The organism is Pseudoalteromonas sp. SG45-2 (assembly GCF_014164115.1).
Lineage (GTDB): Bacteria > Pseudomonadota > Gammaproteobacteria > Enterobacterales > Alteromonadaceae > Pseudoalteromonas > Pseudoalteromonas distincta.
Genome location: NZ_JACJEO010000008.1, coordinates 125,331 through 183,001 on the forward strand (window position 1 = coordinate 125,331; position 57,671 = coordinate 183,001).

Here is a 57,671-nt window from a genome sequence, read left to right on the forward strand (position 1 = left end):
TAGTGTTTTAAAGTATTGCTCTAATGCGACGACCTGTGCCTGTGGGTTGTCGAGCGCATTAAATACTCGCCTAAACTGACCATCACTGTCATGGGTTTGCAAATACCAAGATACATGTTTGCGAGCAATTCGCGCTCCCATTGGCTCACCGTAAAACATATGGAGGTTTGTTAAATGCTCCATTAATATACTGCGCACCTCTGCAATAGCAGGTGGCTGTAAATGTTCCCCAGTTCGCAAATAGTGGTCTATCTCCCTAAATATCCAAGGGCGACCTTGGGCGGCTCGGCCAATCATAATGGCATCTGCACCCGTATAGTCTAAAACCTGTTTTGCTTTTTCTGGTGATGTAATATCACCATTGGCAACAACAGGAATCGACACTGAACGTTTTATATCCCTAATCGTGGCGTACTCAGCATCACCTTTGTACATACATGCGCGCGTACGCCCATGTACAGCAAGTGATGCAATGCCATAACGTTCAGCTATTCTCGCAATCTCTACACCATTACGGTTATCCGGATCCCATCCTGTACGGATTTTAAGTGTCACAGGTATATCAACAGCATTAACAACTGCATCAATAATCTCTTCCACAAGTTCAGGAAACTGTAATAAGGCAGAGCCTGCGAGTTTCTTGTTCACTTTTTTTGCTGGGCACCCCATATTGATATCTATGATCTGTGCACCATTAGCAACATTGAATTGTGCTGCCTGCGCCATAAGCTCAGGATCTGCTCCTGCAATTTGCACCGCGCGTATACCCGACTCACCGCTGTGATCCATACGGTTCATCGACTTTTCTGTTTTCCAAACCTTAGGATTTGACGATAGCATTTCAGACACAGCTAAGCCCGCACCTAAGCGTCGACAAAGTTGTCTAAATGGTCTGTCTGTAATGCCTGCCATTGGCGCGACAATTACATTATTCTCAAGTTGGTATTTACCGATACGCACTATATTCAATAGGCCTCTTTTCAAGGGGCGCTAAGTTTACGGTTTTTTTCACAAAAATCAAAGGCTATAAATTGAACAAAAGTAACTTTTTTTTGCCCTTTTCGTATTGACATTTGATAACCACATGACAAGTAGGTTGATTTGTTTGAAATTCATACAGATTTTATTTTTTACAAGATAACTAGAAAATTTTTTGATATGTAAAAAAATAGTAAAGCCTGTTAAATACAGGCTTTACATGCATGTTTTGAGTTAATACTCTAGATTTGATTGTTCGATTTATTACGCTTTTTTAGTGCCACTTACTCGAGTCCAATCACCTTCAACGGCAATGTCATCTAGTTCAATAAACGGTGCATAAATGTCAGCAACCGATTTCGCTTGTTCTTCTAAAATACCTGACATGGCAATTTTACCACCTGGCTTTAATAACCCTAAAATCACACTATGTAATTCGCGAAGTGGCTGGGCTAAAATATTGGCCACTACTATATCTGCACTAAACTCAGGTTGGTTTTCTGGAAGGTATACTTCGAGTTTGTCTGCAACACCATTTCGGTTCGCGTTATCAAGGCTAGCTTCAAGCGCTTGAGGGTCAATATCTATCCCAATCATACGCTCTGCACCTAGTTTTATAGCTGCAATACCTAAAATGCCTGAGCCACAACCAAAATCAACAACCGTTTTACCCGTCAGATCTTGGCTTTCTAACCATTTAAGGCACAAGGCCGTTGTTGCATGCGTACCCGTGCCAAAAGCAAGGCCAGGGTCTAGCAATACATTTACAGCATCAGGGTCAGGAATGTCGCGCCAGCTTGGGCAAATCCATAGTTTTTCGCCAAATTGAATAGGGTGGAAGTTATCCATCCATTCACGTTCCCAGTCTTTATCTTCAAGTTGCTCGATTTTGTATACTAAATTGTCTTTTAGCTCATCATGGCGCTTCAATAACGCAACGACTGCGTTCATATCATGATTAGCTTCGAACAGGCCAATAACTGTGGTATCAGCCCAGAACACAACGGTGCCAATTTTAGGCTCGTAGATAGGGGTGTCTTTTGCGTCAATAAAGGTTACTGAAGCGCTACCCGCTTCCATTAATAGATCGCTTACGGCATCAGCTGTTGCAGCATTGGCATTAATACGAATTTGGATCCAAGCCATGGTTATTTCCTTCAAATAGAAAAAAGGCCGCTATAGCGGCCTTTTTAGTTTATATAGTAGCGCTAAAATTATTTAGCGTCTAAAAAGCTTTTCAGTAAATCTGAGCGAGAAGGGTGGCGTAATTTACGCAGCGCTTTCGCTTCTATTTGACGAATACGCTCACGTGTTACGTCAAACTGTTTACCTACTTCTTCTAAGGTGTGGTCGGTATTCATATCAATACCAAAACGCATACGTAGTACTTTAGCTTCACGAGCTGTTAAGCCTGCAAGTACATCGTTAGTTGCGCCACGAAGAGATTCCATTGTTGCCGAATCGATTGGCGAATCAATAGTTGTATCTTCGATAAAGTCACCTAAGTGAGAATCTTCATCATCACCGATTGGTGTTTCCATTGAAATTGGCTCTTTAGCAATCTTAAGTACCTTACGGATTTTATCCTCAGGCATCATCATGCGTTCTGCTAATTCTTCTGGATTTGGCTCACGACCCATTTCTTGTAACATTTGACGAGAGATACGGTTAAGTTTATTAATCGTTTCAATCATATGCACAGGGATACGGATTGTTCTTGCTTGGTCAGCAATAGAGCGTGTGATTGCTTGACGTATCCACCACGTAGCATAAGTAGAGAACTTATAACCACGGCGATATTCAAACTTATCAACCGCTTTCATCAGACCAATGTTACCTTCTTGGATCAAATCTAAGAATTGTAAGCCACGGTTTGTGTATTTTTTAGCAATTGAGATTACAAGACGTAAGTTAGCTTCAACCATTTCTTTTTTCGCACGGCGTGCTTTCGCTTCACCTATGCTCATTCGACGGTTGATGTCTTTAATACGCTCAATACTTAAACCTGTTGTTTGTTCAATAACAGATAATTTATTAATGCTACGAATGATTTCTGGCTTAACTTCTTCAAGTTTAGCTGAATACTTTTCGTTACCTGAAATTTCTAAATCAACCCAAGAAGCGTCAGTTTCGTTATTAGCAAAATGCTTAACGAATGTTTTCTTTGGTAATTTAGCAATTTGAACAGCTTGCTTCATGATTAGGCGTTCTTGAACACGAACACGATCCATCATTTCACGCATGTTATTTACCATGCGGTCAAACTGTTTAGGTATTAATTTAAATGTTCTGAAAAGCTCACCAATTTCAAAAATGGCTGCTTGTGATTCAGGATGCGAACGACCTTTAGCTTCAAACGTATCACGTGCTTTATTATATAAATCACGTAAATTTTCAAAATGAATACGAGCTTCTTCAGGATCTGGCCCTGTGTCTATCTCTTCTTCATCTTCATCATCGCTATCAGCATCATCTTTGTCATCTTTATCGTCGTCCTCAAGTTGCTTAGCACTTAATTCTGAACCGATGTTAGTTGCTGAAATTGGCGCTGTATCTTCATTAGGATCGATAAAGCCAACGATAATATCGCTTAAACGCATTTCTTCAGCTTCAAACTTATCCCACTGCTCTAGTAGGTAAGTGATTGCTTCAGGGTACTCTGCAACAGAAATCTGTACTTGATTAATGCCTTCTTCAATACGTTTAGCGATTACAATTTCGCCTTCACGTGTAAGAAGTTCAACAGTACCCATTTCGCGCATGTACATGCGAACAGGATCCGTTGTACGGCCGATTTCTTTTTCTACAGTCGCAAGGGCTGCAGCGGCAGCTTCAGCTGCGTCTTCGTCTGTCGTTGTTTCTTGCATCATTAATTCATCAGCATCAGGCGCGTTTTCGCTAACCTTGATACCCATGTCATTAATCATGCTTATGATATCTTCTACTTGATCTGAGTCTATAATGTCTTGTGGAAGGTGATCATTTACTTCTGCAAAAGTTAAGTAGCCTTGCTCTTTACCTTTCTGAATCAGAAGTTTTAATTGTGACTGAGGAGTTGGATCCATAGAGATTGTTTCTTCCACTCTGATAAGTTGATACAACAGGCGCCATCATGTAGTTTGCATTAAAGCTAACTAGAATAATGTGACGCAGTGAATAGCACAGTATAACAGTTTAAATCAATTTTGACTAGGGTCTGTTGGTCTTTCAGGATTAAAGTTTGTTCTATCCAAGGGTGGTTTAATCGCGGCGCGAGGTTTGTAACCTAGTGGGCTAAGTAAAAACCGAGCAACAAAGAGTAAACCTCCCTTGGGTCGAACCCAAAGGGCAGCGCGTGTTTGGTATTTATGCTGCGTTATCGCCTATTTATGTGGAATAACCACACTACATAAGCTCTGTCTTGTCTAAATACCAAACACACTGCTGTAAACTTAACCTCGAAAGATAAACAGACCCTAACTGTTAGTCGCTTTTAACGCTGTCATTAACAAATGACATTCAAGCCTTTCATCGCTACTAAGGCCTTGTGTCTTGTCCTTTATTAATAGGGTCTCGAGTCGATAATTTAAACACTGATCTTCAATAAACTTGAAAGTATTTTTAAAAACCGTCTCTAAACGTTCTTCATTTATCTCATGTTGCCACGTTGCAAGCTTGATTAATGGCTCGTAATCTTCAGTTCCTCGAAAAAACTCGAGCAGTTGCGCAGTGGTCACATTTTCTTTTTCTAAAGCTTGTTCTTGTAATCGTAATAACAGCCCTATGCCAGCAATGTTCATTTGTGCAAGCTCAGGTAAATACGGCACACTTTTAGCTAAATTAGGGTGCTGGATCAATATACCGATAGCTTGGCGCATAGGTGTTATTTTAAATTTACGTTCAATAGAGTGTTGTTGTTTAGGCGTTTTTAAACGGCTATTCAACTGCTCACGCGTTCTGCCAATTAAGCGTCCTAATTGTTCAAGAATGTTTTCTTGATAAAACTCACTTGGAATTTTTTCAATTAGTGGAAGTGCTGCACTAAGAAGTTTAGCTTTTCCTGAATCGAGTGTTAAATCAACCTCTTGGCTTAATTTATTAAACAATACTTTGGTAAAGTCATCTGCTTGGCTTAGGCGCAATTCGAATTGCTCCTTACCTTCTTTTTGTACAAGCGAGTCAGGGTCTTCGCCATCTGGTAAAAATGCAAATTGTAGTGCTTTACCATCGTTTAAATAAGGGAGTGCATTTTCAAGTGCCCGCCAAGCAGCGTCACGGCCAGCCCTGTCGCCATCGTAACAACAGATTACTTTATCAGTAGTTCTAAATAAAGTGTGCATGTGCTCGCTTGTTGTTGCTGTCCCCAGTGATGCAACTGCATATTCAATCCCTTGTTCAGCTAAGGCAACAACATCCATATAACCTTCAACAATCATTACATGATCAAGTTTTTTATGGGCTTGCTTTGCTTCGTAAAGCCCATAAAGCTCAAAGCCTTTATGGAAAATTCGGGTTTCTGGCGAGTTTAGATATTTTGGCCCTTGGTCGGCTTGCATTACACGCCCACCAAATGCAATAACGCGTCCGCGTTTATCGCGAATAGGGAACATTAGGCGATCGCGAAAAAAATCAAATTGTCTGCCTGGTGTTTTTTCTGAAGCTAGCTTTAGCTCAACCAATTGCTCTTTTTGTTCTTTATTACGACCAAGCTGTAGGCATAGCCCATCCCATTCACTGGGAGCGTAGCCAATCATAAATTTTTTAACAGTTTCACCGCTCAAACCACGGCCTTTAACATACTCAATAACAGCAGCAGAATTACTATGGTGTTTTAATTGGTGCTGATAAAAGCGAGCAGTATGAAGCATTAAGTCGTAATCGGAGCGCTTTTGCGCAGCCGTACGCTCTGGTGCTGAATTTGCGCCTTGTTCTCGAGGTACTTCTAAGTTAAGCATGCTGGCTATTTCTTCAATAGCATCTACAAACTCTAGCTTTTCGTACTCCATTACAAACGAAATTGCATTACCATTAGCGCCACACCCAAAGCAGTGATAAAACTGTTTGTCTTGCGATACAGTAAATGAGGGAGATTTTTCGTTATGAAATGGGCAGCAAGCTTGATAATCCTTACCTGCTTTTTTTAGACCTACTTTTGAGTCTATCAGGTCGACAATATCGGTTCTGGCAAGTAAATCGTCTATAAAGTTACGTGGGATCTTTCCGGCCATTAGTAAAATACAGTCCTGAAATAATAAGAAGAAGAACGAATATGAAATTTACTTTTTTATACTTGCTTGATGCAAAATATAGTGTGCTTTAACTTACCAAAATGACAGCGAAATAAATAGGGAAGCTATAAAAAATTTCATTTTAAAGTAACCTAATCGGTGTACTTTTTATTAAAGTTAAAAACAAAGAAACCGAGCGCTAGGCTCGGTTTACTTCAATCATACTTTAATGTATGTGGGAGTATTAGGCAGTTAATCGTTGCTTAATTAAACCAGAAATCTTACCCATATCGGCTCGACCTTCAGCTTTGCTTTTGATTATACCCATTACTTTACCCATGTCTTGCATACCTGCTGCATTAGTATCAGCAATAGCCGCGTCAATGAGAGCAATTATTTCTTCTTCACTCAATTGTTGAGGTAAAAAAGTTTCAAGCGCTACTATTTCATTGGCTTCAATATCAGCTAAATCATCACGCCCAGCATCTTTGTACTGAGTGTAAGAGTCACGACGTTGTTTAACAAGCTTCACTATAACGGAGGTAATACCTGCGTCGTCTAGCGTTATTTGCTCGTCAATTTCACGTTGCTTGATTGCAGCAAGTACCATACGAATAGGGTTAAGACGTTGCTTGTCTTTAGCTCTCATCGCATCTTTTTGCGCATCTTTTAGCGTTATTAAAAGGCTCATTTATACAAGACCTAATATATTAGTATAATTTAACGCGACGAGCGTTATCACGAGAAAGTTTTTTCATGTGACGTTTAACTGCAGCAGCTTTTTTACGCTTACGCTCAGCTGTTGGTTTTTCATAGTGCTCGCGACGACGAACTTCTGAAAGGATTCCTGCTTTTTCACATGAACGCTTGAAGCGACGAAGTGCTACGTCAAACGGTTCGTTCTCTCTTACTTTAATTACTGGCATTAAAAATTCACCTACCTAAATTATGAGCGTTGCTCAAGTTGATCAAACATTGATCAAGTGGTTCAAAAATGGTGCGGTATTGTAATCCGAAGCAACACCACATGTAAAGGACAATATTAACAGAAACGCATTACGTTAAACAGTATTAATTTGCTTGGCGCTGGTACAGTTGGCAAAGTACTTGCCCCGCCTTTTTTTCTTTAATTAACAACCAGTTGGTTGGTATTTCTAAGGCGGCTAGCTCTGCCTCTACTTCAACATAAATTAATGCGTCGTTGCTTAACCATTGGTTTTTTTCTAATAAATTGCAGGTTGTTTGCGCTAAATCTTTACGAAATGGTGGGTCAACAAATACAAGATTAAAGGCTTTGTTTGTGTTTTTTTGCTCTAAAAAGGAGAGCGAATTAGTATGTTTAACGTATGCGTTGTCGAGCTTTAAAGTGCTAATATTTTGTTCTAATTGCTTAGCAGCTAATGAGTCGAGTTCGATAAATGTAGCGCTTTTAGCATATCGTGATAGCGCTTCAAATCCCAATCCACCAGAACCGGCAAAACAATCAAGTACATTTGCGTCACGCGTATCTTGCATTAGCCAATTAAATACAGTTTCTTTAATTCGATCGGTAGTAGGTCTCAAGCCTTCTACGTTTTTAACCGGGAGTTTACGGCCTCGAAATTGACCACTAATCACTCTAATAAAGCCATCACTGGGCTTGTTAGCAGCTTTATTTTGCGTTGTTTTTTTTCTCATTTAGCTCACTAAAAAATGGTATATGGTATCTAGCTCAGATAATATTATGGGCGATTACGTGTAGCTTCATTTTTCAACCGCATTAAAAGTGTTACTATTAAACACTTACGTTTTGAATGGTTGTATTTATTAGCAACTATTGCTGGGCATTGCCAAGCTATTTCAAATTTTAGTTTATCAGATTTTTATAAGTGGTTATTAGCAAGTATGACAAAAAAAAGTAAATTCATGTCGTGGCTCGGTTTTGGCAAGTCAGATAAAAAAGAAGCAGAGCAAAAAGCAGCAGCTGATAAACAACAAGTATTAGCGCAAGAAGAGGCCCAGAAGCTAGAGCAAGAAAAACTAGCGCAGCAAGAAGCTGAAGCTGATCGTTTAAAAGCTGAGGCTGAAACAGAGCGCTTAGAGCAAGAGCGTATCGCTGCTGAAAAAATTGAAGCAACACGTTTAGAGCAAGAAAAACTAGCGCAAGAGCAAGCTGAAGCTGAACGGTTAAAAGCAGAGGCTGAAACAGAGTGTTTAGAACAAGAACGCCAGCGTGCTGAAAACGCAGAAAAGATTGCCATTGAGCAGGCCAATGCTGAATTACTTGCAAAACAGCAAGCAGATGCCGATGCGCAAAGACAAGAACATGCGCAACGTTTAGCCGATCAAGAAAAAGAGATGCGCTTAGAGCAAGAACGATTAGCGGCAGAAAAAGTAGAGGCTGAGCGACTAGAGCAAATACGCCTTGAAAAACAAGATGAGGCGATCAAAGCCGAAAAGCTTGCAATAGAGCAAGCGAATACTGAGTTATTAGCAAAAGAACAAGCGGATGCTGAAGCTCAAAGGCAAGAGCAAGCGAAGCGCTTAGCAGAACAAGAAGCGCAGATGCTTTTAGAGCAAGAACGCATTGCGGCTGAAAAAGCAGAAAATGAGCGCTTAGAGCAAGTACGTATTGCAGCTGAAAAAGCAGAGAATGAACGTTTAGAGCAAGAACGCATTGCGGCTGAAAAAGCAGAGAATGAACGCTTAGAGCAAGAACGCATTGCGGCTGAAAAAGCAGAGAATGAACGTTTAGAACAAGAACGAATTGCTGCTGAAAAAGCAGAGAATGAACGTTTAGAGCAAGAGCGTATTGCTGCTGAACTAGCAGAAAACGAACGCTTAGAGCAAGAGCGTATTACTGCAGAAGAAGCAGAAAATGAGCGTTTAGAACAAGAACGTATCACAGCAGAACTTGCAATTGAAGAAGCTAAAAAAGCCGAAAAGCCAAAAAAAGAAGGGTTTTTCTCTCGTCTTAAAAAAGGCTTGTTAAAGACTCGCGTTAATATAGGTTCTGGTTTTGCGTCTATTTTTAGTGGAAAAAAAATAGACGACGAATTATTTGAAGATCTTGAAACTCAATTACTCACCGCCGATTTAGGCGTTGATACCACCATGAAGTTGATTGATCGTTTAACTGATGCAGCGAACCGTAAACAGTTAAAAGATGGTGATGCGCTTTATGAGTTAATGAAACAAGAAATGGCTGCGATGCTTAAAACGGCAGAACAGCCTTTAGTCATAAGCGAAGATAAAAAGCCGTTTGTTATTTTAATGGTAGGTGTAAATGGTGTTGGTAAAACAACGACTATTGGTAAAATGGCTAAGCAATTTCAAAACGAAGGTAAGTCGGTTATGCTGGCTGCTGGTGATACGTTTAGAGCGGCTGCAGTTGAGCAACTTCAGGTTTGGGGCGAACGTAACAGCATTCCTGTTATTGCCCAACATACAGGTGCAGATAGTGCGTCGGTTGTCTTTGATGCATTCCAAGCTGCAAAAGCCCGTAATATAGATGTGTTAATTGCTGATACAGCAGGGCGCCTGCAAAATAAAGATAACTTAATGCAAGAGCTTGAAAAAATAGCTCGTGTAATGAAAAAGATTGATCCTGATGCGCCGCACGAAGTGATGCTAACTATCGATGCAGGCACAGGGCAAAATGCAATTAGCCAAGTAAACCTGTTTAATCAATGTGTTGGTTTAACTGGTATTACGCTTTCAAAACTTGATGGAACTGCAAAGGGTGGTGTTATTTTTGCGGTTGCAGATAAGTTTAATATTCCAATTCGTTACATTGGTGTTGGTGAAGGTATTGATGATTTACGCGCTTTTAAAAGCGATGATTTTATTGATGCGTTATTTAGCCAAGATGAGGACGACGTTTAATTTACCAAAAAAGGGAGCTAGCTCCCTTTTTAATTGCGAGGAATACTAATTTCATTAATGTGTTAATGGAGTTGGCATAATAAAAAGATGATAAATTTTCAGCAAGTAAGTAAGACCTATCCTGGAGGGCACCGCGCCCTCGAAAAAGTTAATTTTCATATTAAACCGGGTGAACTTGCCTTTTTAACTGGCCACAGTGGTGCGGGTAAAAGTACGTTGCTTAAGTTAATTAGCTTAATGGAACGTCCTTCAGCAGGTAGTGTATTTATCAACGGTGTTGATTTAAACAAAGTAAACTCGCGTCAAATTCCTTATGCTCGTCGTGATATAGGTATTATTTTTCAAAACCATAGGTTATTAGAGCGCTACACTATTTTTGATAACGTGGCATTACCTCTCATTATTGAGGGGACTCACCATAAGCAAATAGCTAAACGGGTCCATGGCGCGCTTGACAAGGTAGGCCTAATTGACAAAGTGAAATGTCATCCTTCAATGCTCTCTGGAGGCGAACAGCAACGAGTTGGTATTGCCAGAGCTATTGTAAACTCCCCACCAATTTTACTAGCTGATGAACCAACAGGTAATCTTGACCCAGAGCTTTCAATGGAAATACTAAAGTTGTTTGAAGACTTTAATAAACACGGTACCACTGTTCTTATCGCAACGCATGATTTGGGTTTGGTTGCACGTATGAAGTATCGTAGCTTAACCTTAAAAGATGGCCGTATGCTTCAAGACCCGCTTGCTGAGGGGGCACTATGAGTTTACTTTTTAAAGGTCGCCAAAATAGTAACGACAAGCAAAAAAAATCAGTATTAGCTGGCGGTTACTTTTTTATTATTAATATTTTTCGCCAAGGTGTGCATAGCTTAGGTGAAATGTGGCGCACGCCGCTTGCGTCTATGATGACTATCGCTGTACTTGGTTTGAGCCTAACGTTACCTGCAACACTTTACTTAGTCGTTAAAAACGTACAGCAAGTGAGTAGTGGCTTTGAAGAGGCGAGTGAAATATCGTTGTTCGTAAAAGAAAGTATGAACGAGCAAGAAACGCAAACATTAGTAAAGCGTTTAGCACTTTACCCAGAAGTGGAAAGTGTTGAGTTTATTTCAAAACAACAGGCATTAACTGAATTTAAAGATGTATCTGGCTTTGGGCAAGCTTTGGAGTATTTAGATAAAAATCCATTACCGGATGTGGTACTCGTTACTCCAACAAAACGTCACAGACACCCAAATGCCGCTAAAGTACTGCTAACTAAATTAGAAAGTGAACGTGAAGTTGATTTTGGTAAGCTCGATATAGCCTGGTTAGAGCGTTTAAATGCATTACTAGATTTACTCAAAGAAAGTGTAATAACTATCGCATTATTACTACTTACCTCAGTGACACTTATTATTGGTAACACCATTCGTTTGTCGATCATGGATAAAAAAGAAGAAATACAAGTAATGAAGCTAGTAGGCGCAACGAACACCTTTATACATGCCCCATTTTTGTGGACCGGTATTTGGTATGGTGTAATAGGTGGTTTGTTTGCCTTTATATGCGTAGGTCTGATGATGTGGTGGCTTTCAAGCGCTGTGAGCAGTGTGGCGGGGGTGTATCAAACAAGCTTTTCGTTAATAGGATTATCGCTTAATGAACTCGGCTTTTTAGTGTTACTTGCAACAAGCTTAGGATTTGTAGGCTCGTACCTTTCTGTAAATCGATATATTAAAGAAATAGAACCCGATAAAGTATAATAAACCCTGCAAACTATAAGTGAACCAACCCAGCTTGAAATGCGTAACGTATCGGACTGGGTTGTACCTCCCGTTATTAAAACTGTCATATTTGTGTACTATCCTCGCATAAAGTAATGAGTTGTAAATAAGGTGATGCGGTTAGGTTAACCTGCTGCAATCCCTCAATTCATCACTTATTCAGTCGCTTGTAGTAGACTAAACACATACTAAAAACTGCTTGATTTATACTTTTAAAAAGTTTTAAATTGGGGTTAGCACTCTTAGAGAAAGAGTGCTAAGATAGTTTCAAATGTTTATCACCGAGGTGAAAAATGAGTAAAGATTTATACGCAATGGCACTTACAGTCGGACAACAAAGCGCAAGCATGGACGGTTACCTTCAAGCGGTAAGCACTATTCCTATGCTTAAAGTTGAACAAGAGCAAGAACTTGCTAAAAGACTTCAGGAAGAAGGCGATCTTAGTGCTGCCAAGCAACTCATTATGTCGCATTTACGCTTTGTAGCACATATTGCTAAAAGCTACTCGGGATACGGCTTACCACAAGCTGACCTTATTCAAGAAGGTAATATAGGCCTGATGAAAGCGGTTAAACGTTTTGACCCTACAGTGGGTGTACGTTTAGTGTCGTTTGCAGTGCATTGGATTAAAGCCGAAATTCACGAGTTTGTTCTTAAAAACTGGCGCATAGTTAAAGTTGCAACCACTAAAGCGCAACGTAAATTGTTTTTTAATCTTCGTAAAAACAAAAAGCGTTTAGGCTGGTTCAACCAAGCTGAGGTTAGCACTGTTGCTAGCGAGCTAGGTGTGAGTGAAAAAGAAGTACGTGAAATGGAATCGCGCATGAGCGGCCAAGACATGGGCTTTGACCTAACTGGTGACGATAACGACGATGCACCAACAAGTACATACTCTCCAGTACAGTATTTAACAGATGGCGCAGCTGACTTAGCTGACGACGTTGAACAAGAGCAGTGGAAAGAGCAAGCGCATACCCGTTTATTTAGCGCACTTAAAACACTAGATGAACGTTCACAAGATATTGTTAGCGCACGTTGGTTGTCTGATGATAAAGCGACGCTTCAGGAGCTTGCACAAAAGTACAGTGTATCTGCTGAGCGTGTTCGTCAGCTTGAAAAAACAGCGATGAAAAAGTTACAAAGCGCTATGAGCTAATATTGCTCAAGCAGCAAAATTTAAAAAGCCCTGCATGAAAATGCGGGGCTTTTTGCTTTTGAGTAGGTTGGTTTGAGCGAAGCTAAACCCAACGATAAAATATCTAATCAAGTAATACCGATACTCTGCATTATCGAATGGTTATACCAATCCGCAATAATACTTAATCATTTTGCGGGGCTAAACGTGTCGCTACCTGCGTTAAAAAAGTCTCATTTAGAACAACTGAATAGTGAATTTTTTGCCTAGCTATCAACACGTTTTTCCGCCCTCAAAATAGACCACTTAATTAAGCGAATTGGTATTAGTTTATTATTCGGATATAGCATTATTTAAAGCTTATATTACCTAGCACTCACTCCCTTTCCCTCAGCATGCGCTAACTGAATGTACTTACGTTCAACTAATTGCGAAACAGGTACGAGTTCAAAACCTTGCTTAGTTAGCTCTGGTAAGGCATGGCGTAAAAACTCGATGGTTTCAGGGTAGGGGTGAGCAATTGCAATGGCAAAGCTATGGGAAATGGCTAGTTGTTTTAACTCTTCAAGCCTTAGTTGCAGTTGTTCTGGTGTAGTTATGTTGTCTAAAAACACTTGGCGACTAATATTAGCAACACCCAAAAAGTTAGCGGCATTTTGTGCCTGACTCAAATCGGTTGTGCGACTATCTAAAAAATATAAATGACGCTTTTTAAGTACTTCCATTGTCCACTTCATAGCTTGGCTTTTTTGCGTAAGCGCTGAGCCCATGTGGTTATTAACGCCTTTAACTTGCGGTAAACTAGCGAGAGCTGTTCCAAGAGTTTGCTGAAGCTGCTCTTTATTCATATTTAAAGTAAGCGCACCAGGCCCTAGTTCTTTACCGTTAAGTGCTTGCATAGGTACATGAAGTAATAACTCTTTATTTGATTGACTGGCAAGTGTTGCAAAAATTTGCGAATAAGGGGTATGGGGCAAAATTGAATACGACAATTGCCCAGGTAAGGAAAGGAACTCTAAGTCCCGTTGATGATAGCCTATATCGTCTATCACTATTGCTATTTGCTTGGCGCTAATTGTTGCAGAGCTAAAACAAATAGCTAATGTTAGCCATTTTATTATTTTCACGTTTATAGTTTTTATTATCTTTTTAGCTTTATTTATACAGCTTATACAAGCTATTGCATGCTGAGTAATTGTTTGGCTTTAACCAACTGTAAATCGGTTAGATTACCAGTAAGTAATTGCGCATTATTGTTAGTGTGTTCATTTTTTATTATAACGGCTTTATTACTTTGTGAAAGGTTTGTTTGATTAACCGCCACATCTGGGGTTATTCCTATTCCATCAATCGATTTACCTAACGGTGTGAAGTATTTCGCTGTGGTGAGCTTTAATGCGGTATTGCCATCACCGAGTGGAATGAGTGATTGTACAGAGCCTTTCCCAAAAGATTGGCTGCCAACAATGGTTGCTCGGTTATTATCTTTAAGTGCTGCTGCAAGTATTTCGGCTGCAGAGGCAGAATTTTCGTTTATAAGCACAACTATGGGCGCATTTTTTAGAATGTCTCCACGCTTTGCATAAAATGCTTGGTTAGCATCGTAAAAACGTCCTTTAGTCGTTACTATAGTGCCACTTTGTAAAAATAGGTCTGAAACAGCCACTGCGCTTTGTAATGTCCCCCCTGGGTTATCACGTAAATCAATTACTAAGCCTTTAAGTGGGTAGCCAAAATGGCTTTGCAGGGCGGCAACTTGTAGTGCAACTTCATGTAATGTGTGGTTAGAGAAGTTATTGATAGCTATGTAACCAGTTCCAAAATCTAAAAGTTCGCTTGTTACACTTTCGAGGTTTATTTGGCGACGTGTGACATGAAAAGTGAGTGGGTTTTTATTGTTATCGCGATTTACAATTATATCTATATTCGAAAATTCACTGTCTCTTATTAGTGTTGCTACTTCGTCGATAGTACGGTTTTGGGCTGCGTTGTTGTTTACACTTACAATAATATCGCCTGGTAAAATACCTGCCGCTTTTGCGGGCGAATTATTAACCACGTTAACAATAGTCATATTCTCGTCTATGTTCTTAACTTCTATACCAATACCTGTGTAACGACCATTTGTGTTATCAAATAATGAGGCTAATTCATACTCATTTAAGTACTTAGAATAGGAGTCGAGTTTTGAATATAAACGCTCAAACTGTTGGTTGTTATATTTAATATGGTGGCTATTTTGTAAGGTGAGATCTTCAACGTAATAGGTATGAATGTTGAAGAGTATTTCGTCTATTTGTTGTCTTTTAAGATCTTTAATTGAGCTTGCTAGTGCATTACTAGTAAAGGTAATTAGGGTTAGTAATACAAGCAAGTACAGACTTATATAAAAGTCTGCACTTTTTTTATTAACGGTATTTATTGTGTGTTTTTTAGTTGTCATCAGCTGCTCCAGGGCGGTGCAGCGATTTATCTAATTAAATACGTTTGCACCATTTTACAGGATTTACTGCGCGTCCTTTGTGGCGTATTTCAAAGTATAGACCAGAACTTGCCTGTCCGCCGCTTTGGCCTACTAAAGCGAGGGTTTCGCCTTCACGTACCATATCCCCTACATCTCTTAGTAGCGTTTGAGCGTGGCCATATAGGCTCATAAAACCTTCACCATGGTCTACAACAATTACCCATCCATAACCTTTTAGCCAATCGGCAAATACAACTTGCCCGTTGTGCACGCTATTAATATTAGTGCCTTCTTTTGCACCAATTAATACGCCTTTCCAATCAATACCACCATGTTTACGTTGGCCGAATGTGTGCTCTAACTTGCCTTTGCTCGGCCAGTCTAATTTTCCCTTACTCTTATTTAGGCCAAGTAATTCTATTTTTTGTGTTTTTTCTTTTTCGAGCTCTTTAATCGTTGTTACTAAAGTTTGTTGGTTTTCTTTTAAATAATTTATTGAGCTTTTAGTGCTGTTGAGCTGAGCTTGTAAGTTTTTAAGATTAGCTTGGCGTTCACTTTGTGCATTAAGTAATGCAGTTTGACGTCTTTTTTGTTCATCAAATAAAAGCTCTAGTTTTTCTTGTGTTTTAACAAGCTCTTCTTGGTTTTGTACTATTTGCTGTTGAAGATCTTTTAGATCTTCGATTTGTTCAATACGGGCTTTATTTAAGTAATTGTAATAGCTAAGTGTGCGCTCAAACTTGGCTGTGTCTTCTTGATTCAACAGCATTTTAGAGTAGTCGTCGCCACCGGCCATATAGGCACTTTTGAGTTGCGCGGCTAAAATTTTCTGAAACTGAGTGTGCTTTTTATCGAGCTCATCGGCTTTACTTTGTAACTCTTTTTGCTGTGTTTTAGTCTCTTTTACGGATTGCTCTGCCATGTTAAGTGCTTTAGCATTTTTAGCTATATCGAGTTCATGGCTTTTTAGATTTTTTTGTAGCGACGCTATTTTTTTTCTTTGGGCGTTATATTCAGCTTGGCTTTGCTCAAGTGCATTTTGAACCTCTGATAAGTCTTTTTTAGTACGATCTTCATTAGCAACTGCAGATGCAGCCACTAATGAAGTTAGTATCAAACCGCACTTAATTAACCGGTTAATACGTTTGTTCATGTATTATTTCAACATCATGATAGGCGTACCAGTCATTTCTTTTGGTTGCTCCATACCCATTAAGTGAAGCATTGTTGGGGCTACATCACTCAAGGCTTTACCTTGCATTGGCTCTGCATCGCGACCAACATAAATAAAATGCACAGGTTCGCTAGTGTGGGCAGTATGTGCTTGGCCTGTTTTGAGATCAGCCATTTGCTCAGCATTACCATGATCGGCTGTAATTAGTGCTTCACCACCAAACTCTTCTAGCGCATCAACAACACGTCCGATACAGCTATCTACAGCTTCACAAGCTTTAACAGCGGCTTCAAATACACCTGAGTGACCAACCATATCGCCATTAGGGTAGTTACAAATAATAGCATCGTATTTACCGCTTTTAATTGCTTCTACCAGTTTGTCGGTTAGCATTTCTGAGTTCATTTCAGGTTGTAGGTCGTAGGTTGCTACTTGCGGCGAAGGAATTAGCTCGCGTGTTTCACCTTTAAATTCGCTTTCACGTCCGCCACTAAAGAAAAACGTAACGTGTGCGTATTTTTCGGTTTCTGAAATACGAAGCTGTGTTTTATTATTTTTTTCAAACCATTCACCAAGTACGTTTATTAGTGGTGTAGGTCCAAATGCAACAGGTGCGTCTATATCGGCTGCATACTCTGTCATCATTACAAATGCGCTAAGCTCTGGCGTTCTTTTTTTAGTAAAACCATCAAATTCAGGCTCAACAAAAGCGCGAGTAATTTCGCGGGCTCTATCTGCTCTAAAGTTAGCAAAAATAACGGTGTCACCATCGTTTATTGAAGCCGGAGTGGCACCTGTTGGCGTAATAGTCGTAGCTGCTACAAACTCGTCGTTTTCGTCGCGCTCGTACGCTGCATTAAGTGCTTCAACACCATTATCAAAATTAAAGTCGCCTTCGGCGAGCGTCATTACGTTGTAAGCTTTTTCTACACGGTTCCAACGGTTGTCTCTGTCCATTGCGTAGTAACGGCCAATAAGTGATGCTAAACGTCCGCACTTAAGTTTACTAAATAACGCTTCAATTCGTTCAATTGATGCTTTTGCGCTACGTGGAGGTGTGTCACGGCCGTCTAAAAATGCATGGAAATAGACTTCTTTAGCACCACGTTTTGCCGCCAGCTCAATACTTGCAACTATATGATCTTCATGGCTATGCACACCACCTGGGCTTAAAAGACCCATTATGTGAACCGCTTTACCAGCACTTACTGCTTTGTCTATGTTTTCAACTAAGGCTGGGGTTGAATCAAACTCGCCATCGTTAATTGCTTTGGTGATACGGGTAAAATCTTGATACACAATGCGCCCTGCACCTAAGTTTACATGGCCAACTTCTGAGTTACCCATTTGACCATCAGGAAGACCAACATCTAAACCCGAAGCCGATATTAATGTGTGTGGGCGGGTGGCCCATAAGTTGTCTAATACAGGTGTGTTAGCTGCAAGAATAGCATTACTTTGCGTATCTTCGCGGTGTCCCCAACCGTCTAAAATCATTAATACCAGTGGTTTTTTATGCTCTGTCATAATAGCTCCTGAAAATTAGTATCTGTTGATGGATACTGTGCACCTAAAAAGGTTTATTAGCGTGGTTTTAGCATACCGTGTTTTTAAGCTAGGATCAGCATTGAAAACAAGATATTAAATTTTTTCACTTATACCTCATTGACTAACCTGAACTCTGCTTGAGATAGATTTATTATCCAGAGTTCTTGTTAACTATATATGGGGGGGCTTTATCGTTTTTTAAACGCCTCTAAGTGCTCCTAAACTCGCATTTTAGGTTGGTTTGGGTATACTTGCGTGGCTAAAGTACAAAATCCTTAAAATATTAGGGCGTGTTGCACTTTGGTGCTTGAATTTGCAGCAGTATGTTTGGTTTTTAGGCAAGGCAGAGCCTATGAAGTGTGGTTACTCCCCATAAATAGGCGATAACGTAGCATAAATACCAAACATACGCTGCCCGCTGGGTTCTTTCTAGGGACTATTACCTCTTTGTTGCTCGGTTTTTACTTAGCCCACTAGGTTACAAATCTCGCGCCGCGATTTAATCGCCCCTAGATTGAACAAATTTCAATCCACAAAGGCCAACACGCCCTAGGTTTAAAACATAATTTCATAGTGGAAGTAGAATGGAACAATATATTGAATTTATTACAAATCATCCCATTTTAAGCCTTGCTTGGGTTGGTATTGTTTTCCTTATTGTTAGTGGCTGGATAAAAAGTAAGCTTTCAGCTGTTCGTCAAATAAATCCCCAGCAGCTTACGTTACTTATTAACCGTGATGACGGTCAAGTAATCGATATACGTGCGCAAAAAGAGTTTAATGCAGGGCGTATTTCTGGTGCTGAGCACTTAAGCCCAGAGAATGCAAAAAAATCTGACTTTTCAAGCCTTGAAAAGTACAAGACTAAACCCATTATAGTTGTATGTACTACAGGTATGACTGCCCAAGGTACTGCAGCCGCTATGAGTAAAGCTGGTTTTGAACGAGTTTACTTATTAGCAGGTGGCATGGGTGCGTGGCAATCTGCCAGCTTACCAACTACAACAGGTCGCTAATCAGTTTAGCTAGGCCGATAGAGGATTTATTATGAGTAATGTTGTTTTATACACCAAGGCGTATTGTCCATTTTGTCAGCGTGCTCTTTCGCTTTTAAACAGCAAAGGCGTTGAATACACAAATTATGATATTGGTGTGCAGCCTGAGCTACGCGATGAAATGATTGCCAAAGCAGGTGGTGCAAGCACAGTACCGCAAATTTTTATTAATGATGAACATATCGGTGGCTGCGACGACATGATGGCTATTGAAGCGCAAGGTAAACTTGACGCTAAGCTAAACGCTTAATTTAATTATAATAACGAACAAGTTAGGAATAACAATGAACGAAGAAAATCAAAACGTAGCAGCTGCTGAAGCTGGCGCACAATTTACTATTCAACGCATTTACACTAAAGATGTATCGTTTGAAACGCCAAACTCTCCGGCCATCTTTCAAAAAGAATGGACACCAGAAGTTAAGCTAGACCTAGATACACGCTCAAACAAGTTGGACGAAGGTGTATTTGAAGTTGTTTTAGCGCTAACTGTAACTGCATCTATTGGTGAAGAAACTGCGTTCTTATGTGAAATTCAACAAGCAGGTATTTTTACTATTGCTGAAGTTGAAGAAGTGCAACTTGCGCACATGCTAGGTGCATTTTGTCCTAACGTGTTATTTCCATATGCACGTGAAGCTGTTTCAAATCTTGTTAACCGTGGTACTTTCCCACAGCTTAACCTTGCGCCAGTTAATTTTGATGCGTTATTTGCACAATACATGCAACAACGTACTGCGCAAGCTGACCAGGCTTCAGCAGACGCATAACTTATGAGTACAGCAACTACAGCTGTTACTGTATTAGGGGCGGGGTCTTACGGCACCGCCCTTGCTATTTGTTTAGCCCGAAATGGTCACCAGGTGACACTTTGGGGAAGAAATAGCGACGACGTTGCCACGCTTGCAGCTGAGCGGAAAAATCAACGTTACTTACCTGATGCTCCTTTCCCAGATACTCTTACTCTTAAAGCTAACTTACAACATGCCGTTGCTAGCAGTGCTATTGTACTTGTTGTTGTGCCAAGCCATGCTTTTGGCGACACGCTTGCGCAAATAAAACCTGCATTGCAAGAGGGTGCTAAAGTAGCGTGGGCAACTAAAGGGCTTGAGCCTAATACTGGACGTTTGTTACAAGAAGTTGCTTTGCAAGAATTGGGTGATGACATACCACTTGCGGTACTTTCGGGGCCTACGTTTGCAAAAGAAATGGCTATGGGGTCACCTACAGCTATTTCAGTGTCTTCTACGTCACCTGAATTTGCGCAGCAACTGGCTGATTTACTTCATTGTGGTCGCTCATTCCGTGTGTATAACAATGATGACTTTATTGGTATACAGCTCGGTGGTGCGGTTAAAAATGTAATTGCAATTGGCGCCGGTATTTCGGACGGTGTAGGTTTTGGTGCTAATGCGCGTACCGCGCTCATTACCCGAGGCCTTGCAGAGCTCACTCGTTTAGGCTGTGCTTTGGGTGCTAAGCCAGAAACCTTTATGGGAATGGCAGGCCTTGGTGATTTAATACTAACCTGTACAGATAACCAATCACGTAATCGTCGATTTGGTTTGGCGTTAGGTAAAGGCGAGAGCGTTGATGCTGCTATTGAGTCTATTGGCCAAGTAGTTGAAGGCTTTAGAAACACTAAAGAAGTGTATTTACTAGCGCAGCGTGCTGGCGTAGAAATGCCAATCACTGAGCAAATTTATAAAGTACTTTATGAAAATAAAGACATGAAAGAAGCCGCTATGGCTCTTTTAGGACGAGAACAACGCGCTGAATAAGCGCTTGAGCTAGGCCTTAACTAAAAAAACCGACATTATGTCGGTTTTTTATTGCCTAACGGATTATATTTACTGGGCGTTAGGGAAGCCCAACTGACGCCACGACTCGTAAACAAACACGGCGACTGCATTTGAAAGGTTCATACTACGACTATTTGCTTGCATAGGAATACGTACACGCTGATCGTTTGGTAATGCTTGAATCATTTCATCAGGCAGGCCGCGTGTTTCAGGACCAAATACCAAGCAGTCGCCAGCTTCGTAACTTGCTTCATGATGAAACTGACTGCCTTTAGTTGTACAGGCATACACTTTTTTAGGTTTGCATTTTTCAAGGTAGTCCTCAAAAGAGGCATGGCGTTGAACATGGCTAAATTCATGGTAATCAAGGCCCGCACGTTTCACGCGTTTATCGTCCCATTCAAAACCTAATGGCTCAATTAAATGTAATGCATAGCCAGTATTGGCACATAGGCGAATAATATTACCTGTGTTAGGCGGTATTTCAGGTTGGTATAAAACAATATCCAGCATAATGAGCCTTATAAAATAATCTGTAGTTTGACGAAGGGCAGTATACACGAAACCTTTTAAAAAAATGATATACTCAACACATTCAATACAGTGATTAATGGATACACGCGTGCATAACCGTAGCTACGAATTTTGGGTTAAAACTTCCAGCATTGTTACCATGGTCATGGTTAGCTTAATGATCGGCGCAAAAACATGGGCTTGGCTGGCTTCTGGCTCGGCTTCAATGCTTGGCTCGTTAACTGATTCGTTAATGGATATTACTGCCACCGCTATGAGCTTTTTAGTGTTGGGTTACGCACTGCGCCCAGCAGATGATGACCATAGATTTGGACACGGAAAAGCTGAAGCACTTGCAGGACTTGGCCAAGCCGCATTTATTGCTGGATCAGGTTGCCTACTTGCTTTTCATGGTATTGAGCGATTATTTAACCCTATACAGTTAAGCCATTCTTTATTAGGTGTGTGGGTAAGTATTTTTGCTATTGCGTGTACGCTCGTCATTGTATTTGTACAAAACAAAGTGGTTAAGTATACCGATTCAATTGCTATAAAAGCCGACTCAGTACATTACAAAGGCGATTTAATATTAAACGCTGCTGTGCTGTTAGCTATTTTGTTAGCTTATTATGGCGTGTTGTATGCAGATCCTATTTTTGCAATAGGTGTAGCGGGTTACTTACTTTATAACAGCTGGGATATAGCTCGCGATAGTGCCGATCATTTAATGGATAAAGAGCTACCTGATGATGAAAAACAAAGCATATTTGACATAGCCAGAGCCCATGCTGATGTGCATGGCGTGCATGATATTCGTACTCGCCAAGGCGGAAAAGTTAAGTTTATTCAAATGCACTTAGAGCTTGATGATCATTTGAGTTTGATTCGCGCGCACAATGTGGCTGATGAAGTAGAGGCAATGCTCAAAGAACGTTTTGAGTCTGAGGTAGATATACTGATCCACCTCGACCCTTTGTCAGTACTTGTTAAGCCGTCACCGAATTACAAAATTGATAAAAGTTAGTTAATAGCGGCTTTCGAATTTCGTCACGTTCAAAAAGTAGCTCGTGTTTAGCGCCTTCAAAACTCTCAATCGTTGCATGAGCATGCCTTTTTGCAATACTGTACTGTGCTTCGTTGTTTACCACTGTATCGCTAGCTGCACTTGCTATAAACAAAGGGATTGGTACGTTTAGGTTATCAACAGACTTTAAAAACGATATTGTAGCTGCTAGCCAGCCAAACGTAACGCCACCTAATTGTATGTTAGGTTCTAATTTATAGGTTTGCCTAAAGTAGGTGTAACGCTTCTCACTGCTAGTAAGTACGTTTTCGGTAAATGGGATCGGGTTGTAGTTGCCTTGTCCAAATGCATAGCAAGAGTGTAAACCAAGTAAAGTGGCTAATTTAACAATAAACTTCGTTGGTATTTTTGGTACGTCTTTTGTAAAAATATCAAACATAGGAGCAGACAAAAACACGCCTTTATAGCTATTTTCAAATTTTGCTAAATAATCAATAGCAATGGCGCCACCCATTGAATGAGCTAGCATGACTTTTTTACCTTGCCAATGCTTTGAAACTATTTGCTGATCAAAGTTATTTAGGTCACTGCTGTAGTTATTATAATGTTTTACAAAGCCTTTATGTTTATTTTTAAGGTGCCTGTAAGAGCGGCCCTGACCTTGATGATCCATAATAAACACAGCAAAATTATTACTATACAGCTCCCATAGCAGTTCTTTATATTTTTCTAGGCCTTCAATACGCCCTGTACTTACTACTATTGCGGTTGTCGCGTTTTTAGGGATTGCGTATGCGTAAAATAGCTTTCCTGATGGCGTATCTAAGTAGCTTTTAATTAAATTTTCAGTATAAAAAACATTAATGGCCTCTTGATTGCTCTCAAGCTGGGCTTCTGAACTATAAAACATGCTTTACTCTTTTATTAATGGCAAGGTTATATTAGCACACAAGCCACCTAGTTCTTTATTTGATAATACTAAACTGCCACCATGCGCAGTAATAGCATTTTTAGCAATCGCCAGCCCTAAACCCGTACCACCACTTACGCGATCCCGCGCATCTGATTGCCTAAAAAAGGGCTCACAAAGCTTGCTCAGTTGATCATCGGGCACACCAGAGCCATCATCACATATTTCTATATAAATGGCATCTGTGTGCTTTAGAGTAATGCTAATTGTATTGTTTGCATATTTAATAGCGTTACGAAGTAGATTTTCAAGCGCACTGGCAATAAGGGTTTCGTCGCAATTAATATTTACGTCTACAGCGCCCACTATATTGAGCTGCTTATTATTTTGTTTTGCTTCAAACTGCGCATCGTTAATAACGTGATCTACAATTATTTGTAATGATTGTTTTTGCAGTGAAAGCGCTTGGCTTTTTGCTTCTAAGCGAGAAACTTGCAGCACGTCGGCAATCATCTTATCAAGTTGGTTTGCTTCTTTTTCTATGCGTAATAAATACGATTGGCTAGTGTCGTTAGCTTGCATTTGCGCAAGACCGGTAGCCATTTTTAAACGCGTAAGGGGCGAGCGTAACTCATGTGATATGTCGGCTAATAAGCGTTTTTGTGAACTAATTAAAAGCTCTAGCTGATTGGCCATGCTGTTAAAGTCTCGCCCAAGTATTCCCAGCTCATCTTTTCGGTTTACAGAAATGTCGGCTCTTGCGCTTAGGTTGCCCGCTGATAGTTTAATAGCTGCTTTTTTAAGACTATTTATAGGGGCTATTAAGTTACGGCTAAATACAAAGCTTAAAATAAGAGAGGCAACAATTGCGATGACTATTTTCATCCAATTAGGCATAAGCTTAAAGCGCATTAATAGCGGCGGTTGATGGTTAATATCTATTTCATAAAGATAAAAACTCCCTTCAGGCACGTTTATGTTAACAGGGCCGAAGGCTTGATATTTTTCAGTGAAAATAATTTGTGGTGACATATTTTGAGTAAAGTTTAATAAACTTAAGTCGATGCTCTCTGGCACCTCTTTACTGCTAAGGGAGTCTTCGCTTTGAGCTGCGCTTAAGTATAAAAGTTTACGCTTTGATAGGCGAGGGTGTACTAATACATCGCTTAGGCTGCGCTTATGTTTAATAGCAGTGCGCTCAATACTTTTGGCGGTATATATTAAGTTTTTTTTCATAGGGCCATAAAGCGGCTCGTTAGTTACCGCGTTAATAGCGGTAATGTTACTTAAAAATATAAGCGCTGCAACGGTGCCGATTATAGTTAACCAAAACCAAATAAATATTTTAAAAAACAGGTAGTGCCCAGGGTGTTTTAACCAAGCAAAGTAAGTGCTTTTATTCGCCTTGGATAAAGACATAACCCGTACCTCTCATTGTTTTAATTCGCTCACCTGGAATATGCTCTGCTATTTTTTTGCGGATATTACTTACATGCATATCGATAGAGCGATCAAAAGAAGCTAAACGCCTACCTAGTACTTCTTCACTAATTTGCTCTTTACTAACCACTTCACCTGCACTTTTACACAATAGCGTGAGTATTTCGTACTCTGTACCAGTAAGCGTTAGTGTAGAGCCGTCTATTGAGGCCTCTCGAGCTGCAAGGTTAACAGTAATGCCATTAACGAGTAACTTACTCGTTGTAGCTACATTTAAGCTATTAATGTGCTCTATACGGCGAGTTATCGCTTTTACGCGGGCAAGTAATTCACGATGATTAAAAGGCTTTGGAATGTAATCGTCAGCGCCTAGCTCTAGACCAAAAATACGGTCAAAGTCTTCACCTTTTGCTGTAAGCATTATTACCGGTGTGAGTTTTGTTTGCCTAAGTTGTTTAAGTACTTCAAAACCATCAAGCGTTGGTAACATTACATCTAGCAATATCAGGGCGTAGTCATTTGCTTGTGCTAGTTTAAGGCCTTGTTCACCGTCGTGTACGCTTTGTATTTCAAAGCCTTGGGCAGTTAAATATTCACTTAATAGCTCACAAAGGCCAGTGTCGTCATCAATCATTAATAGTTTCATTTACAAACCCTTAGAGTTGTTTATAGCGTTATTTTACCCGCTAAATAGTGCAAAGGTGAATCTTTACACAACCTTTACACTGCTTTGCGTTACTTTGCGTTGAGTTAGGTATAGTTAACTCACTGGCTTAGCAGCCACAACCACCCAATATTAAGGTAATGATTATGACTAAATTAAACACACTTTCAAAATTAGTACTTATCTGTGGCTTAGCAACAGCAACGCTTGGTGCTGGTAGCGTGTTAGCTAAAGGCGACGGACATAAGCAAGGCCATTCTCAAGCTCGTTTTTTACTTTCTGAGCGCGGCGTTGAAAAATTAAACCTAACAGATGAGCAGCAAACTAAGCTAAAGGCTATTTTTGAAGCGCAAAAAACACAAATGAAAGCACTGCGTGGCGACGATAAAGAAGCCCGTAAAGCGATGCGTGAAGCGCACAAAGCAAAAATGGATGCATTACTTTCGGCTGCGACATTTGACGAAAATGCAGCAAAAGAGCTATTAAATGAACGTCATGCAAAAGGTGAGCAATTTGGTTTAATTAAACTAAAAACACAACACCAAGTAATGCAAGTGCTTAACGCTGAGCAAAAAGAGAAGTTTGCTAAAATGCAAAAGCGTATGAATAAAAAGCACCGTAAACAAAAAAGCTAATTTTACTTTTTTGTAAATACTAAAAAACCAGCGTAATGCTGGTTTTTGTATTTAGGGCATTATGAAGATAAATTATTTAAAAAAGTCATCTTCATTTTTAGCCATCATTGCCTCAATATCTTCTATCATGTCTTGGCTAAACTCTTCAGCCGAGGTAATTGGTGCAGAAATTTTATTATTTTCGAACGACCATTCACCTAAATCAATTAGTTGGCAGCGCTTTGAGCAAAAAGGGCGAAATGGGCTTTGCTCTGACCATTCAACTTTAGTTTTACAGGTTGGGCAGTTTACAACAGTAGGCATAAATTACTCTCTACAAATTTTTGGTGCATATTACATTACTTAGATATGAGTCTCTAGCTATAAGGCTCTGAGCTTAACGCTTAGAGCCTTATATCTTTTACTGTGGGACTTTTAAAAATTGGTTACGCGGTTAATTTCACCAAGGGATGTAAGGCCATCGGCTGCTTTGCGTAAACCTGATAAACGTAAATTATTAAAACCGGCTTTAAGTGATACGTCTGCTATTTCAAGCGAATTACCACCGCGCATAATAATTTGGGCTATTTCAGGAGTAATTTGCATTACTTCGTAAATACCCACACGCCCTTTGTAACCATCAGTACAGCTATCACACCCTTTAGGCATATATAACGTCATTTCTTCAATTTGCTCGGCACTAAAACCTTGGCGAGCAAGTTCTTCACTCGGAAGTTGTTCTGGCGTTTTGCATTTAGGGCACAAGCGACGTGCTAAACGCTGGGCTATAATTAAGCTAATCGAACTTGCTACGTTATAAGCGGGTACACCCATATTTAATAAACGAGTGATTGTTTCCGGCGCTGAGTTTGTATGCAATGTTGATAAAACCAAGTGACCTGTTTGCGCCGCTTTTATTGATATTTCTGCGGTCTCTAAGTCACGTATTTCACCTACCATAACTACATCAGGATCTTGACGTAAAAATGCGCGCAGTGCGTTGGCAAAAGTCATGTCGGCTTTAATATTTATTTGTACTTGGTTTACACCTTCAAGGTTAATCTCAACCGGGTCTTCCGCAGTACTAATATTACGCTCAGGTTGGTTTAATATATTTAAACCTGTGTATAGCGATACTGTTTTACCAGAACCCGTTGGCCCTGTTACAAGTATCATCCCTTGAGGCTGGGCAAGCGCATCCATGTAAAGCTTTTTCTGCTCAGGCTCATAGCCTAATACATCAATGCCTAACATAGCGCTTGATGAATCAAGAATACGCATTACTATTTTTTCGCCCCACAAGGTAGGCATGGTACTTACACGAAAATCGATACTTTTGCGTTCAGTAATTTTTAGCTTTATACGACCATCTTGTGGTTTGCGTTTTTCGGCAATATCGAGTCTCGACATAACCTTAATACGCGCAGAAAGCTTGGTTGCTAATGTATTAGGTGGGCTTGCCACTTCATGCAAAATGCCATCAATACGAAAGCGAATACGGTACTTGTGCTCATACGGTTCAAAATGTAAATCAGAGGCGCCTTTTTTAATGGCATCCATTAAAATTTTGTTGATATATACGATGATAGGCGCATCATCTTTATCGTCATCTTGTGGTGCTGTATCTCTTTGGCTTTCTGAGTCTAAATCAGCAAATTCTTGAAACTCGTCATCAGTTAGATTTAAGCTGCCAGTGGCATCTAGCAACTGCTCAATTTTGTTATCGAGTTGAATATAATCAACAACAACAATTTCGCATGAAAGACCGGTACTAAACTCAAAGTTTTCGAATGCGCCGTAATCTGTTGGGTCTGATGCTGCTATATAAACTTTTCGATCTTTTTGAACAAGCGGCAAAATATGATGTTTACGTATAAGTTTTTCTTTTACGAGATCGGCCGGGATTCTTGTAGGATCAAAGTCTTTTAAATCAAAATAAGGTACGCGAAACAAATCAATGCATTGTTCAGCTAAATCTTTACTATCGATTTTTCCACATTTAGAAATAAGCTCAGCTGTTGAGGCAAATTCATTTTGTTTGTTTTTAACCGTGTCGGCATCAATGCGGCCAAGGGTTATAAATTTTCTCAATAACGGTGAGTTAATATTCATTGCGCACCTGTTTTATTCCTTCAATAGTAAGCAATTTATCAGAAAAAAGAAGGTGATTACATCACCTTTCATTCTTTGTTGTGATTTTACTAACTAAAATACGAGTTTGTGTGAGTTAGGACAGTGTTAATGTGAGTTAGTTTTGTTGTGTAATGCATATTGTAGGTACTTTTTATGAAGATCAACAAGTTCTATATGCACTAGGTTTAAACTACGGACGTTATTTAAAATATCATCCGCTTTTTGCTGTTTATCGGCACGTGACATTTGCGAGGCAATAATACTTTTAACTTGCTCACTACTTGTGTTGTCACGTTTTGCTGTACGCGCTACTTGTACAGAGGTTGGTACGTCAATAAGTAAGGTATGGTCGCAATATTTATCAAGGTTGTTTTCAAACAATAAAGGCGCTACTAAAACAACATAAGGGCTAGTTGCATTATTTAAATCGTTTAGTATTTTTATCCGAATAAGAGGGTGTAGCAACGCATTAAGCCATTCTTTGTCACTGTTGTTAGTGAATATTTTTGCGCGCAATTCTGCTCTATTTAATGTGCCATCAGGCAATAAAATATCTTTGCCAAAGTGTGCTGTAATCGCTTTTAGCCCTTTGCTATTTGGGAGTACGACTTCACGTGCAATTATATCGGCATCAACTATTGTAATCCCAAGCTCTACAAACATGTTACTGATGGCCGTTTTACCACAGCCAATACCGCCTGTTAAGCCTAATACCCAGCTGTTTACTTTAGTTATTTGCTCACTCATTTTAATAACCTATTAAATTAAAATAAGCGCCTTGAATTTGGTTGCCCCAAAGCATAGTGATCCAGCCTGCTATCGCTAAATAAGGGCCAAAAGGGATAGGGGTCGCTTTGTCTTTACCTTGTATGCTCAACAGCGCAATACCTATAATGGCACCTACTACGCTCGAAAGCAGAATAATAGTAAGCAATGACTGCCAGCCAAGTAACGCCCCAAATACAGCAAGCAACTTAAAATCGCCATAACCCATGCCTTCTTTACCGGTTAATAACTTAAATAGCCAAAACACGCTCCATAGACTTAAATAACCACAAGCCGCACCAATAATGGCATCGGTTGGTGTAATTGTGTAACCCATTACCGAGGTAATAAGTGCAAGCCAAACAAGCGGAAGTGTAAGTTGATCTGGCAGCAGCATATGGTCAATATCAATAAAGGTCAGTGCTACTAAAATCCACGTTACAAAAATATATAATAAAGCTTGCTCGGTCGCACCAAAGCTATAGGCAACAATTAAACTTAATAGGGCAGTAATTAGCTCTACAGCAGGGTATCGGGCCGAAATAGGATTACTGCAGCTTGCGCATTTACCTTTAAGTATTAACCAACTAATAATAGGAATATTCTGCCAAGGCTTAATGGCTGTTTTGCATTTAGGGCAGGTAGAGTTGGGTTTTACTAAGTTAAAAGGCTTATTGATATTGGCTTGTTTAGATTTATTAGCTGTAAGCTCATCATCTAGCAATATGCGGCATTCGCTTTGCCACTCACGTTGCATCATCAACGGTAAGCGATAAATAACCACATTTAAAAAACTACCAATACATAAACTAATTAAGCCAATAGTGGTTAAATAAAACCACAACTGGCTTTGCATTACTTCAATAATACTTTGCATTATGTTACCTGAAAACTGTTCTAAAAGATTAAGTGTCTAAAAATTAAGTGAAATTATTATCACAAAGAGAAATAAAAGAGAGTAAATGAGAAGACATTAATAGCTATGCCTTACCAAAAAGTAAGCCCCTCTTTTATTTTCTGTAAATTGTTATTTTTAGTAATTAAATAACAGAGCCAAGTTGGAAAATAGGCAAGTACATCGCAACAATCAAGCCACCAACAAGTACACCCAGTACGGCCATAATAAGTGGCTCAAGTAGGCTTGAAAGGCCATCTACTGCATCATCAACTTCTTGCTCGTAAATAGTCGCTACTTTAGCAAGCATGCCGTCTAGTGAGCCAGATTCTTCACCAATCGCAACCATTTGTATTACCATATCAGGAAATATTTTTGAGTTACGCATTGCCCAGTTCATCTGATTACCTGAGCTCACTTCTACTTTGATATCTAAAATAGCGTAACGATAAACAGCATTACCTGAAGCGCCTGCGGCAGAGTCAAGCGCATCAACCAGCGGCACACCTGCAGCAAATGTAGTCGAAAGAGTTCGTGCATAGCGAGCAACTGCTGCTTTATTTAAAATCATGCCAATAACAGGCAGTTTAAGTATAGCTCGGTCGGTTGCATCTCTGAGTTTTAAACTTCTAAGCTTGGCTTCTTTAAAAGCGTATCCAAAAGCTACAATAGCGATTAGTATCATCCACCAATATGCTTGCATAAAGTCTGATATGCCAATAACAAACAAAGTGAATGCAGGAAGCTCTGCCCCAAAACCTGCAAATATATCTTGAAACTGCGGCACTACAAATATTAATAGTATTGAGGTTACAATGCCGGCAATTACTAATACTGAAATAGGATAGAACATCGCTTTTTTAATTTTTGATTTTAGCGCTTCGGACTTTTCTTTATATAAAGCAACTCGGTCAAATATTTTATCAAGTGCACCAGATTGCTCGCCAGAGGCTACAAGGTCGCAATATAAATCATCAAAATAACGTGGGTGTTTTCTAAGTGCTGTAGATAACGGTTGACCCGCTTTTACTTCATCAGCAATAGTCTCCATTAATTTGGCTACACTTTTATTGGTCGAGCCAGAGCCAATCATTTCAATGGCCTGTATTAAAGGAACGCCCGCCATCAACATAGTCGCAATTTGGCGAGTAAGTAGTGCTATATCTTTAGGGGTTACCTTTTGAACACTTTGAATACCAAACAGTGGTTTTGCTTTACGCTTCACTTTTGAGGGAGTGATACCTTGCTTTCGAAGCTGAGCTTTTACTAGTGCAATACTATTACCTGTAAGCTCACCTTCAAGTTTCTTCCCTCGTGCACTAACGCCTACCCACTGAAAAGTATCGATGCCTTTATCTTGTTGTTTTTTTGCCATTAAGGGTACCCAGCTGAATTTGGTTTAAACTTCATTATTACAAGCATAACTTAAACAAATGATTCTTGGTAGAAAAGTTGAAGCGCTTTAAAATCGCTGTCCTACGGACCAAAATCTAGGTCCATAAATATAGCCCTTATCTGGGTCAATATTATTATATATGCTTATCGCTTTTTGTAAGTAAAGGTACCATGCAAAAACAAATAAAATGGTTACTAAAGCTTTTAAGTCTTTATTTATTGAAATGCTTTGGCCTCTTTTTTTATCAACTCTACCAAGTAGCAACCCCCACATTATAAATAAGAGTGTTTGCGAAACCGGCATTACATGCACACCAGAAAATAGTGAGTATGTAATACCTATAGCAAAAGAGTAAAAGAGGCTTTCAGTAATGATATCTTTTTTATGTTGCTTTAAATGTGTAATCGCTTTTCTAAAGGTTGTAAAAACAACTGTTAAAATACATATAAGGGCGATTAGTCCCCACTCATTTAAAATTTCAATTAATGAATTATGAGGGTGACTAAAAGGAGCTGAACTTCCAAGTGACATTTCAAACACTCCAGGACCATTGCCGATAAATAAATGTTTTAAAGATAGGTTAGAAAGAGTATTAAGCCATAAATCAATACGGCCCGAGGTGGATGTGCGTAGTATTTCGGCCCCCCCTTTATTTAATGAGTCCAGAGCATAAAAAGCAATGCTACTTAAAACAAAGCAAGCTAATCCGATAAGTACTTGTTTTTTTAATGTGGTTTTTAAAGTAAGAGCAAAAATAGAGAAAGCTAAAAATGAGAGTAAAGCCCCACGAGCTTGCCCAATAAATATAAGTAATAAGTTTAAAAACAAAATAATAAATACAATGCGCTGTATGCTTTTAAATTTTAGGAGTAACACTAAAAATGGAAGAATAAATACCTGTACTTGGTTAAAAAAGCGAATGTTAATAAAACCTGAGTAGATTATGTAGGGGTTTAAGGGTTGTTGTTCAGATAGCGTAAAAATTATATTAAGTAGACATATTAAAATGAGGCTTGTATGGGTTATCAGTAATGCATAAACAATAAATAAAATAGGTTTTTTATTATTTATAGTACTTACATAATACATGGTGAAAATAAGTAAGCTTATATGAAATGTGTACAGCAGACTAAAACTTTGCTCCACACTCATCAATGCAGATAAGCAACCAAAAAAAATGAAAATTAAGTATAACACACTGCTTTTTTTATTTAGTGAAAGCTTAAAAGTAGGTTTTTTATTACCTAAAAAAGCAGTAAGCACTAGAAGGCTTATACTAAGTAAAAAAGCTATTTGGATGATACGCTGGTGATTATGATAATCGTAGGAAAATATGGGTATTAAAGGTATTAGCGCACACAGAAAAAACAAGCTGATAAGCGATGGTTTTATTATATTTACTATATTCATGAATGCTGATTCTTACGCATTAAAAAAGCGCCAAACAAGGCGCTTTTTAGTAATCAATAAATGATTAAGATTGTGGACAGCTTTTAGGAGCTAAGTCTTTGTCAGCTGCAGCAATACCTGTAGTTGAACATGTCCATGCACCAGTAGCAGCTCTAGCCCAAGTCAACTTAGCATTGGTAATCTGTGATGGTGCGTTAGCAATAGAACAAACAATAGTACCTGCGCCTGCAGACATTGAGGCTGTGATAGTACAGTTTTGAGTAGATGCATTTTTAATTGCTTTGATATCAGCAACTGTTGAAACTGTTTCTCCATTATTCGCTAAAATTTCCATTTCAGTTTTTGCACCTGAAATTTCAGCTAAGCCGGCAGTTAATTTAGATGTTGCTTGGTAATTTGAATATGCTGGCAATGCAATTGCTGCAAGAATACCGATGATTGCTACTACAATCATTAATTCAATTAGGGTGAAACCCTGTTGTTTTTGAGTCATTGTTTTCATGTTTCCTCTCCTAAAGGATAGATTTTTGTAACTTAAATCACTTAAGCGGCAAAATGCCTCACTTAATTTAACTGATTTACTTTACAGTTTTACTTAAAATTAATTTTATTACACTTTAGCTTTAGAGTATGAAACACAAAAGCCGAATGTGAATTCATTATGTTTAGTACTAATTATAAAAGTTTACTAAGTGCACTACATGTTGTAGCAACAAATAGTATAGGCATAAAGTAAGTAGTTTAGTTGCTTTAGTTTTTAATTATGTCTTTAAAAACTAAAGGCACTAGTTATTTATGACTATCTTTTTAAATAAAATAGTACAACAGAATTAGTCTACCATTTTATTTTAGTATTTAGCACGTATCTTCTTATAAAAAAGCGATTTTATTTAACAATTTGTTACAAAGTAAGCCTTTTGGGTTATTTAATGCTTTTTTACTTAACTTGTCAATTAATTAGCGGTATTAATTACCCATTATTGCTTCATAATTGTTCAAAGCGCATCGATAAATCGATTGATTGTAAGTTTTTTGTTAATGCCCCGCTTGATATAAAATCGACACCTGCTTGTGAATAAATTTTGAGCGTTTCTAGGGTCATATTGCCTGAAACCTCTAGTTTTGCGCGCTTATTGGTTAAAATTACAGCTTGCTTAATTTGCTCTACGCTAAAGTTGTCTAGCATAATTATGTCGGCGCCAGCTTCAATTGCTTGCTTAAGTTCTGGGAGTGATTCTACTTCTACTTCGACAGGTTTGTTTGGGTGATTTTGTTTAGCTTGAGCAACGGCTTTGTTTATTGTGCCACAAGCCGCTATATGATTTTCTTTAATTAAAAATGCGTCAAATAAACCAATACGATGATTTGCACCGCCGCCACATTTTACTGCGTATTTTTGAAGTGCTCTAAGGCCTGGTATGGTTTTGCGTGTATCGAGTAGTTGCGTTGTTGTGCCGCTTAGCTCTTTTACATAATGTGCTGTAGTAGTGGCTGTACCCGATAACGTTTGTACAAAGTTAAGTGCAGTACGCTCGGCAGTTAATATTGAACGCGCTGAACCAGTGGCTGTAAATAATGTGCTGTTTGCTTTAACTGCGTCGCCATCATTAATAAGTACATTAACCTTAACGCTTGGGTCTACTTGTTTAAATACTTCAAGGATGATGTCTTTTCCGCAAAAAATACAGTCTTCGCGGGTGATTACTTTGGCGTTTGCTTGCTCATTTTGAGGGATCAATTGCGCGGTAATATCGCCTTCTTGTGCTGTTTGATAATTTAAATCTTCGTCAAGTGCTAGAGTAACAAGCTGAGTAATAAGAGTGTGCGAAATAGACATGGAATGCTCATAAGCGTTAATAAATTAGGCAAATTTTACTATGTTTATAAAAGAAAGAGAAGCGATTGCCTTTTCACCAATATAAAGATAAGTGCTTATAGTAAATTAGTATCTACGTGTGGGTTTGTATTACCTGTAGATGAGGTTTTATACCTCGCTTTTAATTTCAAAAGTTACGTTACATGAGCGGACGTAAATTAGCACCTACGTGTGGGGTTGAATTATTTGCAGGTAGGGTTTATACCTGTTTGTTACTATCATTGTTTTAATAAATCCTTTAGCATCAGTGCTATGTATATCTTGATATTTATATAATAAACGTATCATGAAAATAGATTTAGACGGTGTTTTAAGTACTGTAGCGCAGCGGCCTTGTTCGCATTTTGATGAGCGCCCTGATGAGGCTGATATTTCTTTACTGGTTATTCACAATATATCTTTGCCAGCAGGGCAGTTTGGTACACCTTTTGTTGATGAGTTATTTATGGGTAGCATTGATTGTAATGCTCACTCGAGTTTTAGTGACTTAAAAAATTTACGTGTGTCGGCCCATTGCTTTATAAAGCGCACCGGTGAGGTTATACAATACGTGCCTTTTGAAAAACGTGCTTGGCATGCCGGGCAATCTGAGTTTGAGGGCGTATCTGCTTGTAATAACTTTAGCATTGGGATTGAGCTTGAAGGTACCGACACCACGCCATACTCTTTAGCGCAATACGAAGTATTAGCTACACTTAGTAAATCTATAATACAACGCTATCCAAAAATTACCCCTTCGCGTATTGTTGGGCATTGCGATATTGCCCCGGGACGTAAAACCGATCCTGGCAGTAGCTTTAATTGGCCATTGTTTTTTAATATGCTTGAACAACTAAGTTAAGAGAGTTATTCCCATGATTTTAGTTTCTATAATAATTGCATTAATTCTGGAGCGTTTAGGGGCTCGGTCTAATTACTGGCAGATAAGCTATTACACAAATGGTTATTTAAATCGCTCTAATAAGCTACTAGGTGACAAAGGCTTATTTAGTTCTGCTCCGGGCTTTTTAATTTGGCTGTTACTTCCAGTAATAGCAATAGCGTTTATTTATTGTTTATCTGATTTTGTACTATGGCAGTTAGCTATTAATATTGCTGTGCTTTTGGTTTGCTTTGGTTGTGCCAAGCAGCGTGCTTTATATAAGTCTTACTTAAATGCCTTAACGCGAGATGATGGTACTGCTGCATCTTTATATGCGCTGCAAATAGGTCAAAAGCGTACTGATGATCAAGAGGGTGGCGAAACCTTTGGGCAAACATTGGCATGGGTAAACTTTAGATTTTACTGTGCGGTGATTTTTTGGTTTGTTGTTTTAGGTGCGCCAGGCGCGGTTTTATATGCACTGGTACGTACTTTAGCTGATTTAGTACGAGAAGATCATAAAGTAATATTTGCTAAGCGTTTTAAACTTATACATAAACTACTGTTCTGGCTTGACTGGTTGCCTGCACGCATCACCAGCTTTGGCTATTTAGTAATAGGTAACTTTAATAAAGGCACAAGTTGTTGGCTACGTTACGTGCTTAACTTTAAGTCTCCAAATCGCGAAGTAGTAACATGTACTGCACTTGCTGCAGAGCAAGTTGAAAAGCGCTATTACGGCTGTACCTACGAAGCCACGTGTATGATTAAGCTTGTTAAGCGTAATGTATTATTTTACTTAGTACTTATAGCGTTGCTTACATTATTTGGTGGGCTGTCTTAAGTTAATACTTTTTTAATAAAGTACCTTATGCAATGTAAGGTGCTTTAATCTCTTCCTGCAGTTTTTAAGTACAATGAAATAGAGCTAATATTCTAATTTATTCTGGTCAGACCAATTGTTTTCATCCCAAATACGTTATAACAATTTTTGTAAATTGCGCATTGTTTGATCTTCGTTCAAAATGCGTTACGCTACTTTAATTGCTCAAACTACCTGTAAATTGACAGCTAATAGTGTTTTTGATACCGTATTGAAAATTTTTGGTATGACCAATTTACCTTTTGGGTAAATCATACTACTTAAAGCCCCGTTTTATGGGCTCTTGGTATTTATACAACGCGGACGTTGATTCATGTCTTTAAAGATTAAAGCGGCAAAATTATCTGATGTTATTTTACAGCAACTTGAGAATATGATTCTTGAAGGCTCGTTAGCACCAGGTGAAAAGTTGCCACCAGAGCGTGAACTAGCAAAGCAATTTGAAGTGTCTCGCCCGTCACTGCGTGAGGCAATTCAAAAATTAGAAGCGAAAGGTTTAGTTACGCGTCGCCAAGGTGGCGGCACGTTTGTAAAAAATCAGCTCGAAGAAGGGCTTACTGATCCACTTTTTGATTTGATTAGTAAACACCCTGAGTCGCAGTTTGATTTACTTGAATTTCGTCATGCATTAGAAGGGATTGCTGCTTACTACGCAGCACTGCGCGGGACCAGCAACGATTTTAGCAAAGTAAAACAAAGCTTTGATGAAATTGCCTTAGTTAATGATGATTTACAGCAAAAAGCAAAAGCAATTAATGCATTTCACTTTAGCGTGGCAGAAGCCTCGCACAATGTGGTGTTACTGCATTTAGTTAGAGGTATGAAAGCGCTGCTTGAGCAAAATGTATTGCAAAATTTAACTGTTCTATTAAAAAAGTCAGATATTAGCAGTCAGTTAGCCCAACACAGGCGTTTATTAATGGATGCCGTTATTGACGGTAATCCAGAACAAGCCCGTTTAGCAAGTAATGCGCACTTAGCATTTATCGAAGAAGCACTACTTGAAGCAGGCAAAGAACATTCGCGAATTGAACGTAGTTTAAGACGCACTAAACAAAATTAAGTTAGTACATAACTACTTTGAACACACAAATTAAGTAGCTGTGATATTAAATTAACAATATTCGTATTTTAAACATAAGGAAACCTCCATATGTCTGAAGTCAATAAAATTGACGTAGACGCGCTAGAAACACAAGAGTGGTTACAAGCTCTTGAATCAGTTGTGCGCGAAGAAGGTGTTGAACGAGCTCAGTTTTTACTTGAGCAAGTATTAGAGCAAGCCCGTTTAGACGGCGTTGATATGCCAACGGGTATTACCACGAACTACGTTAATACTATTCCTGTAGATCAAGAGCCTGCTTACCCAGGTGATGTAAATCTTGAACGTCGTATTCGTTCAATTATACGTTGGAACGCGATTATGATCGTTCTACGTGCATCTAAAAAAGATCTCGACTTAGGCGGCCATATGGCGTCTTACCAATCATCTGCTGCTTTTTATGAAGTGTGTTTTAACCACTTCTTTAAAGCACCAAATGATGTAGACGGTGGTGACTTAGTTTATTACCAAGGTCATATTTCTCCAGGTATTTATGCACGAGCATTTGTTGAAGGTCGTTTATCGGCTGCGCAACTAGATAACTTCCGCCAAGAAGTTGATGGCGAAGGCTTACCATCGTACCCACACCCTAAGTTAATGCCTGAGTTTTGGCAGTTCCCTACGGTATCAATGGGCTTAGGTCCTATTTCATCAATTTATCAAGCACGCTTCTTAAAATACTTAGATGGTCGTGGCTTAAAAGACACTAAAAACCAACGTGTATATGCGTTTTTAGGTGATGGTGAAATGGATGAGCCAGAATCACGTGGTGCTATTTCTTTCGCTGCACGTGAAAAACTAGATAATCTTTGTTATTTAATTAACTGTAACTTACAGCGTTTAGACGGCCCAGTTATGGGTAACGGTAAAATTATTCAAGAGTTAGAAGGCTTGTTTAAAGGCGCTGGCTGGAACGTAATTAAACTAGTGTGGGGCAGCGGTTGGGATATTCTGCTTGCTAAAGACACAACAGGTAAATTACTACAATTGATGAACGAAACAATTGATGGCGATTACCAAACATATAAAGCTAAAGATGGCGCATACGTGCGTGAGCATTTCTTTGGTCGCTACCCTGAAACAGCTGCCCTTGTTGCAGATATGACAGATGATGAAATTTTTGCGCTTAAGCGTGGTGGTCATGAGCCATCAAAACTATTTGCTGCATTTAAAAAAGCAGAAGAGACAAAAGGTCGTCCAACTGTAATTCTTGCTAAAACTGTAAAAGGTTACGGCATGGGTGAAGCAGCTGAAGGTAAAAACATTGCGCACCAAGTGAAAAAAATGGACATGTCGCATGTTGCACATTTACGTTCACGCCTTGGTCTTGATGACTTAGTATCTGAAGAGCAATTAAAAGAATTACCATACCTAGAGCTTGAAGAAGGTTCACCTGAGTACAAGTACCTACATGCGCGTCGTGATGAGCTTAAAGGTTACACACCTAAGCGTATTCCACGTTTTAGTGAAAAACTTACGTTGCCAGAAGTAGATGCATTTAAGCCACTACTTGAAGAGCAAAAGCGTGATATATCTACTACTATGGGCTTTGTTCGTGCACTTAATATCTTATTAAAAGATAAAGGCATTGGTAAAAATATCGTACCAATTATTGCAGATGAAGCGCGCACATTTGGTATGGAAGGTTTATTCCGTCAAATCGGTATTTACAACCCGCATGGCCAAAACTACACGCCACAGGATCGTGATATTGTTTCTTACTATAAAGAAGCAACTTCAGGACAAGTATTGCAAGAAGGTATCAATGAGTTAGGTGCTATGTCGTCATGGGTTGCTGCTGCAACTTCATACAGCACTAACGATTTACCAATGATCCCATTTTACATTTACTACTCTATGTTTGGTTTCCAACGTGTTGGCGACATGGCATGGATGGCGGGCGATCAACAAGCACGTGGTTTCTTATTAGGTGCTACAGCGGGTCGTACAACGCTAAATGGTGAAGGCTTACAACACGAAGATGGTCACAGCCACATTCTTGCAAACACGGTTCCTAACTGTGTTTCTTATGACCCAACTTACGCGTTTGAAGTTGCAGTTATTGTACAAGACGGTATTCGTCGTATGTACGGTGACGACCAAGAAAATATTTACTACTACCTAACGCTTATGAACGAAAACTACCATCAGCCAGCTATGCCAGAAGGCGCTGAAGAAGGTATTCGTAAAGGTATTTACAAGCTTGAAAGTTACGAAGGTAAAAAAGCCAACGTACAGCTATTAAGCTCAGGTACTATTATGACTGAAGTGCGCAAAGCTGCTTCAATCTTAAGCGAAGAATATGGTATTGCATCAGATGTTTACTCAGTAACATCTTTCAATGAGCTAACGCGTGATGGTCAAGATGTTGAGCGTTTTAACATGCTTAATCCTGAAAGCGAGCAAAAAACAGCATTTATCACAAGCGTATTAAACGACTCTGTGACTGTTGCAGCAACGGATTACATGAAAAACTACGCAGAACAAGCGCGTTCATTCATTCCAAGCAGCAACTACAAAGTGTTAGGTACAGATGGTTACGGTCGTTCTGATAGCCGTGAAAACCTACGTCGTCACTTTGAAGTTAACGCAAGCTACGTTGTTGTTGCTACGTTATCTGAACTTGCTAAACGCGGTGAAGTTGAGAAGTCAGTAGTTGTTGAAGCACTTAAAAAGTTCAACATCGACACTAACAAACTTAACCCACTGTACGCATAAGAGGTTTGCAATGAGTATTGAAATTAAAGTACCTGATATTGGTGACGACGAAGTAGAAGTAACCGAAATATTAGTAAGCGTTGGCGATAAAGTAGATGTTGACCAATCATTACTAAATGTTGAAGGCGACAAAGCATCAATGGAAATACCTGCTTCTCAAGCGGGGACTGTAAAAGAGATTAAAGTTAACGTTGGCGACACCGTTACAACAGGCTCTTTAGTATTTTTGTTTGAAGGCGAGAGTGAAAGCACTGGTGAAGAAAAAGCATCAGCCGCTGCTCCAGCTAAATCTGAGGAGGCAGCACCAGCTGCTTCTACAGGTTCTTCAATTAAAGAAGTAACTGTACCAGATATTGGCGATGATGAAGTTGAAGTAACTGAAATCATGGTTGCTGTTGGTGACACCGTTGAAGAAGAGCAATCTATCTTAAACGTGGAAGGCGATAAGGCAGCAATGGAAGTTCCAGCTCCATTTGCCGGTACAGTTAAAGAAATTAAAGTAGCCGCTGGCGACACAGTTAAAACTGGCTCGTTAGTGTTTGTTTTTGAAGTAGCAGGAAGTGAATCTGCAGCACCGGCTAAAGAGTCGGCTCCTGTAGAAGCGCCAGCTGATAGTTCAACAGCAAGTTCAGCACCAAGCACTAAAGAAGTTAATGTGCCTGATATTGGTGGCGATGAAGTTGAAGTAACTGAAATTATGGTTGCCGTTGGCGACGAAGTTTCAGAAGATCAATCAATCTTAAACGTTGAAGGCGACAAAGCTGCAATGGAAGTACCAGCTCCATTTGCAGGTACAGTTAAAGAAATTAAAGTAGCCGCTGGCGATAAAGTATCGACTGGTTCATTAATTTTTGTATTTGAAGTTGCAGGCAGTGCGCCAGCGGCATCTGCACCAGCTGAAAAATCAGCACCTGCAGCAGCGGCTAAAACAGAGTCAGCACCGGCTCAAGCGGCACCTGCAAAAGCAAGTAATGAAAGCTTCACAGAAAATAGCGCGTATGCTCATGCATCACCCGTTGTTCGCCGTTTAGCGCGTGAGTTTGGTATTAACCTAGCTAACGTTAAAGGCACTGGACGCAAAGCCCGTATAGTTAAAGAAGACGTGCAAAACTACGTTAAAAACCTAGTTAAGCAAGTTGAATCTGGTCAATTATCTGCAGGCAGTAGCGCAGGTGGTAGTGAGCTTGGTCTTATTCCATGGCCTAAAGTAGATTTTGCTAAATTTGGCGAAATTGAAGAGAAAAAACTGTCTCGCATTCAAAAGCTATCAGGTAAAAACTTACACCGTAACTGGGTACAAATCCCACATGTTACACAGTTTGATGAAGCTGATATCACAAGTCTTGAAGTATTCCGTAAAGAGCAAAATGCACTTAGCGAGAAGAAAAAGCTTGGCGTTAAAATCACACCACTTGTGTTTGTGATGAAAGCAGCGGCTAAAGCACTTGCAGACTTCCCAACATTTAACTCTTCACTGTCTAGCGACGGCGAAAGTTTAATTCTTAAGAAGTACATTAACATTGGTGTTGCTGTTGATACGCCAAATGGTTTAGTAGTGCCAGTGTTTAAAGATGTTGATAAAAAAGGCATTATTGAATTATCACGTGAACTAATGGAAGTATCTGTTAAAGCACGTGACGGTAAGCTTACATCGTCTGATATGCAAGGTGGTTGTTTTACTATCTCTAGCCTTGGCGGTATCGGTGGTACGGCATTTACGCCGATTGTTAATGCGCCAGAAGTTGCTATTTTAGGTGTATCTAAATCTGAAATGAAACCTAAATGGAATGGCAAAGAGTTTGAACCAAAACTAATGGTTCCGCTGTCTATGTCATACGACCATAGGGTTATTGACGGAGCATTAGCTGCACGCTTTACTGTGACTCTTGCAAGTTACATGAGCGATATTCGCCAGTTGGTGATGTAACCAGTTTAGTAAAATTGGTATACGCAATAAAATAAATAGAATCAAATCCCAGCCAGTTGTTTTTAGCTGGGATTTTTACCATTTGCAATGATACAATCTTTGTACGAATTGCATCACTTTGTGCGCTGCTCACTCTTTCTGCCTTGCAGAAACATGGCAGTTAAATTTTAGGGCAGTGTCCCGTTCAAACAATTAAGGTAAAAGCATGAGCAACGAATTAAAAACTCAAGTTGTTGTACTAGGCGGTGGTCCTGGTGGTTATTCTGCGGCTTTCCGTGCTGCTGACTTGGGCTTAGAAGTTACATTAGTAGAATCTCGCGAAACATTAGGTGGCGTATGTCTTAATGTTGGTTGTATTCCTTCTAAAGCACTTTTACACGTAGCTAAAGTGATTGATGACGCAGCAGAAATGTCATCTCACGGTGTTACTTTTGGCGCACCAAAAATCGATCTTGACCAAGTTCGTACTTGGAAAGATTCTGTAGTTGGCCAGTTAACTGGTGGACTAGAAGGCATGGCCAAAATGCGTAAAGTGAAAGTTGTATCTGGATACGGCAAATTCACTGGCAGCAATACTTTAGTAGTTGAAGGCGCAGACGGCGCTACAACTATCACGTTTGATAACGCGATTATTGCAGCAGGTTCTAAACCAGTTAACTTACCTTTCATCCCAGAAGATGACCGTGTAATTGATTCAACTGGCGCACTAGAACTTAAAGACGTACCAGAAAAGCTACTTGTACTTGGTGGTGGTATTATCGGTCTTGAAATGGGTACGGTTTACCGTGCGCTAGGTTCTGCAATTGATGTTGTAGAATTTGCTGATCAATTAGTACCAGCAGCTGATAAAGACATTATCAAAATTTACCAAAAATACGTAAGCAAAAAATTCAACGTAATGCTTTCAACTAAAGTTGTTGGTGTTGAAGCTAAAAAAGACGGCTTATACGTAACGTTTGAAGGTAAAAACGCACCAGCAGAGCCAGTACGTTACGACAAAGTACTTGTTGCAGTTGGCCGTACTCCAAACGGTAACTTACTTGATGCTGAAAAAGCGGGCGTAAACGTTGATGAGCGTGGCTTTATTAATGTTGATAAGCAATTACGTACTAACGTAAGCCATATTTTTGCAATTGGTGACTTAGTTGGACAGCCTATGCTTGCGCATAAAGCGGTTCATGAAGGTCATGTTGCTGCAGAAGTTATTTCTGGTCAGAAGCATTTCTTCGACCCTAAATGTATTCCTTCAATAGCGTACACAGACCCAGAAATCGCTTGGGTAGGTGTTACTGAGAAAGAAGCAAAAGAGCAAGGCTTAAAAGTTGAAACTGCGGTATTCCCGTGGGCAGCATCTGGTCGTGCAATTGCATCTGCTCGTACTGAAGGTTCTACTAAACTTATCTTTGATAAAGAAAGTGGCCGTATAATCGGTGGTGCTATGATCGGTATTAACGCGGGCGAAATGCTTGGCGAAATCGGTTTAGGTATTGAAATGGGTGCTGATGGTGAAGACTTAGCGCTTACAATTCATGCTCACCCAACATTGAACGAATCAATCGGCCTTGCAGCTGAAATTTTTGAAGGTTCAATCACTGATTTACCAAACAAAAAAGCAGCTAAAAAGAAGTAATTTAACTTTTTAGTATTGGCTTGAAAAACCCAACTTCGGTTGGGTTTTTTTATGTCTATTTTTAACTTAGATAAATATAAGATTAAATAACAAGAAGTCGTTACAATGCGCGCTTAATTAATTGAAGGTAAATACAGTGAAAAACTCAGTTCTAGCATTACGCGCTCAACAAATAAGTGAATCTCGTCGTGAGTTTAATGCTCGAGGCGGTAAATTAGATCGCTGTGAACAATGCCTGATTGCTAAGCACTACTGTATTTGTAAAGGTGTTGAGCATGCAGATTGTAAGGCCGCTGTATGCTTACTGATGTATCATAATGAAAGCTTTAAACCTTCTAATACAGGGCGTTTAATTGCTGAAATAGTGCCAGATAACCACGCATTTAGATGGGATAGAACAGATCCTAACCCCGCTCTTTTAGCTTTAATAAATGATTCGCAGTATCAGCCTATGGTCGTCTTTCCCGCAGAAGATGTAGAAGAGGGCAGAGCCATTACAGAAGTGAGTATTGAATCAGATAAAAAGCCGCTATTTATATTCTTAGATGGTACGTGGCGCGAAGCTAAGAAAATGATTCGTAAAAGCCCTTATTTAGATAACTTGCCTGTACTTTCTGTTACTGCTGATAAACTATCTGATTACCGATTACGTGTAGCCCCTCATGCGCATCAACTAGGCACTGCTGAAGTGGCTATTATGGTATTAGCACTTGCGGGCGAAATGGATGCATCGACAAAATTAGAGCAGCATTTTATTAAGTTTCGTGATGCGTATTTATTGGGTAAGCGCAATAAAGGCCGACCGCTAGAAGGTTAATTTTACGAAGTTAAGCAAATGCTTGCTGATTTTTTAAGTGAGCAAGTGCTTTATTTTGAATTGCTCTGAAGCCTTCTTCAGATGTTAATTGTAAAACAGTATTATACAATTGACTTATACTATTATGCACTTGAATAAACGAGATACAGTCTTCACCAATCATTTCTTTTGCTTCTTCAACTCGTTTTAAAAAGTAGCAGTTAATGTCTATTTTGCCATTAAATTGAGTCGTTGCAATTGCGTCTGCTATTCTATTAAGTTGATAACTAAACTCATCAGGTCGAGCACCTTCACCCCACTTGCTAATACGAATGTCGCGTTCTAACTGAATAATTTCGTTAAGTATATTTTTAAACTCACTCATTGGCATATTTAAAAAGTTATAACCTTTGGGGTTAAATAAAGCTTTATAGGGATTTTCGCTGGGGGTTTGGGCACTAAATACACCAATTGGTTTTGCTGTACTTGCGTCTGATACTTTACATAAAAAGGTATTACTTTGAGATGTTTTAAAATTCATATCCATTGAGTATTTATGATCCTTGCGTTATTTAGTTATCGGCGCAATTAATAAAAAACTTAGCGAAATTTAAAATATTAATAAAGTATTTTAAGGTCTTAGCATTGATTTGCTGTGACGCGATATTACTCAGTAAAGATTAGTGATAGTTGCTCAGTGCTTTACTCACCCAAATTTTAGGCAAAGAAAAGCGCGCTCTATCTCTAGGCGCGCTTGCGGAATCTTCTAATTTTCTGCATCCTGCAATTGAACTTAATCAACTCCAATTTTCACTAATCCATGTTTATTACTATATTACTTTTTAGTTCTATGTAATGTAGACCGTCCGGGCCTGTATCCTTTAATTCCTAAACATCCTGTAGGGTAAATACTATTACCAAATCCTTAATTACACTTCCTAGTGTATCCTTGTTTTAACCAATCCCTTGTGTTGCCTTAAAGGCCTGTCCATTTATTCCTTCAACATCCTGTTGAACAACTTAGCCTTGTTATTATCCTTTTCGCATCTTCCTGACGCTGTCCTTTTTACAACATTGCGTTGTGATACTCATCCTGAGCCTGTCCTAAAATCCGTGTTGTCCTGATAACCTAATCATTGGTTGGTTGAGTAAGCAGTCCATTTCCTTTTACTCAATAAGCGTCATTGCTTGGTTGATGCGTAAATTATAGTGCAATAGAGCAACTAAAATAGAGATAAAACTACATTCAATTAGTGTTTTTGCAATAGTAATAAAAATAAATCTCATGTAATTCAGGTGCTTAACTGTTTTTAGGTTGTTTTTTATCTTGTTTTTTACTCATTAGCTGTCACATCCGTAAGACATCTCTTACACCGTATTTCCTTTTTGGGCGTTATTTACATATTTACATTTATTTAAAGTGTGCACTTTTAGAATGAGCACGGTAGAATTCGTTGATAATAACAGTTATTTAGGTGGAATAATGAAGAAAGTATTTGCACTTGTTTTAGGGGTAGTTGCATCGGCACCAGTCTTTGCAAACGATGTTGTTAACATCTACTCTTTTCGTCAACCGTTTTTAATTCAGCCAATTTTAGAAGACTTTACAAAGCAAACAGGCATAAAAACCAATGTTGTTTTTGCTAAAAAAGGGCTAATTGAGCGTGTTAAACGCGAAGGCAAGCACAGTAAAGCTGATTTAGTATTAACCTCTAACTTTAGCGCGCTTATTCAATTAGAAGATTTAAAATTAACACAAACTATAAAAAGTGACAGTGTAAATAATAATGTTCCAGCCGCCTTTCGTGACGGTGATGGCCAATGGGTTGCGCTTACTAAGCGAGTGCGTAATGTGTATTCATCAAAAGAGCGAGTTGGTGAGTTACCTAAGCTCACTTATGAAGATTTAGCAGACTCTAAATACAAAGGACAAATTTGTACGCGCTCAGGCAAACATCCATATAATTTAGGTTTAGTAGCTTCTATGATTGCACACCATGGTGAAGCGCAAACTAAAGAGTGGCTTGAAGGTGTGAAGGCTAATTTAGCACGTAAACCTCAAGGTAACGATCGTGCTCAAGTTAAAGCTGTTAAAGAAGGTTTATGTAACTTGGCATTAGGTAATAGTTACTACCTTGGCAAAATGCTAGAAGATAAAGAACAAAAAGGTTGGGCAGAGGCCGTAAATATTAACTTTCCGAATCAAGTTAATCGTGGCTCACATATAAATGTATCGGGTGCGGTTATTACCAAATACGCTAAAAACCCTGAAAATGCATTAAAGCTCATAGAGTATATGACCGACAGCAAAGCACAAAACATGTATGCCTCATTAAATATGGAGTATCCAGTTAAGTCGGGTGTTGAATTATCAACTTTGGTTGCCTCTTGGGGTAGCTTTAAAGAAGACAGCTTGCCACTTGATGAGATTAGTAAATATCGTCCGTTAGCACTTAAGCTAATTGATGAGGTGAAGTTCGATCTTTAATGACTAATAAATTTAAGCTGTCTAAATGGCAGCTCTTTGCGTGGTCGACTGGCTTAATACTATCGGCCCCGTTGTTTTTTCTTCTTTTTGAATCTCTACAAGGTAGCTCTGAGGTGTTTTCTCACCTGTGGGATACCGTGCTTTGGGATTACATAACCAATACCGTATTGTTAGTTTTAGGTGTTTGCGTCCTTAGCTGCGCCATAGCTTTGCCACTTGGGTGGCTAACGGCTTACTGTAGTTTCCCGGGTAAAAAACAGTTTGAATGGGCACTTATGCTACCCCTTGCTATGCCCACCTATATTATTGCCTATGTATACACTGATTTATTAGATTATGCGGGCCCGGTGCAAATAGCGCTGAGAGAATGGTTTGGCTGGCAATCGCCTAGCGACTATTGGTTTTTTGATATACGTACATTACCCGGCGCCATCGTTATGATTGCCTTGGTGCTTTACCCGTATTTATTTTTAATTTTTAAAACGGCCCTTCGCGAGCAGTCATTCAAATTAGTACAAGCTAGCCAGTTAATGGGGCTATCTCCTTGGCAAAGCTTTTTTAAAGTTAGTTTAGTGCTCTCTCGTGGGGCAATTGTGGCGGCTCTTGCACTTATTAGTATGGAAACCATGGCCGACTTTGCAACAGTGAGTTATTTTGCCGTAAGTACATTAACAACCGCCGTATACGATACGTGGTTTGGTTATTACTCACTTACAGCGGCCGCTAAAATATCGGGTGTGATGTTACTGCTGTTATTTTTAGCATTAATGGCAGAGCGTTTTAGTCGTCGTAATCAAGCGGTATTTGAGCGCCAATCAAGTGTAAATAGCGAATCGCTCTATGTATTAAAAGGAAAGTCTGCTTGGCTCGCAACGGCATTTTGTAGCTTTATTTTACTTATCGCTTTTGTAATTCCTATTGCAGTACTTATAAATTACGCCATTACCTACTTTGATAAAGCATGGGATGTAGAGTTTTTTAGTTACGCTTGGCAAAGTTTAAAAGTGGCAGGGGTTGTAAGTGTTATAACCATTACATTGAGTGTTTTTGTGGTTTTTTATCAGCGTGTGGCAAAGCAAACGTATCCGCTTATTCCTGGGCGTTTAGCAAGCACAGGTTATGCGTTGCCAGGAACTGTACTCGCTATTGCGGTTTTGTTACCTCTTACATTGTTAGAGAACACCATTAACACAGCGCTCGAGCCGTATAATTTAGATATTGGCTTACTGCTTACAGGTAGCATTCTTACTATTATTATTGCTTATATTGTTAGGTTTTACGCCATTGCACACGGAGCAATTGAGTCGAGTTTTTTACGTATTAGTCCATCACTTGATATGGCAAGCCAATCAATGGGTAAAAGCCAAGGGCAAACGCTGCGTTTAGTGCATCTACCTTTACTGCGAAGAGGATTGCTCACTGCTGCCTTATTGGTATTTATTGAGTGTATGAAAGAGTTGCCGGCTGCGCTATTGCTCAGACCGTTTAATTTTGAAAGCTTAGCTACTCATGTATTTCAGTATGTGAGTGACGAGCAGTTAGAGCTTGCTTCAATATCTGCATTATTTATTGTTATTGTTGGGTTTATTCCTTTGTATTTTATTAATCGTTCTATGGAGCAGCGTAGTTAAATGAGTAGTTTAATTTTACAAGGCGTGAGCTATCACTATAACGGCACAAAGGTTATTCACGATTTAGATTTAACAGTAGGTAAAGACGAAATTGTTTGCCTACTCGGGGCGAGTGGATGCGGAAAAACAACCACATTAAAAGCGATTGCAGGTTTAATTGAAGCCAAGCAAGGGTCTATTTTTATAGACGGTAAATTAGTGAGTGATGAGCAATCGTTTGTCTCACCTGAGCATCGTAACATCGGCATGATGTTTCAAGACTATGCGCTGTTTCCGCATTTAACGGTGGCAAATAATATCGCATTTGGGCTTAGTAATATGAGCAAAGCTCAAAAGCAGCAACGCGTTGATGAAATGCTTAAGCTTGTACATTTAATTGGCTGTGCTGACAGGTTTCCACACCAGTTATCGGGTGGCCAACAGCAACGCGTCGCTATCGCTCGTGCATTAGCTTATAAACCTAGTTTATTACTCCTTGATGAGCCCTTTTCAAACATCGACACACAAGTACGCTTTGAATTAATTGCCGATATACGTCGAATTATTAAGGCAACTCAAGTATCTGCTGTGTTTGTTACACACTCAAAAGAAGAGGCGTTTGCGTTTTCAGATACACTTGCCATTATGCATCGCGGTAAAATTGAGCAACAAGGCACGCCTGAGCAGCTTTTTGCAGCTCCATGTTCAAAGGAGGTTGCAGAGTTTCTGGGTCAGGGCATATACTTAAGCGCAGAAGTGTTAACCGCAACTGAATATAAAACACCATTTGGTTTAGTCGAATCTTATGTTGAGAGTAAGCATAATGTAAGTGCAGGGCTTATATATGTGCGCCCTCATCAAATAGAATTAGTGGCAGATAACCAAAGTGACAAATTCAGCAAGCGAGCTACAATCATAAGTCGTCGCTTTATTGGTTCGGCGTATGTTTATTCGGTTGTTATTGATGAACAAGAAATTGAAGTTGCTGCACAATATGGCCAGTCATTTGAAAATAATGATCAGGTTATAATAAAAATAAAACCTCACACGGTGAATTTTTTCGAATCGTAATTAATTTGTTATTCGCTGTGTTTTTATCTGTAAAACTAAGGAATAACAATGGCGCAAGCGCAATCAGGGATTTGTGCTGAAGCAAACTTACACGGTTTGCACTTATTTTTTAATGTGTTTGATGGTCAAGACGAATCACTTCGCGCAAAGTTAAAACAAGTAAGCGCTATAGAAGAAGAGTTTAGCGATCAATTTTCAGAATCAATGCTCTCTTGTATGGTTGCTATTGGTGCGCAATACTGGCCGCATATCCTCCCTGAATACATTCCAAGCGAATTACAGAGCTTTCCCAATATAACCCATAGCGATCACCAAATGAGCGTACAACCGTGCGATTTATTTGTGCAAATTCGCTCTGACCGTGAAGATGTTAACCATTTATTTGCGCTGCAAATTTTAAAATTATTTGCCCCCGATGTTGAGCTGGTGGAGCAAATTCGTAATTTTCGTTTTTTAGATGGTCGTGATTTTAACGGTTTTATTTATGGTGGCGACACCGCACATGGAAGAAAAAAGCGCGCTACGGCTTTAATCAGCAACCCTGGTAGCTTTGAAGATCAGGGGAGTTATATTCATGTTCAGCGTTATAAACATGATTTAACTATGTGGCAGCATTTATCATTGAGTGAGCAAGAGCAAATAATGGGACGTACGCGTCTTGATAACACGCTAATTACTCCAGCGGTCGAAACCAGCCATGCTTCGCGAAGTGAGCTAAAAGACGAAGACGGACAACCGCTACTATTAAATCAAAGCATGCCTTATGGCGACGTGTATGAGCAGGGAATGTTATCAATTACATGCGCTTGTACGGGCACCGCATTTGAAAAAGTACTTAATAGTCGTTTAGGGAAAGGGGATTGCTACGACCACTGGCTTGATTTTACTCAAGCCGATATGGGCTCTGCTTTCTTTGCACCTTCAATAGGGTTTTTAAAACAAATTTAGTTTGCTATTAAACTGTATCAAATAAAATGCGAACACGTTCAAGTGTTACATCTATTTCAGATATTTTAGCAGGAGCGATAAAAATAGTATCGTCGCCTGCAATTGTTCCTAGTACGCCATCTGCTTTACCTAATGAATCTAATAAACGTGCAATAAGCTGAGCAGCACCTGGGCTGGTACGAATGATGATCATCATTTCGTTGTGCATAATGTCGATTACCAATTGGCGTAATGGGCTTTTAGCCGTAGGTACACCCATTTCAGCAGGTAAGCAGTAAACCATTTCTTGTTTGGCATTGCGTGTGCGTACAGCGCCAAATTTACTTAACATGCGTGAAACTTTACTCTGACTTATATTGTCAAAACCTTGATCTTTTAACGCATCAACTATTTCGCCTTGAGAGCCAAAATTTTCTTCTTTTAATAGTGATTTAAATGCTTTTACCAGTGCTTCTTGTTTATCTTGTGGTTGCATAGTCTTTATTCGTTTTTGTTATTTATGCCGCAAATTCTACACAAAAATGAATAATTATGCAGCAGTTGTTTAGTTAACTTGCCAGTTTGATGCGTTAAATCACATAAGTTTACGACTATGGTCGAAAATATACTTGAAATAGACAGGATAAATTTGTTTTTAGTCGCTAATTTCATTATCTTAAGAGCCACAAATGTTTCCTACCTCAAATTACGGAGAATTCCAATGAAAGTTGCTGTATTAGGTGCTGCAGGCGGTATCGGCCAAGCGTTGTCTTTATTATTAAAAACAGGCTTACCAGCTGGCTCTGAATTATCACTTTATGATGTTGCACCAGTGGTACCAGGTGTTGCGGTTGACCTTTCTCACATCCCAACAGATGTTAAAGTTGCAGGCTTTGGCGCAGACGATTTAAATAAAGCGCTTGAAGGTTCTGACATCGTTCTTATCCCAGCGGGTATGCCACGTAAACCAGGTATGGATCGTGCTGATTTATTCAATGTAAATGCTGGCATCATCAAAACTTTAGCAGAAGGCATTGTTGCCAGCTGTCCTAAAGCGTTAGTAGGTATTATTACTAACCCAGTAAACGGCACAGTTCCAATTGTTGCTGAAGTATTCAAAAAAGCAGGTACTTACGACGCTAAACGCGTATTCGGTATTACTACGCTTGACGTTATTCGTTCAGAAGCATTTGTTGCTGAACTTAAAGGCGTAGACGTAGCAACTGTAAAAGTACCAGTAATTGGTGGTCACTCAGGCACAACTATTCTGCCTCTACTTTCTCAAGTTGAAGGTGTTTCTTTCACTGATGAAGAAGTTGCTGCACTTACTCCACGTATCCAAAATGCGGGTACTGAAGTTGTAAATGCTAAAGCAGGCGGTGGTTCAGCTACGCTATCTATGGGTGCTGCTGCAGCTCGTTTTTGTATGTCTTTAGTTAAAGGCCTACAAGGTGAAGAAGTTGTAGATTACGCTTACGTTGCTGTTGAAAATGGCGATGCAGAGTACTTTGCACATCCAGTACGTTTAGGTAAAAACGGTGTAGAAGAAATTCTTTCTTACGGCGAACTAAGCGCATTTGAAACAAAAGCAAAAAATGACATGCTTGAAACTCTGAAAAAAGACATCAAAGAAGGTGTTGATTTCATGGCGTAATAGCCGGTTTAAGCAACAAAAAGCCTGCATTTGCAGGCTTTTTTATTGCTCAGAATTAATGTCACACTGTGTAACTAGTTAAAACTAGTGGTCGCGGTCAACCGCAATACGGGCAAGGCTTATAAGTGCTTGCTTATAGTCAGACTCAGCTAAAAAGTCTAAACAGGCAATGGCTTTTTCGGCCTCAAGCTCTGCTTTTTGCATTGTAAACTCAAGCGCATTAGTTTGTTTTAGTGCAGTTAAAATTTCTTCTAAATGCTCCATACCATTACTGTGCTCTATTGCATCACGAATGAGCTGTGTTTGCTGCTCGCTACCATGTTGCATAGCATAAATAAGCGGAAGGGTTGGTTTGCCTTCAGCTAAATCATCGCCAATGTTTTTACCTAGCTGCTCAGCATCTGCATTGTAATCGAGTACGTCATCTACTAGTTGAAACGCAGTACCTAAATGCATACCGTATAGGTTTAGTGCATCAAGTGTCGCTTGGTCTTGCTCTGTGATAATGGCAGCAAGGCCTGTAGCTGCTTCAAATAATTTAGCCGTTTTAGAGTAAATAACCTGCATATAGCTGGCTTCAGTCGTATCTGGGTCATTGCAGTTCATCAGCTGCAATACTTCACCTTCAGCAATAATGTTTGTTGCATCGGCAAGTACTTGCATAATCTGCATTTTTCCAAGGCCAACCATAAGCTGAAATGAGCGAGTGTAAATAAAGTCACCAACCAATACGCTAGCAGCATTACCAAATTCAGCATTTGCTGTAGGCGTGCCACGTCGTAAGTTTGATTCATCTACAACATCATCATGCAATAGCGTTGCTGTATGGATAAACTCAACAATTGTTGCAAGTGTTATGTGATCTTTACCCTGATAACCGAGCGCTTTGGCTGCTAAAATAGCCAGCATTGGACGAACGCGTTTGCCGCCACTGCTAACTATATATAAACCAAGCTGATTAACTAACGCCACATCTGAGCGCATTTGCGCATGTATAAGTTGATTGACGTCATTCATATCGCTTTCGATTAACGCCTGGATAGCTTTTATATCCATTGATCTCCGAGCCAATTTTTATGTGTGAACGGCGCAGATTGTACAACAAAAAATGCACTAGCTCGATATTTTGTGACGATTGATTGAAAAAACACTATTAAAGTACTTAATTTAGACTGAATTAGCCAAGATAACTGATTAATTGATAATCAATATAGAGTTTATGGTGTGCTTAGATATTGAGCTGTGAGGGTCATATTTGAGTACATTAATTTATTTCGGCTAAGAGTTAAAAAGCGCTTGGCAAAAGGGCCAATTAATATAAAATGGGGTAAATATTGAATTGCTCTCAAAGCAGCTACTTTTTATTCATTTTAATTACAAAATAGGCTTGCTAGTTATTTCGCGTTAGCGTAAACTTCGCGCCCTATCGAAGAATATTTTAGTTGCGCCGATTTGAGGGTGCACAGACGGAGTTAATTATGTACGCGGTTTTCCAAAGTGGTGGTAAACAGCATCGTGTGACTGAAGGTCAAACGATTCGTCTTGAAAAATTAGACGTTGAAACTGGTGCGGCAGTAGAATTTGATTCAGTACTTTTAGTTGCTGATGGTGAGAAAATCGAGATCGGTGTACCGTTCGTAAACGGTGGCAAGATAACAGCTGAGGTTGTTTCACATGGTCGCGGTGAGAAGATTAAGGTTGTTAAATTTAGACGCCGTAAGCATTCTCGTAAGCAAATGGGCCATCGTCAATGGTTCACTGAAGTTAAAATCACTAGCATTAGCGCTTAATTAGAGGTACTTAGAAATGGCACATAAAAAAGCAGCTGGTAGTACTCGTAACGGTCGCGATTCAGAAAGCAAACGCCTAGGTGTTAAGCGTTTTGGTGGCGAATCAGTTCTAGCGGGTAGCATCATTGTTCGTCAGCGTGGAACTCGTTTCCACCCTGGTACTAACGTAGGTATCGGTAAAGACCACACTATCTTCGCAAAAGCAGATGGTAAAGTTCAGTTTGAACAAAAAGGTCCTTTAAACCGTAAATACGTAACTATCGTAACTGAGTAATCAGTAAGGTAGTTAAAAACCCCGCCTTTGCGGGGTTTTTTGTTTTGTAGTCAGCCAATATATACCCAAGCCTGCATTTGTGCTGGCTTGGGTATATAATAGAGTTATTAAACAAGCCAATCCCTAAAGTGAGTAATCATGAAGTTTGTAGATGAAGTAGAAATTCGCGCAGAAGCTGGAGACGGTGGCAGCGGCATCGTGTCTTTCCGTCGTGAAAAATATGTTCCAGATGGTGGACCAGACGGCGGTGACGGTGGAGACGGTGGTAGTGTTTATCTACAAGCTGATGAAAACTTAAATACCTTAATTGATTATCAGTTTGAGCGCTTCCATAGAGCTGAACGTGGTACTAACGGTCGTAGCCGTAACTGTACAGGCCGAAAAGCTGATGACTTATTTGTTATGGTGCCTGTAGGCACACGCATCATGGATGTTGATACCCAAGAGGGACTTGGCGACTTAACTCAACATGGTCAACGAATTTTGGTTGCAAAAGGTGGTTTCCACGGCTTGGGGAATGCGCGTTTTAAATCAAGTACTAACCGAGCACCTCGTCAAAAAACATTAGGCACACCAGGTGAAGTACGTAACTTAAAATTAGAGTTACTATTATTAGCTGATGTTGGCTTACTTGGACTACCAAATGCCGGTAAATCTACGTTTATCCGCAGTGTATCTGCAGCAAGACCAAAAGTAGCTGATTACCCATTCACGACGCTTATTCCTAATTTAGGTGTGGTACGTCCTGAAGCAAATAAATCATTTGTTATAGCCGATATTCCGGGTCTAATTGAAGGTGCATCTGATGGCGCAGGCCTAGGTATTCGCTTTTTGAAACATTTAGAGCGTTGTCGTGTGTTATTACACATTATTGATGTAATGCCGGTAGATGGTTCAAACCCTGTTGATAATGCGTTTTCGATTATTAACGAGCTGCACCAATACAGCCCTAAATTAGCTGAGAAGCCACGCTGGTTAGTATTTAATAAAATAGATTTATTACCAGAGGATGAAGCAAAAGCGTTATGCGAATCGATTGCAGAAGAGCTGGGCGAAACTGAAAATATCTATCACATTTCAGCAATTAATAAACTTAACACTCAACCATTAATCCACAACATAATGACACTACTTGATAGCATGCCTAAAGAGAAGTTTGTACAAGTGGAAGATGAAGAAGTTGAATTTAAGTGGGATACCTATCATGAAAAAGCCACTAAAGGTAAGGGCAATGATGATGATTGGGATGACTGGGATGAAGATGATTACGACGTAGAAGTTGTCTACGAGCGTTAATTAAATAGAATTTACTAAAAAGGAGCTTATGCTCCTTTTTCTTTGTTTAAGAATAAAGTACTAGGTGTATATTATGATAATTTCAATGATTGCAGCAATGGCAAATAACCGTGTAATTGGTCTAGATAATAAAATGCCATGGCATTTACCTGCAGATCTTCAGCATTTTAAAAAGGTCACTACGGGTAAGCCTGTGATCATGGGTCGTAAAACTTTTGAGTCTATAGGCCGTCCATTACCTGGGCGCCGTAATATTATTATTACTCGAAACAGCGAATATACTGCACAGGGTATTGAAGTAGTAACTACGCCAGATGCCGCATTAGAACTCGTTACTACTGCTGAAGAAGTAATGATTATTGGTGGTGGTAATATCTATGAGCAATTTTTACCAAAAGCAGAACGCCTGTATCTAACTTTTATTGATTTAGATGTTAAAGGCGATACACAGTTTCCAGATTACAATAAAGTTGCTAATTGGTACGTGAAAGAAGAGCAAGAAAAGCATCCGGATGACAAGAATTTATCTAGTTATAAATTCGTAACTTTATATAAAGAACGTTAACATTATTGCGTAAATTTTGATAGATTGATATAATATTCGATAGTCTATATAAGAACAAAGTATTATAAAGGGTTTGTCATGTTTAAATTACCAAAGCTAGTTGCACTTACTGCCGTTGTAGCTGTTAGTTCGTTTTCGTATACAGCACCTGTAAATGCTGAAGATCAATTAGCAGTATCTATTTGTGAATATATTGCGGCAGACGATAAAAACCGATTACGCAGCAAGCTTAAAAGCTCTCGTGTAAAAATTCGTAATATTTATGATGCAGTACAATGTAATGGTAATAACTTATTACGTCATGCTGTTGCTAGTAATGCAGTAGATACTGGTGAGTATATAGTTAAAAACTTATCAAAAAGTGCGTTAACAGATGGTGCTGATATTGCTTGGGCTGAAGGGAATTTTGCCAGCTCACCGCTTATTGCAGTAATTAAAGAGCGTGCAGGTCTTTAATTATAAAAAGGTTTTGTAACGCGACCTTTAGTTAGAAATTTATTGGTCTGGGTTTGTTATTTATAGCAAACCCAGGCTTTTTTCGTTTAGCTAATGTAATCTCACCCCACAACAAAATCATTAATAAACTTCATAACTTACCTGCTCATTTTAAATAACCAAAAATGTAGAGTCTCTGTTTAATAAACAGCTTCAAATTTACTTCTTCAAAAGAGGTAACTTTATTCAGCTGGTATCTATTTTGTATCTGCTAGTTTGTACCAATACGCAATAATAGTTAATTATTTTGCGGGGCTAAACGTGTCGCACCTGTGTTAAAAAATTCTCATTTAGAACAACTAAGTAGCGAATTTTTTGCCTAGCTATCAACACGTTTTTCCATCCTAAAAATAGATCACTTAATTAAGCGAATTGATATTATTTACAAACTTAATCACTAAGGACAGATATGAAAGCTGTAATTCCAGTAGCTGGCTTAGGGACGAGAATGCTCCCTATGACAAAAGCTATCCCAAAAGAAATGCTCCCAATAGTCGATAAGCCTCTAATTCAATATATTGTCAGCGAATGTGTGTCCGCTGGTATTAAAGATATTGTGTTAGTTACGCATAGCTCTAAAAATGCAATCGAAAACCACTTTGATACAAGTTATGAACTAGAAGCGACTCTTGAGAAGCGTGTTAAACGAGCTTTATTAGATGAAATTCGCTCTATTTGTCCAAATGATGTAACTATTATGAGTGTACGCCAAGGTGAAGCTAAAGGGCTAGGGCATGCTATTTTATGCGCTAAACCAATAGTTGGTGATAACAACTTTGTTGTGCTCCTGCCTGATGTGATACTTGATGCCTATACTGCGGATCAAGAAACTGAAAACTTAGCGGCCATGATTAAACGCTTTAAAGAAACTCAAGCAAGCCAAATAATGCTTGAGCCAGTAGCTAAAGAAGACGTTAGTAAATATGGTATTGCGGATATTAATGGG

At 39.3% G+C, this 57,671-nt stretch carries 54 protein-coding genes (2 of these 54 cut by a window edge); 28 read left to right on the top strand and 26 right to left on the bottom strand.

Annotated elements, in window-relative coordinates; genetic code table 11:
• From dusB to rsmD, 7 genes are all read right to left on the bottom strand, one after another.
• Positions 1–960, bottom strand: the 5' portion of a protein-coding gene (dusB, locus tag H5116_RS07800) for a tRNA dihydrouridine synthase DusB (RefSeq protein ID WP_024603689.1). The gene continues 12 nt to the left of window position 1, outside the view; the window shows 960 of its 972 coding nt (coding positions 1–960); it begins with the start codon at positions 958–960; the stop codon falls past the left edge of the window.
• A gap of 282 nt (positions 961–1,242) precedes the next feature.
• Entirely contained in the window at positions 1,243–2,124 is an 882-nt protein-coding gene (gene prmA / locus H5116_RS07805) for a 50S ribosomal protein L11 methyltransferase (protein ID WP_182715879.1), read from the bottom strand.
• 68 nt (positions 2,125–2,192) lie between these two features.
• Positions 2,193–4,043, bottom strand: a complete 1,851-nt coding sequence (gene rpoD / locus H5116_RS07810; RefSeq protein WP_002957800.1) for an RNA polymerase sigma factor RpoD — start codon at positions 4,041–4,043, stop codon at positions 2,193–2,195.
• Positions 4,044–4,433: 390 nt separating this feature from the next.
• Positions 4,434–6,185: a DNA primase gene (dnaG, locus tag H5116_RS07815; RefSeq protein ID WP_165744708.1), complete on the bottom strand. Its 1,752-nt coding sequence runs from the start codon at positions 6,183–6,185 to the stop codon at positions 4,434–4,436.
• A 244-nt stretch (positions 6,186–6,429) separates the two neighbouring features.
• Positions 6,430–6,876 carry a GatB/YqeY domain-containing protein gene (locus tag H5116_RS07820; RefSeq protein ID WP_007376027.1) on the bottom strand — a complete coding sequence of 149 codons (447 nt, stop codon included), beginning with the start codon at positions 6,874–6,876 and terminating at the stop codon, positions 6,430–6,432.
• A 19-nt stretch (positions 6,877–6,895) separates the two neighbouring features.
• On the bottom strand, positions 6,896–7,111 hold the full coding sequence (rpsU, locus tag H5116_RS07825) for a 30S ribosomal protein S21 (protein WP_002957797.1): 216 nt from the start codon (positions 7,109–7,111) through the stop codon (positions 6,896–6,898).
• Between the two features lie 145 nt (positions 7,112–7,256).
• Positions 7,257–7,862, bottom strand: coding sequence for a 16S rRNA (guanine(966)-N(2))-methyltransferase RsmD (gene rsmD / locus H5116_RS07830; protein WP_182715880.1), 606 nt, complete (start codon positions 7,860–7,862; stop codon positions 7,257–7,259).
• A 207-nt stretch (positions 7,863–8,069) separates the two neighbouring features.
• Between rsmD and ftsY the strand changes: the two genes are divergently transcribed.
• From ftsY to rpoH, 4 genes are all read left to right on the top strand, one after another.
• The gene (gene ftsY, locus H5116_RS07835; RefSeq protein ID WP_182715881.1) at positions 8,070–10,049 is read left to right on the top strand and encodes a signal recognition particle-docking protein FtsY; all 1,980 of its coding nucleotides are present in this window, start codon (positions 8,070–8,072) and stop codon (positions 10,047–10,049) included.
• 87 nt (positions 10,050–10,136) lie between these two features.
• Positions 10,137–10,814: a cell division ATP-binding protein FtsE gene (gene ftsE / locus H5116_RS07840; protein ID WP_002957793.1), complete on the top strand. Its 678-nt coding sequence runs from the start codon at positions 10,137–10,139 to the stop codon at positions 10,812–10,814.
• On the top strand, positions 10,811–11,797 hold the full coding sequence (ftsX, locus tag H5116_RS07845) for a permease-like cell division protein FtsX (RefSeq protein ID WP_002957792.1): 987 nt from the start codon (positions 10,811–10,813) through the stop codon (positions 11,795–11,797). Before ftsE ends, ftsX begins: the two co-directional genes overlap by 4 nt.
• Before the next feature lie 314 nt (positions 11,798–12,111).
• Positions 12,112–12,975, top strand: a complete 864-nt coding sequence (gene rpoH, locus H5116_RS07850; protein WP_002957791.1) for an RNA polymerase sigma factor RpoH — start codon at positions 12,112–12,114, stop codon at positions 12,973–12,975.
• A gap of 344 nt (positions 12,976–13,319) precedes the next feature.
• On the opposite strand, the gene H5116_RS07855 is transcribed toward rpoH, so the two are convergent.
• The 4 genes from H5116_RS07855 to gpmM are packed head-to-tail and all read right to left on the bottom strand — an operon-like array spanning position 13,320 to position 18,119.
• Positions 13,320–14,081: a divergent polysaccharide deacetylase family protein gene (locus H5116_RS07855; protein ID WP_024597557.1), complete on the bottom strand. Its 762-nt coding sequence runs from the start codon at positions 14,079–14,081 to the stop codon at positions 13,320–13,322.
• A gap of 50 nt (positions 14,082–14,131) precedes the next feature.
• Positions 14,132–15,397 (bottom strand): S41 family peptidase, encoded by a 1,266-nt coding sequence (locus H5116_RS07860; RefSeq protein ID WP_024597558.1) that lies wholly within the window; start codon positions 15,395–15,397, stop codon positions 14,132–14,134.
• 34 nt (positions 15,398–15,431) lie between these two features.
• Positions 15,432–16,571, bottom strand: a complete 1,140-nt coding sequence (locus H5116_RS07865) for a murein hydrolase activator EnvC (RefSeq protein ID WP_024603730.1) — start codon at positions 16,569–16,571, stop codon at positions 15,432–15,434.
• A 3-nt stretch (positions 16,572–16,574) separates the two neighbouring features.
• Entirely contained in the window at positions 16,575–18,119 is a 1,545-nt protein-coding gene (gpmM, locus tag H5116_RS07870) for a 2,3-bisphosphoglycerate-independent phosphoglycerate mutase (protein ID WP_002957786.1), read from the bottom strand.
• Positions 18,120–18,724: 605 nt separating this feature from the next.
• On the opposite strand from gpmM, the gene H5116_RS07875 reads away from it, so the two are divergent.
• Genes H5116_RS07875 through gpsA form a run of 4 tightly spaced genes read left to right on the top strand, consistent with a single transcriptional unit; the run spans position 18,725 to position 20,976 of the window.
• The gene (locus tag H5116_RS07875; protein ID WP_024604567.1) at positions 18,725–19,156 is read left to right on the top strand and encodes a rhodanese-like domain-containing protein; all 432 of its coding nucleotides are present in this window, start codon (positions 18,725–18,727) and stop codon (positions 19,154–19,156) included.
• A 31-nt stretch (positions 19,157–19,187) separates the two neighbouring features.
• Entirely contained in the window at positions 19,188–19,445 is a 258-nt protein-coding gene (gene grxC / locus H5116_RS07880; protein ID WP_002957783.1) for a glutaredoxin 3, read from the top strand.
• A 34-nt stretch (positions 19,446–19,479) separates the two neighbouring features.
• Positions 19,480–19,965, top strand: coding sequence for a protein-export chaperone SecB (gene secB / locus H5116_RS07885; protein ID WP_002957782.1), 486 nt, complete (start codon positions 19,480–19,482; stop codon positions 19,963–19,965).
• A gap of 3 nt (positions 19,966–19,968) precedes the next feature.
• Positions 19,969–20,976, top strand: coding sequence for an NAD(P)H-dependent glycerol-3-phosphate dehydrogenase (gpsA, locus tag H5116_RS07890; protein ID WP_182715882.1), 1,008 nt, complete (start codon positions 19,969–19,971; stop codon positions 20,974–20,976).
• A gap of 69 nt (positions 20,977–21,045) precedes the next feature.
• Here the strand turns inward: gpsA and trmL are convergent, their stop codons facing one another.
• Positions 21,046–21,510: a tRNA (uridine(34)/cytosine(34)/5-carboxymethylaminomethyluridine(34)-2'-O)-methyltransferase TrmL gene (gene trmL, locus H5116_RS07895; protein ID WP_002957780.1), complete on the bottom strand. Its 465-nt coding sequence runs from the start codon at positions 21,508–21,510 to the stop codon at positions 21,046–21,048.
• A gap of 160 nt (positions 21,511–21,670) precedes the next feature.
• On the opposite strand from trmL, the gene H5116_RS07900 reads away from it, so the two are divergent.
• The gene (locus H5116_RS07900; RefSeq protein WP_182715903.1) at positions 21,671–22,534 is read left to right on the top strand and encodes a cation diffusion facilitator family transporter; all 864 of its coding nucleotides are present in this window, start codon (positions 21,671–21,673) and stop codon (positions 22,532–22,534) included.
• Here the strand turns inward: H5116_RS07900 and H5116_RS07905 are convergent.
• From H5116_RS07905 to H5116_RS07915, 3 genes are read right to left on the bottom strand one after another with little or no spacing between them, the layout of a single operon-like run.
• Positions 22,497–23,444, bottom strand: coding sequence for an alpha/beta fold hydrolase (locus H5116_RS07905; RefSeq protein ID WP_182715883.1), 948 nt, complete (start codon positions 23,442–23,444; stop codon positions 22,497–22,499). The genes H5116_RS07900 and H5116_RS07905 overlap by 38 nt on opposite strands.
• Positions 23,445–23,447: 3 nt before the next feature.
• Positions 23,448–24,863, bottom strand: a complete 1,416-nt coding sequence (locus H5116_RS07910; RefSeq protein ID WP_182695580.1) for an ATP-binding protein — start codon at positions 24,861–24,863, stop codon at positions 23,448–23,450.
• A complete protein-coding gene (locus H5116_RS07915) occupies positions 24,841–25,530 on the bottom strand; it encodes a response regulator (protein ID WP_182715884.1) in 690 nt (229 codons plus the stop codon). Before H5116_RS07915 ends, H5116_RS07910 begins: the two co-directional genes overlap by 23 nt.
• A gap of 164 nt (positions 25,531–25,694) precedes the next feature.
• Between H5116_RS07915 and H5116_RS07920 the strand changes: the two genes are divergently transcribed.
• A complete protein-coding gene (locus H5116_RS07920; protein WP_002957775.1) occupies positions 25,695–26,183 on the top strand; it encodes a periplasmic heavy metal sensor in 489 nt (162 codons plus the stop codon).
• 72 nt (positions 26,184–26,255) lie between these two features.
• On the opposite strand, the gene yacG is transcribed toward H5116_RS07920, so the two are convergent.
• From yacG to nadC, 8 genes are all read right to left on the bottom strand, one after another.
• Positions 26,256–26,486 carry a DNA gyrase inhibitor YacG gene (yacG, locus tag H5116_RS07925; RefSeq protein WP_002957774.1) on the bottom strand — a complete coding sequence of 77 codons (231 nt, stop codon included), beginning with the start codon at positions 26,484–26,486 and terminating at the stop codon, positions 26,256–26,258.
• A 111-nt stretch (positions 26,487–26,597) separates the two neighbouring features.
• Positions 26,598–28,274 carry a type IV-A pilus assembly ATPase PilB gene (pilB, locus tag H5116_RS07930; RefSeq protein ID WP_149603263.1) on the bottom strand — a complete coding sequence of 559 codons (1,677 nt, stop codon included), beginning with the start codon at positions 28,272–28,274 and terminating at the stop codon, positions 26,598–26,600.
• Positions 28,275–28,400: 126 nt separating this feature from the next.
• A complete protein-coding gene (gene coaE / locus H5116_RS07935; RefSeq protein WP_182715885.1) occupies positions 28,401–29,042 on the bottom strand; it encodes a dephospho-CoA kinase in 642 nt (213 codons plus the stop codon).
• 1 nt (position 29,043) lies between these two features.
• Positions 29,044–29,937: an A24 family peptidase gene (locus H5116_RS07940; protein WP_182715886.1), complete on the bottom strand. Its 894-nt coding sequence runs from the start codon at positions 29,935–29,937 to the stop codon at positions 29,044–29,046.
• 163 nt (positions 29,938–30,100) lie between these two features.
• Positions 30,101–31,330: a type II secretion system F family protein gene (locus H5116_RS07945; protein ID WP_182715887.1), complete on the bottom strand. Its 1,230-nt coding sequence runs from the start codon at positions 31,328–31,330 to the stop codon at positions 30,101–30,103.
• An 87-nt stretch (positions 31,331–31,417) separates the two neighbouring features.
• Positions 31,418–32,761 (bottom strand): O-antigen ligase, encoded by a 1,344-nt coding sequence (locus tag H5116_RS07950; RefSeq protein WP_182715888.1) that lies wholly within the window; start codon positions 32,759–32,761, stop codon positions 31,418–31,420.
• A gap of 64 nt (positions 32,762–32,825) precedes the next feature.
• Positions 32,826–33,263, bottom strand: a complete 438-nt coding sequence (locus tag H5116_RS07955; RefSeq protein ID WP_182715889.1) for a pilin — start codon at positions 33,261–33,263, stop codon at positions 32,826–32,828.
• 483 nt (positions 33,264–33,746) lie between these two features.
• On the bottom strand, positions 33,747–34,598 hold the full coding sequence (gene nadC, locus H5116_RS07960; RefSeq protein WP_154903594.1) for a carboxylating nicotinate-nucleotide diphosphorylase: 852 nt from the start codon (positions 34,596–34,598) through the stop codon (positions 33,747–33,749).
• A 325-nt stretch (positions 34,599–34,923) separates the two neighbouring features.
• On the opposite strand from nadC, the gene ampD reads away from it, so the two are divergent.
• From ampD to H5116_RS07995, 7 genes are all read left to right on the top strand, one after another.
• Entirely contained in the window at positions 34,924–35,478 is a 555-nt protein-coding gene (gene ampD, locus H5116_RS07965; RefSeq protein ID WP_182715890.1) for a 1,6-anhydro-N-acetylmuramyl-L-alanine amidase AmpD, read from the top strand.
• 13 nt (positions 35,479–35,491) lie between these two features.
• Positions 35,492–36,343, top strand: a complete 852-nt coding sequence (gene ampE, locus H5116_RS07970; RefSeq protein ID WP_182715891.1) for a beta-lactamase regulator AmpE — start codon at positions 35,492–35,494, stop codon at positions 36,341–36,343.
• Between the two features lie 352 nt (positions 36,344–36,695).
• On the top strand, positions 36,696–37,445 hold the full coding sequence (gene pdhR, locus H5116_RS07975; RefSeq protein WP_002957764.1) for a pyruvate dehydrogenase complex transcriptional repressor PdhR: 750 nt from the start codon (positions 36,696–36,698) through the stop codon (positions 37,443–37,445).
• Between the two features lie 90 nt (positions 37,446–37,535).
• On the top strand, positions 37,536–40,202 hold the full coding sequence (aceE, locus tag H5116_RS07980; RefSeq protein ID WP_002957763.1) for a pyruvate dehydrogenase (acetyl-transferring), homodimeric type: 2,667 nt from the start codon (positions 37,536–37,538) through the stop codon (positions 40,200–40,202).
• 10 nt (positions 40,203–40,212) lie between these two features.
• Positions 40,213–42,129 (top strand): pyruvate dehydrogenase complex dihydrolipoyllysine-residue acetyltransferase, encoded by a 1,917-nt coding sequence (gene aceF, locus H5116_RS07985; RefSeq protein WP_182712064.1) that lies wholly within the window; start codon positions 40,213–40,215, stop codon positions 42,127–42,129.
• A gap of 205 nt (positions 42,130–42,334) precedes the next feature.
• Positions 42,335–43,759, top strand: coding sequence for a dihydrolipoyl dehydrogenase (lpdA, locus tag H5116_RS07990; protein WP_182193963.1), 1,425 nt, complete (start codon positions 42,335–42,337; stop codon positions 43,757–43,759).
• Positions 43,760–43,895: 136 nt separating this feature from the next.
• Entirely contained in the window at positions 43,896–44,576 is a 681-nt protein-coding gene (locus H5116_RS07995; protein ID WP_182712065.1) for a tRNA-uridine aminocarboxypropyltransferase, read from the top strand.
• Between the two features lie 10 nt (positions 44,577–44,586).
• Here the strand turns inward: H5116_RS07995 and H5116_RS08000 are convergent, their stop codons facing one another.
• Positions 44,587–45,102 (bottom strand): hypothetical protein, encoded by a 516-nt coding sequence (locus tag H5116_RS08000; RefSeq protein WP_024604547.1) that lies wholly within the window; start codon positions 45,100–45,102, stop codon positions 44,587–44,589.
• Between the two features lie 936 nt (positions 45,103–46,038).
• Here H5116_RS08000 and H5116_RS08005 point away from each other — a divergent pair.
• From H5116_RS08005 to H5116_RS08020, 4 genes are read left to right on the top strand one after another with little or no spacing between them, the layout of a single operon-like run.
• Positions 46,039–47,043: a Fe(3+) ABC transporter substrate-binding protein gene (locus H5116_RS08005; protein WP_182694322.1), complete on the top strand. Its 1,005-nt coding sequence runs from the start codon at positions 46,039–46,041 to the stop codon at positions 47,041–47,043.
• On the top strand, positions 47,043–48,674 hold the full coding sequence (locus H5116_RS08010; protein ID WP_149603256.1) for an iron ABC transporter permease: 1,632 nt from the start codon (positions 47,043–47,045) through the stop codon (positions 48,672–48,674). Before H5116_RS08005 ends, H5116_RS08010 begins: the two co-directional genes overlap by 1 nt.
• The gene (locus H5116_RS08015) at positions 48,675–49,724 is read left to right on the top strand and encodes an ABC transporter ATP-binding protein (RefSeq protein WP_182715892.1); all 1,050 of its coding nucleotides are present in this window, start codon (positions 48,675–48,677) and stop codon (positions 49,722–49,724) included.
• A gap of 48 nt (positions 49,725–49,772) precedes the next feature.
• Positions 49,773–50,672, top strand: a complete 900-nt coding sequence (locus H5116_RS08020; RefSeq protein WP_182715893.1) for a Dyp-type peroxidase — start codon at positions 49,773–49,775, stop codon at positions 50,670–50,672.
• Positions 50,673–50,679: 7 nt separating this feature from the next.
• Here the strand turns inward: H5116_RS08020 and argR are convergent, their stop codons facing one another.
• A complete protein-coding gene (argR, locus tag H5116_RS08025) occupies positions 50,680–51,147 on the bottom strand; it encodes a transcriptional regulator ArgR (protein ID WP_002957753.1) in 468 nt (155 codons plus the stop codon).
• A 225-nt stretch (positions 51,148–51,372) separates the two neighbouring features.
• On the opposite strand from argR, the gene mdh reads away from it, so the two are divergent.
• A complete protein-coding gene (gene mdh, locus H5116_RS08030; protein ID WP_002957751.1) occupies positions 51,373–52,305 on the top strand; it encodes a malate dehydrogenase in 933 nt (310 codons plus the stop codon).
• 84 nt (positions 52,306–52,389) lie between these two features.
• Here mdh and ispB read toward each other — a convergent pair whose 3' ends face one another.
• Complete coding sequence (gene ispB, locus H5116_RS08035; RefSeq protein WP_024596483.1) at positions 52,390–53,361, bottom strand: octaprenyl diphosphate synthase; 972 nt, start codon at positions 53,359–53,361, stop codon at positions 52,390–52,392.
• 422 nt (positions 53,362–53,783) lie between these two features.
• Between ispB and rplU the strand changes: the two genes are divergently transcribed.
• The 6 genes from rplU to galU form a co-directional block, all read left to right on the top strand.
• Complete coding sequence (gene rplU, locus H5116_RS08040) at positions 53,784–54,095, top strand: 50S ribosomal protein L21 (protein WP_002957748.1); 312 nt, start codon at positions 53,784–53,786, stop codon at positions 54,093–54,095.
• A gap of 16 nt (positions 54,096–54,111) precedes the next feature.
• Positions 54,112–54,369, top strand: a complete 258-nt coding sequence (gene rpmA, locus H5116_RS08045) for a 50S ribosomal protein L27 (RefSeq protein ID WP_002957747.1) — start codon at positions 54,112–54,114, stop codon at positions 54,367–54,369.
• Between the two features lie 138 nt (positions 54,370–54,507).
• Positions 54,508–55,665, top strand: a complete 1,158-nt coding sequence (cgtA, locus tag H5116_RS08050; RefSeq protein WP_002957746.1) for an Obg family GTPase CgtA — start codon at positions 54,508–54,510, stop codon at positions 55,663–55,665.
• A gap of 73 nt (positions 55,666–55,738) precedes the next feature.
• The gene (gene folA, locus H5116_RS08055; protein WP_182715894.1) at positions 55,739–56,230 is read left to right on the top strand and encodes a type 3 dihydrofolate reductase; all 492 of its coding nucleotides are present in this window, start codon (positions 55,739–55,741) and stop codon (positions 56,228–56,230) included.
• Between the two features lie 78 nt (positions 56,231–56,308).
• The gene (locus tag H5116_RS08060; protein ID WP_024594810.1) at positions 56,309–56,686 is read left to right on the top strand and encodes a DUF3718 domain-containing protein; all 378 of its coding nucleotides are present in this window, start codon (positions 56,309–56,311) and stop codon (positions 56,684–56,686) included.
• A gap of 448 nt (positions 56,687–57,134) precedes the next feature.
• On the top strand, positions 57,135–57,671 hold the 5' portion of the coding sequence (gene galU / locus H5116_RS08065; RefSeq protein WP_165744542.1) for a UTP--glucose-1-phosphate uridylyltransferase GalU. Its footprint extends 348 nt past the window's final position; 537 of the gene's 885 nt are visible here — the first part of the coding sequence; it begins with the start codon at positions 57,135–57,137; the stop codon falls past the right edge of the window.

Bases quoted from the DNA above. Each gene is read 5' to 3' on its own strand.
- prmA (WP_182715879.1), bottom strand. From the start codon at position 2,124: ATGGCTTGGATCCAAATTCGTATTAATGCCAATGCTGCAACAGCTGAT.
- rpoD (WP_002957800.1), bottom strand. From the start codon at position 4,043: ATGGATCCAACTCCTCAGTCACAATTAAAACTTCTGATTCAGAAAGGT.
- dnaG (WP_165744708.1), bottom strand. From the start codon at position 6,185: ATGGCCGGAAAGATCCCACGTAACTTTATAGACGATTTACTTGCCAGA.
- H5116_RS07820 (WP_007376027.1), bottom strand. From the start codon at position 6,876: ATGAGCCTTTTAATAACGCTAAAAGATGCGCAAAAAGATGCGATGAGA.
- rpsU (WP_002957797.1), bottom strand. From the start codon at position 7,111: ATGCCAGTAATTAAAGTAAGAGAGAACGAACCGTTTGACGTAGCACTT.
- rsmD (WP_182715880.1), bottom strand. From the start codon at position 7,862: ATGAGAAAAAAAACAACGCAAAATAAAGCTGCTAACAAGCCCAGTGAT.
- ftsY (WP_182715881.1), top strand. From the start codon at position 8,070: ATGACAAAAAAAAGTAAATTCATGTCGTGGCTCGGTTTTGGCAAGTCA.
- ftsE (WP_002957793.1), top strand. From the start codon at position 10,137: ATGATAAATTTTCAGCAAGTAAGTAAGACCTATCCTGGAGGGCACCGC.
- ftsX (WP_002957792.1), top strand. From the start codon at position 10,811: ATGAGTTTACTTTTTAAAGGTCGCCAAAATAGTAACGACAAGCAAAAA.
- rpoH (WP_002957791.1), top strand. From the start codon at position 12,112: ATGAGTAAAGATTTATACGCAATGGCACTTACAGTCGGACAACAAAGC.
- H5116_RS07860 (WP_024597558.1), bottom strand. From the start codon at position 15,397: ATGACAACTAAAAAACACACAATAAATACCGTTAATAAAAAAAGTGCA.
- H5116_RS07865 (WP_024603730.1), bottom strand. From the start codon at position 16,571: ATGAACAAACGTATTAACCGGTTAATTAAGTGCGGTTTGATACTAACT.
- gpmM (WP_002957786.1), bottom strand. From the start codon at position 18,119: ATGACAGAGCATAAAAAACCACTGGTATTAATGATTTTAGACGGTTGG.
- H5116_RS07875 (WP_024604567.1), top strand. From the start codon at position 18,725: ATGGAACAATATATTGAATTTATTACAAATCATCCCATTTTAAGCCTT.
- grxC (WP_002957783.1), top strand. From the start codon at position 19,188: ATGAGTAATGTTGTTTTATACACCAAGGCGTATTGTCCATTTTGTCAG.
- secB (WP_002957782.1), top strand. From the start codon at position 19,480: ATGAACGAAGAAAATCAAAACGTAGCAGCTGCTGAAGCTGGCGCACAA.
- gpsA (WP_182715882.1), top strand. From the start codon at position 19,969: ATGAGTACAGCAACTACAGCTGTTACTGTATTAGGGGCGGGGTCTTAC.
- trmL (WP_002957780.1), bottom strand. From the start codon at position 21,510: ATGCTGGATATTGTTTTATACCAACCTGAAATACCGCCTAACACAGGT.
- H5116_RS07900 (WP_182715903.1), top strand. From the start codon at position 21,671: ATGGTCATGGTTAGCTTAATGATCGGCGCAAAAACATGGGCTTGGCTG.
- H5116_RS07905 (WP_182715883.1), bottom strand. From the start codon at position 23,444: ATGTTTTATAGTTCAGAAGCCCAGCTTGAGAGCAATCAAGAGGCCATT.
- H5116_RS07910 (WP_182695580.1), bottom strand. From the start codon at position 24,863: ATGTCTTTATCCAAGGCGAATAAAAGCACTTACTTTGCTTGGTTAAAA.
- H5116_RS07915 (WP_182715884.1), bottom strand. From the start codon at position 25,530: ATGAAACTATTAATGATTGATGACGACACTGGCCTTTGTGAGCTATTA.
- H5116_RS07920 (WP_002957775.1), top strand. From the start codon at position 25,695: ATGACTAAATTAAACACACTTTCAAAATTAGTACTTATCTGTGGCTTA.
- yacG (WP_002957774.1), bottom strand. From the start codon at position 26,486: ATGCCTACTGTTGTAAACTGCCCAACCTGTAAAACTAAAGTTGAATGG.
- pilB (WP_149603263.1), bottom strand. From the start codon at position 28,274: ATGAATATTAACTCACCGTTATTGAGAAAATTTATAACCCTTGGCCGC.
- coaE (WP_182715885.1), bottom strand. From the start codon at position 29,042: ATGAGTGAGCAAATAACTAAAGTAAACAGCTGGGTATTAGGCTTAACA.
- H5116_RS07940 (WP_182715886.1), bottom strand. From the start codon at position 29,937: ATGCAAAGTATTATTGAAGTAATGCAAAGCCAGTTGTGGTTTTATTTA.
- H5116_RS07945 (WP_182715887.1), bottom strand. From the start codon at position 31,330: ATGGCAAAAAAACAACAAGATAAAGGCATCGATACTTTTCAGTGGGTA.
- H5116_RS07950 (WP_182715888.1), bottom strand. From the start codon at position 32,761: ATGAATATAGTAAATATAATAAAACCATCGCTTATCAGCTTGTTTTTT.
- H5116_RS07955 (WP_182715889.1), bottom strand. From the start codon at position 33,263: ATGAAAACAATGACTCAAAAACAACAGGGTTTCACCCTAATTGAATTA.
- nadC (WP_154903594.1), bottom strand. From the start codon at position 34,598: ATGTCTATTTCGCACACTCTTATTACTCAGCTTGTTACTCTAGCACTT.
- ampD (WP_182715890.1), top strand. From the start codon at position 34,924: ATGAAAATAGATTTAGACGGTGTTTTAAGTACTGTAGCGCAGCGGCCT.
- ampE (WP_182715891.1), top strand. From the start codon at position 35,492: ATGATTTTAGTTTCTATAATAATTGCATTAATTCTGGAGCGTTTAGGG.
- pdhR (WP_002957764.1), top strand. From the start codon at position 36,696: ATGTCTTTAAAGATTAAAGCGGCAAAATTATCTGATGTTATTTTACAG.
- aceE (WP_002957763.1), top strand. From the start codon at position 37,536: ATGTCTGAAGTCAATAAAATTGACGTAGACGCGCTAGAAACACAAGAG.
- aceF (WP_182712064.1), top strand. From the start codon at position 40,213: ATGAGTATTGAAATTAAAGTACCTGATATTGGTGACGACGAAGTAGAA.
- lpdA (WP_182193963.1), top strand. From the start codon at position 42,335: ATGAGCAACGAATTAAAAACTCAAGTTGTTGTACTAGGCGGTGGTCCT.
- H5116_RS08000 (WP_024604547.1), bottom strand. From the start codon at position 45,102: ATGGATATGAATTTTAAAACATCTCAAAGTAATACCTTTTTATGTAAA.
- H5116_RS08005 (WP_182694322.1), top strand. From the start codon at position 46,039: ATGAAGAAAGTATTTGCACTTGTTTTAGGGGTAGTTGCATCGGCACCA.
- H5116_RS08010 (WP_149603256.1), top strand. From the start codon at position 47,043: ATGACTAATAAATTTAAGCTGTCTAAATGGCAGCTCTTTGCGTGGTCG.
- H5116_RS08015 (WP_182715892.1), top strand. From the start codon at position 48,675: ATGAGTAGTTTAATTTTACAAGGCGTGAGCTATCACTATAACGGCACA.
- H5116_RS08020 (WP_182715893.1), top strand. From the start codon at position 49,773: ATGGCGCAAGCGCAATCAGGGATTTGTGCTGAAGCAAACTTACACGGT.
- argR (WP_002957753.1), bottom strand. From the start codon at position 51,147: ATGCAACCACAAGATAAACAAGAAGCACTGGTAAAAGCATTTAAATCA.
- mdh (WP_002957751.1), top strand. From the start codon at position 51,373: ATGAAAGTTGCTGTATTAGGTGCTGCAGGCGGTATCGGCCAAGCGTTG.
- ispB (WP_024596483.1), bottom strand. From the start codon at position 53,361: ATGGATATAAAAGCTATCCAGGCGTTAATCGAAAGCGATATGAATGAC.
- rplU (WP_002957748.1), top strand. From the start codon at position 53,784: ATGTACGCGGTTTTCCAAAGTGGTGGTAAACAGCATCGTGTGACTGAA.
- rpmA (WP_002957747.1), top strand. From the start codon at position 54,112: ATGGCACATAAAAAAGCAGCTGGTAGTACTCGTAACGGTCGCGATTCA.
- cgtA (WP_002957746.1), top strand. From the start codon at position 54,508: ATGAAGTTTGTAGATGAAGTAGAAATTCGCGCAGAAGCTGGAGACGGT.
- folA (WP_182715894.1), top strand. From the start codon at position 55,739: ATGATAATTTCAATGATTGCAGCAATGGCAAATAACCGTGTAATTGGT.
- H5116_RS08060 (WP_024594810.1), top strand. From the start codon at position 56,309: ATGTTTAAATTACCAAAGCTAGTTGCACTTACTGCCGTTGTAGCTGTT.